Source organism: Clostridium sp. D46t1_190503_E9, assembly GCF_015555225.1.
Taxonomy (GTDB): Bacteria; Bacillota; Clostridia; order Clostridiales; family Clostridiaceae; genus Clostridium.
On sequence record NZ_JADNKB010000014.1, the window covers coordinates 29212 to 86546 of the forward strand.

At 32.1% G+C, this 57335-nt stretch carries 69 protein-coding genes and 1 other annotated feature; of the genes, 67 read left to right on the plus strand and 2 right to left on the minus strand.

The genetic code is table 11. The features are described from left to right. The first annotated feature begins 18 nt into the window (after nucleotides 1-18). The 57 genes from tuf (I2E83_RS14965) to I2E83_RS15245 all read left to right on the plus strand — a co-directional run bounded on the left by tuf (I2E83_RS14965) (nucleotide 19) and on the right by I2E83_RS15245 (nucleotide 43383). A complete protein-coding gene (gene tuf / locus I2E83_RS14965) occupies nucleotides 19-1212 on the plus strand; it encodes an elongation factor Tu (protein WP_195264663.1) in 1194 nt (397 codons plus the stop codon). Nucleotides 1213-1386: 174 nt separating this feature from the next. Beyond that, nucleotides 1387-1536, plus strand: a complete 150-nt coding sequence (gene rpmG, locus I2E83_RS14970) for a 50S ribosomal protein L33 (RefSeq protein WP_008681213.1) — start codon at nucleotides 1387-1389, stop codon at nucleotides 1534-1536. Nucleotides 1537-1587: 51 nt separating this feature from the next. Continuing rightward, nucleotides 1588-1821 carry a preprotein translocase subunit SecE gene (secE, locus tag I2E83_RS14975; RefSeq protein WP_195264665.1) on the plus strand — a complete coding sequence of 78 codons (234 nt, stop codon included), beginning with the start codon at nucleotides 1588-1590 and terminating at the stop codon, nucleotides 1819-1821. A 33-nt stretch (nucleotides 1822-1854) separates the two neighbouring features. Then, nucleotides 1855-2376 (plus strand): transcription termination/antitermination protein NusG, encoded by a 522-nt coding sequence (gene nusG, locus I2E83_RS14980; protein WP_195264667.1) that lies wholly within the window; start codon nucleotides 1855-1857, stop codon nucleotides 2374-2376. A gap of 69 nt (nucleotides 2377-2445) precedes the next feature. Further along, nucleotides 2446-2871 carry a 50S ribosomal protein L11 gene (gene rplK / locus I2E83_RS14985; RefSeq protein WP_008681208.1) on the plus strand — a complete coding sequence of 142 codons (426 nt, stop codon included), beginning with the start codon at nucleotides 2446-2448 and terminating at the stop codon, nucleotides 2869-2871. A 52-nt stretch (nucleotides 2872-2923) separates the two neighbouring features. Beyond that, a complete protein-coding gene (gene rplA / locus I2E83_RS14990; protein ID WP_195430739.1) occupies nucleotides 2924-3613 on the plus strand; it encodes a 50S ribosomal protein L1 in 690 nt (229 codons plus the stop codon). A gap of 42 nt (nucleotides 3614-3655) precedes the next feature. Then, nucleotides 3656-3783, plus strand: a sequence feature (ribosomal protein L10 leader region). Nucleotides 3784-3821: 38 nt separating this feature from the next. Next, nucleotides 3822-4325, plus strand: coding sequence for a 50S ribosomal protein L10 (rplJ, locus tag I2E83_RS14995; protein WP_195264669.1), 504 nt, complete (start codon nucleotides 3822-3824; stop codon nucleotides 4323-4325). Nucleotides 4326-4356: 31 nt separating this feature from the next. Next, a complete protein-coding gene (rplL, locus tag I2E83_RS15000; RefSeq protein ID WP_195264671.1) occupies nucleotides 4357-4725 on the plus strand; it encodes a 50S ribosomal protein L7/L12 in 369 nt (122 codons plus the stop codon). Between the two features lie 354 nt (nucleotides 4726-5079). Beyond that, nucleotides 5080-8787 carry a DNA-directed RNA polymerase subunit beta gene (gene rpoB, locus I2E83_RS15005; protein ID WP_195264673.1) on the plus strand — a complete coding sequence of 1236 codons (3708 nt, stop codon included), beginning with the start codon at nucleotides 5080-5082 and terminating at the stop codon, nucleotides 8785-8787. A 21-nt stretch (nucleotides 8788-8808) separates the two neighbouring features. Further along, nucleotides 8809-12342, plus strand: a complete 3534-nt coding sequence (gene rpoC, locus I2E83_RS15010) for a DNA-directed RNA polymerase subunit beta' (protein WP_195264675.1) — start codon at nucleotides 8809-8811, stop codon at nucleotides 12340-12342. A gap of 153 nt (nucleotides 12343-12495) precedes the next feature. After that, a complete protein-coding gene (locus I2E83_RS15015; RefSeq protein ID WP_195264676.1) occupies nucleotides 12496-12735 on the plus strand; it encodes a ribosomal L7Ae/L30e/S12e/Gadd45 family protein in 240 nt (79 codons plus the stop codon). A 65-nt stretch (nucleotides 12736-12800) separates the two neighbouring features. Then, a complete protein-coding gene (rpsL, locus tag I2E83_RS15020) occupies nucleotides 12801-13181 on the plus strand; it encodes a 30S ribosomal protein S12 (protein ID WP_008681201.1) in 381 nt (126 codons plus the stop codon). Nucleotides 13182-13335: 154 nt separating this feature from the next. Beyond that, on the plus strand, nucleotides 13336-13806 hold the full coding sequence (rpsG, locus tag I2E83_RS15025) for a 30S ribosomal protein S7 (protein ID WP_111928710.1): 471 nt from the start codon (nucleotides 13336-13338) through the stop codon (nucleotides 13804-13806). Nucleotides 13807-13881: 75 nt separating this feature from the next. Next, nucleotides 13882-15945 (plus strand): elongation factor G, encoded by a 2064-nt coding sequence (fusA, locus tag I2E83_RS15030; RefSeq protein WP_195264678.1) that lies wholly within the window; start codon nucleotides 13882-13884, stop codon nucleotides 15943-15945. Between the two features lie 187 nt (nucleotides 15946-16132). Further along, nucleotides 16133-17326 carry an elongation factor Tu gene (gene tuf, locus I2E83_RS15035; protein WP_195430743.1) on the plus strand — a complete coding sequence of 398 codons (1194 nt, stop codon included), beginning with the start codon at nucleotides 16133-16135 and terminating at the stop codon, nucleotides 17324-17326. 664 nt (nucleotides 17327-17990) lie between these two features. Further along, on the plus strand, nucleotides 17991-18299 hold the full coding sequence (gene rpsJ, locus I2E83_RS15040) for a 30S ribosomal protein S10 (RefSeq protein ID WP_008681195.1): 309 nt from the start codon (nucleotides 17991-17993) through the stop codon (nucleotides 18297-18299). 78 nt (nucleotides 18300-18377) lie between these two features. Then, a complete protein-coding gene (gene rplC / locus I2E83_RS15045) occupies nucleotides 18378-19007 on the plus strand; it encodes a 50S ribosomal protein L3 (protein ID WP_195264680.1) in 630 nt (209 codons plus the stop codon). A 24-nt stretch (nucleotides 19008-19031) separates the two neighbouring features. After that, nucleotides 19032-19652, plus strand: coding sequence for a 50S ribosomal protein L4 (gene rplD, locus I2E83_RS15050; RefSeq protein ID WP_195264682.1), 621 nt, complete (start codon nucleotides 19032-19034; stop codon nucleotides 19650-19652). After that, the gene (gene rplW, locus I2E83_RS15055) at nucleotides 19652-19942 is read left to right on the plus strand and encodes a 50S ribosomal protein L23 (protein WP_008681192.1); all 291 of its coding nucleotides are present in this window, start codon (nucleotides 19652-19654) and stop codon (nucleotides 19940-19942) included. The genes rplD and rplW overlap by 1 nt, the downstream gene beginning before the upstream one ends. 64 nt (nucleotides 19943-20006) lie before the next feature. After that, nucleotides 20007-20840, plus strand: coding sequence for a 50S ribosomal protein L2 (rplB, locus tag I2E83_RS15060; protein WP_195264684.1), 834 nt, complete (start codon nucleotides 20007-20009; stop codon nucleotides 20838-20840). A 68-nt stretch (nucleotides 20841-20908) separates the two neighbouring features. Beyond that, nucleotides 20909-21193, plus strand: a complete 285-nt coding sequence (rpsS, locus tag I2E83_RS15065; protein ID WP_136006846.1) for a 30S ribosomal protein S19 — start codon at nucleotides 20909-20911, stop codon at nucleotides 21191-21193. A 21-nt stretch (nucleotides 21194-21214) separates the two neighbouring features. Beyond that, nucleotides 21215-21550 (plus strand): 50S ribosomal protein L22, encoded by a 336-nt coding sequence (gene rplV, locus I2E83_RS15070; protein ID WP_008681188.1) that lies wholly within the window; start codon nucleotides 21215-21217, stop codon nucleotides 21548-21550. Nucleotides 21551-21569: 19 nt separating this feature from the next. Beyond that, nucleotides 21570-22238, plus strand: a complete 669-nt coding sequence (gene rpsC / locus I2E83_RS15075) for a 30S ribosomal protein S3 (protein ID WP_195264686.1) — start codon at nucleotides 21570-21572, stop codon at nucleotides 22236-22238. A 17-nt stretch (nucleotides 22239-22255) separates the two neighbouring features. Continuing rightward, the gene (rplP, locus tag I2E83_RS15080) at nucleotides 22256-22690 is read left to right on the plus strand and encodes a 50S ribosomal protein L16 (protein WP_008681186.1); all 435 of its coding nucleotides are present in this window, start codon (nucleotides 22256-22258) and stop codon (nucleotides 22688-22690) included. Then, the gene (gene rpmC / locus I2E83_RS15085) at nucleotides 22690-22902 is read left to right on the plus strand and encodes a 50S ribosomal protein L29 (protein ID WP_008681185.1); all 213 of its coding nucleotides are present in this window, start codon (nucleotides 22690-22692) and stop codon (nucleotides 22900-22902) included. The genes rplP and rpmC overlap by 1 nt, the downstream gene beginning before the upstream one ends. A gap of 22 nt (nucleotides 22903-22924) precedes the next feature. Beyond that, nucleotides 22925-23179 (plus strand): 30S ribosomal protein S17, encoded by a 255-nt coding sequence (gene rpsQ / locus I2E83_RS15090; RefSeq protein WP_008681184.1) that lies wholly within the window; start codon nucleotides 22925-22927, stop codon nucleotides 23177-23179. A gap of 28 nt (nucleotides 23180-23207) precedes the next feature. Beyond that, a complete protein-coding gene (gene rplN / locus I2E83_RS15095) occupies nucleotides 23208-23576 on the plus strand; it encodes a 50S ribosomal protein L14 (RefSeq protein ID WP_008681183.1) in 369 nt (122 codons plus the stop codon). A gap of 17 nt (nucleotides 23577-23593) precedes the next feature. Further along, the gene (gene rplX / locus I2E83_RS15100) at nucleotides 23594-23908 is read left to right on the plus strand and encodes a 50S ribosomal protein L24 (protein WP_195264688.1); all 315 of its coding nucleotides are present in this window, start codon (nucleotides 23594-23596) and stop codon (nucleotides 23906-23908) included. 22 nt (nucleotides 23909-23930) lie between these two features. Further along, nucleotides 23931-24473 (plus strand): 50S ribosomal protein L5, encoded by a 543-nt coding sequence (gene rplE / locus I2E83_RS15105; RefSeq protein WP_008681180.1) that lies wholly within the window; start codon nucleotides 23931-23933, stop codon nucleotides 24471-24473. A 15-nt stretch (nucleotides 24474-24488) separates the two neighbouring features. Further along, entirely contained in the window at nucleotides 24489-24674 is a 186-nt protein-coding gene (locus I2E83_RS15110; protein ID WP_008681179.1) for a type Z 30S ribosomal protein S14, read from the plus strand. 31 nt (nucleotides 24675-24705) lie between these two features. Further along, entirely contained in the window at nucleotides 24706-25104 is a 399-nt protein-coding gene (rpsH, locus tag I2E83_RS15115; protein WP_016205888.1) for a 30S ribosomal protein S8, read from the plus strand. A gap of 63 nt (nucleotides 25105-25167) precedes the next feature. Next, nucleotides 25168-25710, plus strand: a complete 543-nt coding sequence (gene rplF / locus I2E83_RS15120; protein WP_008681175.1) for a 50S ribosomal protein L6 — start codon at nucleotides 25168-25170, stop codon at nucleotides 25708-25710. A 20-nt stretch (nucleotides 25711-25730) separates the two neighbouring features. Beyond that, complete coding sequence (gene rplR / locus I2E83_RS15125) at nucleotides 25731-26093, plus strand: 50S ribosomal protein L18 (RefSeq protein ID WP_195264690.1); 363 nt, start codon at nucleotides 25731-25733, stop codon at nucleotides 26091-26093. Between the two features lie 19 nt (nucleotides 26094-26112). After that, on the plus strand, nucleotides 26113-26610 hold the full coding sequence (rpsE, locus tag I2E83_RS15130) for a 30S ribosomal protein S5 (RefSeq protein ID WP_008681172.1): 498 nt from the start codon (nucleotides 26113-26115) through the stop codon (nucleotides 26608-26610). A 12-nt stretch (nucleotides 26611-26622) separates the two neighbouring features. After that, a complete protein-coding gene (gene rpmD / locus I2E83_RS15135; protein WP_008681171.1) occupies nucleotides 26623-26802 on the plus strand; it encodes a 50S ribosomal protein L30 in 180 nt (59 codons plus the stop codon). Between the two features lie 21 nt (nucleotides 26803-26823). Continuing rightward, complete coding sequence (gene rplO, locus I2E83_RS15140; RefSeq protein WP_008681170.1) at nucleotides 26824-27264, plus strand: 50S ribosomal protein L15; 441 nt, start codon at nucleotides 26824-26826, stop codon at nucleotides 27262-27264. Nucleotide 27265: 1 nt separating this feature from the next. After that, the gene (gene secY, locus I2E83_RS15145; RefSeq protein ID WP_195430747.1) at nucleotides 27266-28540 is read left to right on the plus strand and encodes a preprotein translocase subunit SecY; all 1275 of its coding nucleotides are present in this window, start codon (nucleotides 27266-27268) and stop codon (nucleotides 28538-28540) included. 22 nt (nucleotides 28541-28562) lie between these two features. Next, on the plus strand, nucleotides 28563-29213 hold the full coding sequence (locus I2E83_RS15150) for an adenylate kinase (RefSeq protein ID WP_195264704.1): 651 nt from the start codon (nucleotides 28563-28565) through the stop codon (nucleotides 29211-29213). Continuing rightward, a complete protein-coding gene (gene map, locus I2E83_RS15155; RefSeq protein ID WP_195264706.1) occupies nucleotides 29213-29962 on the plus strand; it encodes a type I methionyl aminopeptidase in 750 nt (249 codons plus the stop codon). The genes I2E83_RS15150 and map overlap by 1 nt, the downstream gene beginning before the upstream one ends. Nucleotides 29963-30013: 51 nt before the next feature. Then, the gene (locus tag I2E83_RS15160; RefSeq protein WP_195264707.1) at nucleotides 30014-30325 is read left to right on the plus strand and encodes a KOW domain-containing RNA-binding protein; all 312 of its coding nucleotides are present in this window, start codon (nucleotides 30014-30016) and stop codon (nucleotides 30323-30325) included. Between the two features lie 7 nt (nucleotides 30326-30332). Then, nucleotides 30333-30551, plus strand: coding sequence for a translation initiation factor IF-1 (infA, locus tag I2E83_RS15165; protein ID WP_066889870.1), 219 nt, complete (start codon nucleotides 30333-30335; stop codon nucleotides 30549-30551). 44 nt (nucleotides 30552-30595) lie between these two features. Continuing rightward, complete coding sequence (rpmJ, locus tag I2E83_RS15170; protein WP_016205879.1) at nucleotides 30596-30709, plus strand: 50S ribosomal protein L36; 114 nt, start codon at nucleotides 30596-30598, stop codon at nucleotides 30707-30709. Between the two features lie 220 nt (nucleotides 30710-30929). Further along, the gene (gene rpsM / locus I2E83_RS15175; RefSeq protein WP_016205878.1) at nucleotides 30930-31295 is read left to right on the plus strand and encodes a 30S ribosomal protein S13; all 366 of its coding nucleotides are present in this window, start codon (nucleotides 30930-30932) and stop codon (nucleotides 31293-31295) included. A gap of 15 nt (nucleotides 31296-31310) precedes the next feature. Beyond that, a complete protein-coding gene (gene rpsK / locus I2E83_RS15180; protein ID WP_008681161.1) occupies nucleotides 31311-31703 on the plus strand; it encodes a 30S ribosomal protein S11 in 393 nt (130 codons plus the stop codon). 23 nt (nucleotides 31704-31726) lie between these two features. Then, the gene (rpsD, locus tag I2E83_RS15185) at nucleotides 31727-32347 is read left to right on the plus strand and encodes a 30S ribosomal protein S4 (protein ID WP_195264718.1); all 621 of its coding nucleotides are present in this window, start codon (nucleotides 31727-31729) and stop codon (nucleotides 32345-32347) included. 102 nt (nucleotides 32348-32449) lie between these two features. Then, complete coding sequence (locus I2E83_RS15190) at nucleotides 32450-33397, plus strand: DNA-directed RNA polymerase subunit alpha (RefSeq protein WP_097033900.1); 948 nt, start codon at nucleotides 32450-32452, stop codon at nucleotides 33395-33397. 14 nt (nucleotides 33398-33411) lie between these two features. Then, the gene (rplQ, locus tag I2E83_RS15195) at nucleotides 33412-33753 is read left to right on the plus strand and encodes a 50S ribosomal protein L17 (RefSeq protein WP_008681157.1); all 342 of its coding nucleotides are present in this window, start codon (nucleotides 33412-33414) and stop codon (nucleotides 33751-33753) included. 215 nt (nucleotides 33754-33968) lie between these two features. Then, nucleotides 33969-34814: an energy-coupling factor transporter ATPase gene (locus I2E83_RS15200; protein ID WP_195264719.1), complete on the plus strand. Its 846-nt coding sequence runs from the start codon at nucleotides 33969-33971 to the stop codon at nucleotides 34812-34814. After that, entirely contained in the window at nucleotides 34799-35659 is an 861-nt protein-coding gene (locus tag I2E83_RS15205; protein WP_195264721.1) for an energy-coupling factor transporter ATPase, read from the plus strand. The genes I2E83_RS15200 and I2E83_RS15205 overlap by 16 nt, the downstream gene beginning before the upstream one ends. 11 nt (nucleotides 35660-35670) lie before the next feature. Next, complete coding sequence (locus I2E83_RS15210; RefSeq protein WP_195264722.1) at nucleotides 35671-36474, plus strand: energy-coupling factor transporter transmembrane component T; 804 nt, start codon at nucleotides 35671-35673, stop codon at nucleotides 36472-36474. Between the two features lie 27 nt (nucleotides 36475-36501). Continuing rightward, nucleotides 36502-37236, plus strand: coding sequence for a tRNA pseudouridine(38-40) synthase TruA (gene truA / locus I2E83_RS15215; protein ID WP_195264724.1), 735 nt, complete (start codon nucleotides 36502-36504; stop codon nucleotides 37234-37236). A 230-nt stretch (nucleotides 37237-37466) separates the two neighbouring features. After that, nucleotides 37467-37901, plus strand: coding sequence for a 50S ribosomal protein L13 (gene rplM, locus I2E83_RS15220; protein WP_008681152.1), 435 nt, complete (start codon nucleotides 37467-37469; stop codon nucleotides 37899-37901). A 26-nt stretch (nucleotides 37902-37927) separates the two neighbouring features. Beyond that, nucleotides 37928-38320, plus strand: coding sequence for a 30S ribosomal protein S9 (rpsI, locus tag I2E83_RS15225; protein WP_195264727.1), 393 nt, complete (start codon nucleotides 37928-37930; stop codon nucleotides 38318-38320). Nucleotides 38321-38913: 593 nt separating this feature from the next. Further along, nucleotides 38914-40530 (plus strand): Na/Pi cotransporter family protein, encoded by a 1617-nt coding sequence (locus I2E83_RS15230; RefSeq protein WP_195264729.1) that lies wholly within the window; start codon nucleotides 38914-38916, stop codon nucleotides 40528-40530. Between the two features lie 128 nt (nucleotides 40531-40658). Continuing rightward, nucleotides 40659-41348, plus strand: a complete 690-nt coding sequence (gene cwlD, locus I2E83_RS15235) for an N-acetylmuramoyl-L-alanine amidase CwlD (RefSeq protein ID WP_195430749.1) — start codon at nucleotides 40659-40661, stop codon at nucleotides 41346-41348. Nucleotides 41349-41943: 595 nt separating this feature from the next. Continuing rightward, complete coding sequence (locus I2E83_RS15240; RefSeq protein ID WP_195264733.1) at nucleotides 41944-42786, plus strand: fumarate hydratase; 843 nt, start codon at nucleotides 41944-41946, stop codon at nucleotides 42784-42786. A gap of 42 nt (nucleotides 42787-42828) precedes the next feature. Next, a complete protein-coding gene (locus tag I2E83_RS15245; RefSeq protein ID WP_347707767.1) occupies nucleotides 42829-43383 on the plus strand; it encodes a Fe-S-containing hydro-lyase in 555 nt (184 codons plus the stop codon). Nucleotides 43384-43526: 143 nt separating this feature from the next. Here the strand turns inward: I2E83_RS15245 and I2E83_RS15250 are convergent, their stop codons facing one another. Continuing rightward, entirely contained in the window at nucleotides 43527-44387 is an 861-nt protein-coding gene (locus I2E83_RS15250; protein ID WP_195264737.1) for a YitT family protein, read from the minus strand. A 182-nt stretch (nucleotides 44388-44569) separates the two neighbouring features. Between I2E83_RS15250 and I2E83_RS15255 the strand changes: the two genes are divergently transcribed. The 10 genes from I2E83_RS15255 to iadA all read left to right on the plus strand — a co-directional run bounded on the left by I2E83_RS15255 (nucleotide 44570) and on the right by iadA (nucleotide 56501). Then, nucleotides 44570-45265, plus strand: coding sequence for a response regulator transcription factor (locus I2E83_RS15255; protein ID WP_195264739.1), 696 nt, complete (start codon nucleotides 44570-44572; stop codon nucleotides 45263-45265). Beyond that, nucleotides 45249-47024 carry a HAMP domain-containing sensor histidine kinase gene (locus I2E83_RS15260; protein WP_195430751.1) on the plus strand — a complete coding sequence of 592 codons (1776 nt, stop codon included), beginning with the start codon at nucleotides 45249-45251 and terminating at the stop codon, nucleotides 47022-47024. Before I2E83_RS15255 ends, I2E83_RS15260 begins: the two co-directional genes overlap by 17 nt. A 51-nt stretch (nucleotides 47025-47075) precedes the next feature. Next, nucleotides 47076-47432, plus strand: coding sequence for an arsenate reductase family protein (locus tag I2E83_RS15265; protein ID WP_195264743.1), 357 nt, complete (start codon nucleotides 47076-47078; stop codon nucleotides 47430-47432). 225 nt (nucleotides 47433-47657) lie between these two features. After that, nucleotides 47658-49889, plus strand: coding sequence for a ribonucleoside-diphosphate reductase subunit alpha (locus I2E83_RS15270; RefSeq protein ID WP_195264744.1), 2232 nt, complete (start codon nucleotides 47658-47660; stop codon nucleotides 49887-49889). 38 nt (nucleotides 49890-49927) lie between these two features. Continuing rightward, nucleotides 49928-50962, plus strand: a complete 1035-nt coding sequence (locus tag I2E83_RS15275) for a ribonucleotide-diphosphate reductase subunit beta (protein ID WP_195264746.1) — start codon at nucleotides 49928-49930, stop codon at nucleotides 50960-50962. A gap of 350 nt (nucleotides 50963-51312) precedes the next feature. Continuing rightward, complete coding sequence (gene ptsP, locus I2E83_RS15280; RefSeq protein ID WP_195264748.1) at nucleotides 51313-52932, plus strand: phosphoenolpyruvate--protein phosphotransferase; 1620 nt, start codon at nucleotides 51313-51315, stop codon at nucleotides 52930-52932. 103 nt (nucleotides 52933-53035) lie between these two features. Then, nucleotides 53036-53572 carry a chromate transporter gene (locus tag I2E83_RS15285; RefSeq protein ID WP_195264750.1) on the plus strand — a complete coding sequence of 179 codons (537 nt, stop codon included), beginning with the start codon at nucleotides 53036-53038 and terminating at the stop codon, nucleotides 53570-53572. Beyond that, nucleotides 53573-54097, plus strand: coding sequence for a chromate transporter (locus tag I2E83_RS15290; RefSeq protein ID WP_195264752.1), 525 nt, complete (start codon nucleotides 53573-53575; stop codon nucleotides 54095-54097). It abuts the gene before it with no gap. Nucleotides 54098-54120: 23 nt separating this feature from the next. Beyond that, a complete protein-coding gene (locus I2E83_RS15295) occupies nucleotides 54121-55311 on the plus strand; it encodes a tetratricopeptide repeat protein (protein WP_195430753.1) in 1191 nt (396 codons plus the stop codon). Between the two features lie 17 nt (nucleotides 55312-55328). Continuing rightward, the gene (gene iadA, locus I2E83_RS15300; protein ID WP_195264756.1) at nucleotides 55329-56501 is read left to right on the plus strand and encodes a beta-aspartyl-peptidase; all 1173 of its coding nucleotides are present in this window, start codon (nucleotides 55329-55331) and stop codon (nucleotides 56499-56501) included. A 187-nt stretch (nucleotides 56502-56688) separates the two neighbouring features. On the opposite strand, the gene I2E83_RS15305 is transcribed toward iadA, so the two are convergent. Continuing rightward, the gene (locus I2E83_RS15305; RefSeq protein ID WP_195264758.1) at nucleotides 56689-57270 is read right to left on the minus strand and encodes a cell wall hydrolase; all 582 of its coding nucleotides are present in this window, start codon (nucleotides 57268-57270) and stop codon (nucleotides 56689-56691) included. Between the last annotated feature and the right edge of the window lie 65 nt (nucleotides 57271-57335).

Below are 57335 nucleotides of genomic sequence, written 5' to 3' on the forward strand. Positions count from 1 at the left end.
TTAAAGGAGGATTTTACAATGGCAAAGCAAAAATTCGAAAGAAGTAAACCACACGTAAACATTGGAACAATCGGTCACGTTGACCACGGTAAGACAACTTTAACAGCTGCAATCACAACAGTATTAGCAAACAGAGGATTAGCAGAATCATTTAAATATGATGAAATTGATAAGGCTCCAGAAGAAAAAGAAAGAGGAATCACTATCAATACAGCACACGTTGAGTACCAAACAGAAAACAGACACTATGCTCACGTTGACTGTCCAGGACATGCTGACTATGTTAAGAACATGATCACAGGAGCTGCTCAAATGGACGGAGCTATCTTAGTTTGTTCAGCAGCAGACGGTCCAATGCCTCAAACAAGAGAACACATACTACTAGCATCAAGAGTTGGTGTTGACTACATAGTTGTTTTCTTAAATAAGGCAGATATGGTAGACGACGAAGAATTATTAGAATTAGTTGAAATGGAAGTTAGAGAATTATTATCAGAATACAACTTCCCAGGAGATGATATTCCAGTAATAAAGGGTTCAGCTTTACAAGCATTAGAAAACCCAACAGATGAAAAAGCAATCGCTCCAATTCTTGAGTTAATGGAAGCTGTAGATAGCTACATCCCAACTCCAGAAAGAGCAACAGATAAGCCATTCTTAATGCCAGTAGAAGATGTATTTACAATCACTGGTAGAGGAACAGTTGCTACAGGAAGAGTTGAAAGAGGAGTTCTTCACGTAGGAGACGAAGTAGAAATCGTTGGATTATCAGAAGAAAGCAGAAAAGTAGTAGTAACAGGAATAGAAATGTTCAGAAAGTTACTAGACGAAGCGCAAGCTGGAGACAACGTTGGAGTTCTTTTAAGAGGAGTTCAAAGAACTGACATCGAAAGAGGTCAAGTTTTAGCAAAAGTTGGATCAGTTAAGCCACACAAGAAATTCGTAGGTCAAGTATACGTACTTAAAAAAGAAGAAGGTGGAAGACACACTCCATTCTTTGATGGATACAGACCACAATTCTACTTCAGAACAACAGACGTTACTGGTTCAATCAAGTTACCAGAAGGAATGGAAATGGTTATGCCAGGAGACCACATTGACATGAACGTTGAATTAATCACTCAAGTAGCAATGGATGAAGGATTAAGATTCGCTATCAGAGAAGGTGGAAGAACTGTAGGTTCAGGAGTTGTTACTAGCATAATCGAGTAATATGAGTTCTTAATATATATGTAGGGACTGGGTTTCATTACCTAGTCCTTTACAAAGGCATATATATTGACATAATACGTGTTTTATGATAATGTGTTTAGGTAATTAACGAAATTAATTTAACATAAAGTAGTAAGGTTTTATATTATTTACGGTAAACTGGAGGTGCAGACTGTGAGAGTAAAGATAACTTTAGCATGCACAGAGTGTAAGCAAAGAAATTATAATTCAATGAAAAATAAGAAAAATAACCCAGACAGATTAGAAATGCATAAATACTGCAAGTTCTGTAAAAAACATACACTTCATAAAGAAACTAAATAATTAGCTAATATAGTAGTGACACATACTCACAAAGATTAAGGATGTGAAGTAATGGCTGTTAAGGAAAATGTAAATTTAACTAAGAACTCACCTAATAAAGGTGGCATATTTAAGTTTTTTAGAGAGGTTAAGGCAGAAGTTAAAAGAATAACTTGGCCTTCTAAAAATGACACTAAAAAGGCGTTAATTGCAGTTGGCGTAGTTGTGCTAATATATATAGTATTAGTGGGCGGGTTAGATTATATTTTTCAAAACCTCTTTGAATTCATTTTTAAACTAAAATAAGGAGGTTTAGGTGTTAATCACCTATAAGAAAATATGAGCGAAAGAGCAAGATGGTATGTTGTACACACATACTCAGGCTACGAAAACAAGGTTAAAGCGAATCTTGAAAAAACCATTGAAAATAGAAATCTTCAAAGCTTACTTCAAGACATTCAAGTGCCTATGGAAGAGGTTGTAGAAGAAAAAGATGGGAAACAAAAGATTTCTCTTAAAAAGAAGTTTCCTGGATATGTGTTAGTAAAGATGCTAATGACAGATGAGTCATGGTATGTGGTTAGAAATACTAGGGGTGTAACAGGATTTGTTGGCCCAGCTTCTAAACCAGTTCCCCTTACAGATGAAGAAATTGAGTCTATGGGAGTTCAAGAAACACCTGTAGAAATAGATTTAGAAGTAGGGGAAAGCGTAAGAGTTATCTCTGGTCCTTTAAGGGAATTTGTAGCTATAATACAAGAGATAAATCTAGAAAAGCGCAAAATAAAAGCATTAATTGATATGTTCGGTAGAGAAACTCTAGCTGAACTAGAATTTACACAAGTTGAAAAATTAGTTTAATATAAGCTAATGTTTTAATAAAGTGGGAGGACTAAGGTCCGTATTACCACAGTATAGGAGGAATAATACATGGCTAAGAAAGTAACAGGAATGATCAAACTTCAACTTCCTGCAGGTAAGGCGACACCAGCACCACCAGTAGGACCAGCATTAGGTCAACATGGTGTTAATATTATGGGATTCTGTAAGGAGTTCAATGCAAAGACTGCTAACCAAGCTGGATTAATAATTCCAGTTGTTATAACAGTTTACCAAGATAGATCTTTTAGTTTTATACTAAAAACTCCACCAGCAGCAGTTCTTATAAAGAAGGAATTAGGAATCGAAAGTGGTTCAGGAGTTCCAAACAGAACTAAAGTTGGTAAGTTAACTAAGGATCAAGTAAGAAAAATTGCTGAATTAAAGATGCCTGACTTAAATGCAGCTACAATCGAAACTGCTATGAGCATGATCGAAGGTACTGCAAGAAGTATGGGAGTAACTATTGAAGAGTAATTCGTAAAAAAGTGGGAGGTAAAAACCGCTAACACCACAAAGGAGGCATATTATGGGAAAGAATTATATTGAAAGCGCAAAATTAATAGATAAGAGTGCATTATACACTCCATCTGAAGCTTTAGATTTAGCAGTAAAGACTGCAAAAGCAAAGTTTGATGAAACAATAGAACTACATGTTAGATTAGGGGTTGACCCAAGACATGCAGATCAACAAGTTAGAGGAGCTGTTGTTCTTCCAAATGGAACAGGTAGAACTGTAAGAGTTTTAGTGTTTGCAAAGGGAGAAAAAGCTAAAGAAGCTCAAGAAGCTGGAGCAGATTTCGTAGGAGCTGAAGAATTAGTTCAAAAGATCCAAAGCGAAAACTGGTTTGACTATGATGTAGTAGTTGCTACACCAGATATGATGGGTGTTGTAGGTAGAATCGGTAGAGTTTTAGGACCTAAAGGATTAATGCCAAACCCAAAATCAGGAACAGTTACATTTGATGTTACTAAGGCAATAGCTGAAATAAAAGCTGGTAAAGTTGAATATAGAGTTGATAAAACTGCTATAGTTCACTGCCCAATTGGAAAGAAATCATTTGGAGTTGAGAAGTTACAACAAAACTTCCATGCTTTAATGGATGCTTTAATCAAGGCTAAACCAGCAGCTGCTAAGGGACAATACGTTAAGTCAGTATCTGTTTCAAGCACTATGGGTCCTGGAGCAAAGGTTAACCCAACAAAAGTTTTAGATTAGTATTGACAAACAGAAAGTTATGTTGTAAAATATAATCTGTTGTTAAAGAGAATACTGATTCCAAAGACAGTAGGTGCCGAAAGGTTTAAATAATTGCCTACCGAGGAATACCAAGGTAAGTAATTATTTGGTCTTCCTATGTCTATGGGAAGGCCTTTCTTAATATAAATTTGCAGTTAAAAAACTGTGAGGAGGTGGACACACAGTAATGAACAAGAATAGACAAATTAAAGAAGCTAAAGTTGCTGAGATTAAGGAAAAATTAGAAAAAGCTCAAGCGATCGTTTTAGCAGACTATCAAGGTTTAACAGTTGAAGAAGATACAGCTTTAAGAAAAAATTTAAGAGAAGCAGGTGTTGAGTATAAGGTTTATAAGAATAACCTTGTAACATTAGCTGCTAAGGAATTAGGAATTGAAGGTCTTGATTCATACTTAGAAGGACCGGTTTCTATAGCATTCGGATATGAAGATGCTACTGCTCCAGCAAGAGTATTACATACATTTGCTAAGGATCACAAGAAATTAGAATTAAAAGCAGGTATGGTAGAAGGAACTTTATATAATAAAGCAGAAGTTGAACAACTTGCTACAATACCATCAAAAGAAGTTCTTATCGCAAAACTTCTTGGAAGCTTCAAAGCTCCATTATCAAACGTTGCATACTTATTAAATGCAATTAAAGAAAAAAAAGAATCAGAATCAGCTGAATAATAACTGATAAAAATTTGGAGGTGCAATTAAAATGACAAGAGAAGATATAATTCAAGCTATAAAAGAAATGACTGTTTTAGAATTAAACGAGCTAGTTAAAGCTTGTGAAGAAGAATTTGGTGTAAGTGCTGCTGCTCCAGTAGCAGTTGCAGGAGCTGTTGCAGGTGGTGCTGCAGCTGCAGAAGAAAAGACTGAATTTGACGTAGTTTTAGCTAACGCTGGATCACAAAAGATCAAAGTTATCAAAGTTGTTAGAGAATTAACTGGATTAGGATTAAAAGAAGCTAAGGAAATAGTTGATGGAGCTCCTAAGACATTAAAAGAAGGCGTATCAAAAGAAGAAGCTGAAGACATGAAAGCTAAATTAGCTGAAGTTGGAGCTGAAGTAGAAGTTAAGTAATTAACTTTTAAATTGAAAAAGGTGCTGTTAAAGGCACCTTTTTAATTGTCTAAATGAAACTATATAAAATATCAGATTCCTGGGATACTTTATATAGTTTTATATAAAATCTACTTGAAATGTAGGAAATTATAGATTAACATAAGTTATACAATAAAATAATTGACATTAAAAGAATAGTATGATAGTATCATTTAATGTACTATTCAATATGGGTAGGTATATATTCATATGAAAAAAATGTATAATCGAACAAAAGATGGTTATACTAATAAGTGATGCTATCCGAAAGCATAAGTCCTTAGGGAAAGTGTGCTTTTGGTTATTTTAGTTTTATACAAGGGGTGAAAATTCATGGTACATCCTGTCCAAGTCGGAAAAAGAACTAGAATGAGTTTTGGTAAAGTTAAAGATGTAACTGAAATGCCAAATCTTATTGAGGTACAATTAGATTCATATCAATGGTTTTTAAAGGAAGGTCTTCATGAAGTTTTTGAAGACATTAATCCTATTACAAACTTTACGGGAAATCTTGTTCTTGAGTTTGTAGATTATAAGCTTGATATGGATAATATTAAGTATTCAGTGGAGAAGTGTAAAGAGAGAGATGCTACTTATGCTGCACCACTAAAGGTTTCTGTAAGATTACAAAACAATGAAACTGGAGAAATTAAAGAACAAGAAGTGTTTATGGGTGACTTCCCATTAATGACAGAGCAAGGAACTTTCATCATAAATGGTGCTGAAAGAGTTATTGTAAGCCAATTAGTAAGGTCACCAGGTGTTTATTACAGTTTTAATGTTGATAAAACTGGTGAAAAATTATATTCATCAACAGTTATTCCAAATAGAGGAGCATGGTTAGAATACGAAACGGATTCTAACGATATTATTTATGTAAGAATAGATAAAACAAGAAAACTTCCTATATCTATTTTAGCAAGAGCTATGGGATTCGGAAGCGATCAAGAGCTTTTAGACTATTTTGGAGAAGATGAAAGATTTAAAGCTACAATAGAAAAAGACAATACTAAGACTAAAGAAGAAGCTTTATTAGAGATATATAAAAGATTAAGACCAGGTGAACCACCTACGGTTGATAGCGCTATATCTCTTATAGATTCATTATTCTTTGATCCAAAGAGATATGACTTATCAAGAGTTGGTAGATATAAGTTTAATAAGAAGTTAGCTTTAAACTTAAGATTAGTTAACCAAGTTGCAGCTACAGACATAGTTAATCCTCAAACAGGAGAAATTATGGTAGAGCAAGGTAAAAAGATTAGTAGATCTCTTGCTGAGGAAATTCAAAACGTTGGTATAAACTCAGTTGATATATTAGTTGAGGATAGAGTGGTTAGAGTAATTGGTAACCATTTTGTTGATATTAAGAATTTTGTATCATTTAATATAGAAGATTTAAATATCAGAGAACTTGTTCACTATCCAACATTAAAAGAGATACTAGATAACTATGATGATGAAGACACTATAAAAGAAGAAATAAAGAAAAACTTAAATAGACTTATTCCTAAACATATAATAAGAGATGATATATTTGCAACTATAAGTTACGAATTGGGATTACCATATTCAGTAGGTTATGTTGATGATATAGATCACTTAGGAAATAGAAGATTAAGATCAGTAGGTGAATTACTACAAAATCAATTCAGAATTGGTTTATCAAGAATGGAAAGAGTAGTTAAAGAAAGAATGACTATTCAAGATCAAGAAGCTATAACACCTCAAATGTTAATTAACATAAGACCTGTTGCAGCTGCTATTAAAGAATTCTTTGGTAGTTCACAATTATCACAATTCATGGATCAGGTAAATCCATTATCAGAATTAACTCATAAGAGAAGATTGTCAGCTTTAGGACCAGGAGGTCTTTCAAGAGAAAGAGCTGGTTTCGAAGTTAGAGACGTTCACCATTCTCATTATGGTAGAATGTGTCCTATAGAAACTCCAGAAGGACCCAATATAGGTCTTATTAACTCATTAGCTACATATGCTAAAGTTAATGAATATGGATTCATAGAAACTCCTTATAGAGTTATTGATAAAGAAAAAGGTATAATTACAGACGAAATAAGATACTTTACAGCTGATGAGGAAGATTTATATCTTGTAGCACAAGCTAAAGAGCCTATTGGAGAAGATAGAAAGTTTATTGATAGCAGAGTTACTGTTAGAAGTAAGCATGATATATTAGTAGTTAATGCTGATGAGGTTGATTTAATAGATGTATCACCAAGACAAATAGTATCAGTAGCTACAGCTATGATACCATTCCTTGAAAATGACGATGCTTCAAGAGCTCTTATGGGATCAAACATGCAACGTCAAGCGGTTCCATTATTAAAACCTCAAGCGCCAGTAGTTGGTACTGGAATAGAATTTAAAGCAGCAGTAGACTCTGGAGTTCTTCCAAAGGCTAGAAATGCGGGTAAGGTAGTTTACGTAAGTTCTAATGAAATCAGAATTAAGAGAGATGTAGACGGCGGAATAGATACTTATAATCTTCTTAAGTTCAAGAGAAGTAACCAAGGTACATGTATAAACCAAAGACCTTTAGTAGATAAGGGTGAAATAGTGTTTAAGAACCAAGTGTTAGCTGATGGTCCATCAACTGATTTAGGGGAAATAGCATTAGGTAAAAACATTAGAATGGGCTTCATAACTTGGGAAGGATATAACTACGAAGATGCTATGCTTATTTCTGAAGAACTAGTTAGAGAAGATGTATTTACTTCAATTCATATAGAAGAATATGAGTGTGAAGCTAGAGATACAAAGCTAGGACCTGAAGAAATAACTAGAGATATTCCAAACGTAAGCGAAGATGCATTAAAGGATATAGATGACAGAGGAATAATAAGAATCGGAGCTGAAGTTAGATCAGGTGATATCCTTGTAGGTAAAGTTACACCTAAGGGAGAAACTGAATTAACAGCGGAAGAAAGATTATTAAGAGCTATATTTGGAGAGAAAGCTAGAGAAGTAAGAGATACTTCATTAAGAGTACCACATGGGGAAGCTGGAATAATAGTAGATGTGAAAGTATTTACTAGAGAAAACGGTGATGAATTAAACCCAGGTGTAAATGAACTAGTTAGATGTTATATAGCTCAAAAGAGAAAAATCTCTGTTGGAGATAAGATGGCAGGACGTCATGGTAATAAAGGGGTTATCTCAAGAGTATTACCAGAAGAAGATATGCCATTCTTACCAGATGGTAGACCATTACAAATTTGCTTAAACCCATTAGGGGTTCCATCACGTATGAACATCGGTCAGGTACTAGAGGTTCACTTGGGATGGGCAGCAAGTCAATTAGGATGGCATATAGCTACTCCTGTATTTGATGGTGCTACTGAAAAAGACATTGAAGAATGCTTAGAGAAAGCAGGATACAATGCGAATGGAAAAACTGTTTTATATGATGGTAGAACAGGAGAAGCTTTTGATAATGAAGTAACTGTTGGAATAATGTATATCTTAAAGCTAGCTCACTTAGTTGACGATAAGATCCATGCAAGATCAACAGGTCCATACTCATTAGTAACTCAACAACCACTTGGTGGTAAAGCACAATTCGGTGGTCAAAGATTTGGAGAAATGGAAGTTTGGGCTTTAGAAGCGTATGGAGCAGCTCATACACTACAAGAAATATTAACTGTTAAATCAGATGATGTTGTAGGTAGAGTTAAAACATATGAAGCTATTGTTAAAGGTGAAAACATACCTGAACCTGGAGTTCCAGAATCATTTAAGGTTCTAATTAAAGAACTTCAAGCTTTATGTTTAGATGTAAAAGTGTTAAATGATGAAAAAGAAGAAGTTAGACTTAAAGAATTTGCAGAAGAAGATATGGAAGATTTAGAAGTTAACATTGAAGGAACAGAAGATGTTGTTTCAGAAGATGTTAATGTAGATGATAGTTATACAATATCAGAGGAAGAAATTGATGAAGATGTTGAGTTTGATAACTTTGCGTTAGATGGATTCCATGAAGAAGACTTAGAACTTGATGATTTTGTAAATGATGAACACTAAATTTGAAGGGAGGATATACCCTTGTTTGAATTGAATAATTTTGATGCTATACAAATAGGTTTAGCTTCACCTAGCCAAATAAGAGAATGGTCAAGAGGAGAAGTTAAAAAACCTGAAACTATAAACTATAGAACTTTAAAACCAGAAAGAGACGGTCTATTCTGTGAAAGAATATTTGGACCTATTAAAGATTGGGAATGTCATTGTGGTAAATACAAGAGAGTTAGATATAAGGGAATAGTTTGTGACAGATGTGGAGTTGAAGTTACAAAAGCTAAAGTAAGAAGAGAAAGAATGGGGCATATTGAACTGGCTGCCCCAGTTTCTCACATTTGGTACTTTAAGGGAATTCCATCAAGAATGGGATTACTTTTAGATATGTCACCAAGAGCTTTAGAAAAAATATTATACTTTGCTTCATATGTAGTAATAGATCCTAAAGAAACACCATTATTAAAGAAACAACTTCTTAACGAAAAAGAATATAGAGAAGCTGTTGACAAATATGGTGAAGAAAGCTTTATAGCTGGAATGGGAGCTGAAGCTGTTCAAGAGCTACTTGGAGAAATTGATTTAGAAGGTCAATCTAAGGAGCTTAAAGAAGAATTAAAAACAAGTACTGGTCAAAAGAAAGTTAGAATCATAAGAAGATTAGAAGTTGTTGAATCTTTTAGAAAATCAGGTAATGATCCAAGATGGATGGTTATTAATGTTATACCTGTAATTCCACCAGATTTAAGACCGATGGTTCAATTGGATGGGGGAAGATTTGCTACTTCAGACTTAAATGATTTATATAGAAGAGTTATAAATAGAAATAACAGATTGAAGAAGCTTTTAGACCTAGGTGCTCCAGACATAATTGTTAGAAATGAAAAGAGAATGCTTCAAGAAGCAGTAGATGCACTTATAGATAATGGTAGAAGAGGAAGACCTGTTACAGGACCTGGAAATAGACCACTTAAATCATTATCAGATATGCTTAAAGGTAAGCAAGGTAGATTTAGACAAAACTTACTTGGTAAGAGAGTTGACTACTCAGGTAGATCAGTTATCGTTGTAGGACCTGAGTTGAAGATGTATCAATGCGGACTTCCAAAAGAAATGGCTTTAGAGTTATTTAAACCATTTGTAATGAAGAAGTTAGTTGAAGATGGAGTAGCACATAATATAAAGAGTGCTAAAAGAATGGTTGAAAGAGTAAATAATCAAGTATGGGACGTACTTGAAGAAGTAATTACTGATCATCCAGTTTTACTAAACCGTGCTCCTACTCTACATAGATTAGGAATTCAAGCATTCCAACCAATATTAGTAGAAGGTAGAGCTATAAAACTACACCCACTTGTATGTACTGCGTATAATGCTGACTTCGATGGAGACCAAATGGCGGTTCACGTTCCATTATCAGTTGAAGCACAAGCAGAAGCAAGATTCTTAATGCTTGCAGCAGGAAATATAATGAAGCCTTCAGATGGTAAACCAGTTTGTGTACCTACACAAGATATGGTATTAGGATCATATTATTTAACTATGGATAAAACTGGAGCTAAGGGTGAAGGTAAAGTTTTTGCTTCAAAGGATGAAGCTATAATGGCTTACGAAGTAGGCGAAATAGCAATTCATGCTGAGATTAATGTAAGAATGTTTAAGGAAATTAATGGAGAAAAGAAATCAGGAATAATAAAAACTACAGTTGGTAAGATAATCTTTAATGAATCAATTCCTCAAGACTTAGGTTTTGTAGATAGAAGTAATAAAGATGAAGAATTCAACTTAGAAGTAGATTTCTTAATAACTAAAAAGTCATTAGGTAAGATAATCGATAAATGCTATGCAGTGCATGGTCCAACAAATACATCAATAATGCTTGATAAAATCAAAGCTTTAGGTTATCACTATTCATCAATTGGAGCTGTAACAGTAGCTGCTTCTGATATGATAGTACCAGAAGCAAAATATACACTACTTAAAGAAGCAGATGAAACTGTTGATAAGATTGAAAAGATGTATAAGAGAGGTTTCATATCAGAAGAAGAAAGATATGAAAGAGTTATTGAAAAATGGACTAAAACAACAGAAGATGTTGCGGATGCACTTATGAATAGTTTGGATAAATTTAATCCAATATTCATGATGGCCGACTCTGGAGCCAGAGGATCTAAGTCTCAGATTAAGCAATTAGCTGGTATGAGAGGACTTATGGCGAGTCCAACAGGTAAGATTATAGAATTACCAATCAGAGCTTCATTTAGAGAAGGTCTTGAAGTGGTAGAGTACTTTATATCTACTCACGGAGCTAGAAAGGGTAATGCCGATACAGCTCTTAAGACAGCTGACTCTGGATACTTAACAAGAAGACTAGTTGACGTATCACAAGATGTTATCGTAAGAGAAATAGATTGTGGAACAACAGAAGGTATCTATGTTTCAGAAATTAAAGAAGGTAATGAAGCGATTGAAGGATTAGCAGAAAGACTTTATGGTAGATATACAGCTGAACCAATAATTCATCCAGAAACTGGTGAAGTTATGGTAGAAGCTGATCAATATATGGAACTTGATGTTGCAGAAAAAGTAGCAGCAGCAGGTGTTAAGAAAGTAAAAATTAGATCTGTATTTACATGTAAGTGTAAAGTTGGTGTATGTTCTAAGTGTTATGGTATGAACATGGCGACAGCGCAAAAGATCAATATAGGTGAAGCTGTTGGTATAATCGCAGCACAATCAATCGGGGAACCAGGAACTCAGCTTACGATGAGAACATTCCATACAGGGGGAGTTGTTGGAGCCGATATTACACAAGGTCTTCCTAGAGTTGAAGAATTATTCGAAGCTAGAAAACCTAAAGGATTAGCTATAGTAAGTGAAATAACTGGTACAGTTAGAGTTGAAGAAACGAAGAAAAAGAGAACTGTATTTGTAATGGCTAACGATGGAGAAGAACGTAGTTATGAAATACCATTTGGTTCAAGACTAAAGGTATCTGATGATGACTCTATTGAAGCTGGGGATGAGATTACTGAAGGTTCAGTAAACCCTCATGATATAGCTGCAATTAAGGGTATAGATGGAGCTAGAAAATATCTATTATCTGAAGTTCAAAAAGTTTATAGACTTCAAGGTGTTGATATCAATGATAAGCACTTAGAAGTAGTTGTTAGACAAATGACTAGAAAAGTTAAAGTACTAGATTCAGGAGATACTGATCTATTACCAGGAACTATGATAGATATGTTCGACTTCGAAGAAGAAAATGCAAGAGTAAGAGAATTTGGTGGAGAAGAAGCTAAAGGCGAGCAAGCATTACTTGGTATAACTAAGGCTGCATTAGCAACAGATAGTTTCCTATCAGCTGCATCATTCCAAGAAACAACAAGAGTTCTTACAGAGGCTGCTATTAAAGGAAAGATAGATCCTCTAGTAGGTCTGAAAGAAAATGTTATTATTGGTAAGTTAATACCAGCAGGTACTGGAATGATGAGATATAGGAATGTAAAGCTAGATGTTGAGGACGTTTTAGTGGAAAATGACACTTTAGAATCAATTGAATAATACATTGCAATTTTATTGACATGTGTATGCTTAAATGATAAAATACGAATTGTGTGATTTTAAAGCTACACTACAATATAATTGTCTACATGAATTCATGGAGGCAAGGTCATGAACTGAGCCTCTATGAACTTTTATATAGGGAGTGATTTCATGATAGATAACATTGTAGGAAATAAATTAATAGGTATAAAACAATGTACTAAGTCTATTAAAAATGGAACTGGAACTGTTTTATATGTAGCTAAAGACGCAGAAATTAATTTGACTAAATCATTAACAGATTTAGCAATTGAAAAAAATGTAAAAATTATTTACATTGACACAATGAAAGAATTAGGAAAAATGTGTAGTATAGATGTTAAAGCATCAGCAGTACTAACTTTAGAATAATTCATTAATAAGCTTTTATCTTAAATATTAGATATATAGATAAAAAAATTTCAGGAGGTGAAAAAATGCCAACTATTAGCCAATTAGTTAGAAAAGGCAGAAAAACTGTTATCAACAAGTCAACAGCACCAGCACTTAACGAGTGTCCACAAAGAAGAGGAGTTTGTACAGTTGTTAAAACAACAACTCCAAAGAAGCCTAACTCAGCTTTAAGAAAAATAGCAAGAGTAAGACTTACAAATGGATTCGAAGTTACTGCATACATTGGTGGTGTAGGACACAACTTACAAGAGCACAGTGTTGTTCTTATAAGAGGTGGTAGAGTTAAGGACCTTCCTGGTGTTAGATACCATATCGTAAGAGGAGCACTTGACTGTGCTGGAGTAGCTAACAGAATGCAAGGAAGATCAAAGTACGGTGCTAAAAAGCCGAAGGCAAAAAAGTAGTTTAAAATAATAAGCTACGCTAGTGCTTGTCTTCAGCATTTACATAGATTTATAAATTAAGTTTATATAGATGAAGAAGTAAAGCACTTTACGGCAATGTTTAATTGCAGAGTACCAATGAACTTAAATTTATTATGTTAAGGAGGGAAGAAAAGTGCCAAGAAAAGGACATATCGCAAAGAGAGATGTATTACCAGATCCAATGTACAACTCAAAAGTTGTTACAAAGTTAATAAACAATGTAATGGAAGATGGTAAAAAAGGAGTAGCACAAAAAATATGCTACGACGCGTTTGAAATAATGGCGCAAAAAACAGGTAAAGATGCTTTAGAAGTATTTGAAGAAGCTATGAATAATGTAATGCCTTTATTAGAGGTTAAAGCTAGAAGAATAGGTGGTGCTAACTACCAAGTTCCTATAGAAGTAAGACCAGAAAGAAGACAGACTCTAGGAATCAGATGGATGCTAGATGCTGCTAGAAAAAGAGGCGAAAAAGTAATGGCTCAAAGATTAGCTGGAGAATTAATGGATGCAGCTAATAATACTGGAGCAGCTGTTAAGAAGAGAGAAGATACTCATAAAATGGCTGAAGCAAACAAAGCATTCGCTCATTACAGATACTAATAAACAAACTGTTTTGGCTTCTGCCAAAGCAGTTTTGTCGAATCTAAAATTACTCGTTGAGAGGAGGACATACAAATGGCTAGAAAATATCCGTTAGACAAATTCCGTAACTTTGGAATAATGGCTCACATAGATGCTGGTAAAACTACAACTACTGAGCGTATATTATTCTATACTGGAAGAAGCCACAAAATTGGAGAAGTTCATGAAGGAGCAGCTACAATGGACTGGATGGTTCAAGAACAAGAAAGAGGTATAACAATTACTTCTGCTGCTACAACATGTTCATGGAAAGGTCATGAATTAAATATTATAGATACTCCAGGTCACGTAGACTTCACAGTTGAAGTTGAAAGATCATTAAGAGTTCTTGATGGAGCTGTTACAGTTCTAGATGCAAAAAGTGGGGTTGAACCTCAAACTGAAACTGTTTGGAGACAGGCGGACAAATACGGTGTACCAAGAATGATATACGTTAATAAGATGGATGCTACAGGTGCAGACTTCTTTAGATGTATAAACACTGTAAGAGATAGATTGAAAGCTAATGCAGTTCCAATACAAATTCCAGTTGGATCAGAAGATCAATTCAAAGGAATGGTAGATTTAATAACTAATAAAGCTATTATGTTCTATGATGATCTAGGAAAAGATGTTAGAGAAGAAGAAATTCCAGCAGATTTAGCTGATCAAGCTGAAGAATACAGAATGGCTATGATTGAAGCTATAGCTGAAACTAACGAAGAATTAATGGAAAAATACCTTGAAGGTGAAGAATTAACTGTAGAAGAGTTAATGACTGGGTTAAGAAAAGCTACTATAGCTAATGAAATAGTTCCATGTATCTGTGGTTCATCTTACAAGAATAAAGGTGTTCAACAAATGATCGATGGAGTTGTTGCATTCCTTCCATCACCTTTAGATATTCCTGCAGTTAAAGGTATATCTTTAGAAGGTGAAGAAGATTCAAGAGAAGCTTCAGATGAAGCTCCAATGTCAGCTTTAGCATTTAAGATAGCTACTGACCCATTCGTTGGAAAGCTTGCATTCACTAGAATTTATTCAGGAGTTATGCAAAGTGGAACTTACGTATTAAACTCAACAAAGGGTAAGAAAGAAAGAATAGGAAGACTTGTTAAGATGCACGCTAATTCAAGAGAAGAAGTTGAAGCATTAGAAGCAGGTGAATTAGGAGCAATTATTGGATTAAAGAATACTACAACAGGAGATACTCTTTGTGTAGAAAGCGATCCAATAATATTAGAAGCTATGGAATTCCCAGAACCAGTTATATCTGTAGCTATAGAGCCAAAGACAAAAGCTGGTCAAGAAAAGATGGGATTAGCATTAGCTAAGCTTGCTGAAGAAGATCCTACTTTCAGAACTCATACTGATCAAGAAACTGGTCAAACAATAATTGCTGGTATGGGTGAACTTCACTTAGAAATCATCGTTGACAGATTAACTAGAGAATTCAAAGTTGAATGTAACGTTGGAGCACCTCAAGTTGCTTACAAAGAAACAATTAGAAAAGCTGTTAAAGCTGAAGCTAAATATGCTAAGCAATCAGGTGGTAAGGGTCAATATGGTCACTGTGTGATTGAAATGGAACCTACTGAAGGTGAATATGTATTTGAAAATGCTATCGTTGGAGGAGCTATTCCAAGAGAATATATTCCAGCTATAGATAACGGTATTCAAGAAGCAGCTAAAAATGGTATTATAGCTGGATACGAAACTATTAACTTCAAAGTTAAGTTAGTTCACGGTTCATACCATGAAGTTGACTCATCTGAAATGGCGTTTAAGATTGCTGGTTCTATGGCATTTAAGAATGCTATGACAAAAGCAGACCCAGTATTACTTGAGCCAATGGAAAAGGTTGAAGTTACAGTACCAGAAGAATACATGGGAGATGTAATGGGAGATCTTAACTCAAGAAGAGGAAGAATAGAAGGTATGGAAGCTATAAACGGAGCTCAAATTATCAGAGCTATGGTTCCACTTTCAGAAATGTTTGGATATGCAACTACTTTAAGATCAAGAACTCAAGGTAGAGGTACTTATTCAATGGTATTCGATCACTTCGAAGAAGTTCCTAAGAGTGTTCAAGAAAAAATTAAGAGTGAAAGAAACTAATTCACTTTAGTTATAAATATAAAGAATGTTGCTCATAATTAAACTATGAGCAACATTACAAAATATAAATTTAAGTATTATTAAATAATATAAGGAAAATTTATATAAGTATAGAAAAATCGAACTAAATTAGATATAATAACTAAGAAGGTTCATATAATTAATTTCCATAAAGGAGGATTTTACAATGGCAAAGCAAAAATTCGAAAGAAGTAAACCACACGTAAACATTGGAACAATCGGTCACGTTGACCACGGTAAGACAACTTTAACAGCTGCAATCACAACAGTATTAGCAAACAGAGGATTAGCAGAATCATTCAAATATGATGAAATTGATAAGGCTCCAGAAGAAAAAGAAAGAGGAATCACTATCAATACAGCACACGTTGAGTACCAAACAGAAAACAGACACTATGCTCACGTTGACTGTCCAGGACATGCTGACTATGTTAAGAACATGATCACAGGAGCTGCTCAAATGGACGGAGCTATCTTAGTTTGTTCAGCAGCAGACGGTCCAATGCCTCAAACAAGAGAACACATACTACTAGCATCAAGAGTTGGTGTTGACTACATAGTTGTTTTCTTAAATAAGGCAGATATGGTAGACGACGAAGAATTATTAAAATTAGTTGAAATGGAAATTAGAGAATTAATATCAGAATACAACTTCCCAGGAGATGATATTCCAGTAATAAAGGGTTCAGCTTTACAAGCATTAGAAAACCCAACAGATGAAAAAGCAATCGCTCCAATTCTTGAGTTAATGGAAGCTGTAGATAGCTACATCCCAACTCCAGAAAGAGCAACAGATAAGCCATTCTTAATGCCAGTAGAAGATGTATTTACAATCACTGGTAGAGGAACAGTTGCTACAGGAAGAGTTGAAAGAGGAGTTCTTCACGTAGGAGACGAAGTAGAAATCGTTGGATTATCAGAAGAAAGCAGAAAAGTAGTAGTAACAGGAATAGAAATGTTCAGAAAGTTACTAGACGAAGCGCAAGCTGGAGACAACGTTGGAGTTCTTTTAAGAGGAGTTCAAAGAACTGACATCGAAAGAGGTCAAGTTTTAGCAAAAGTTGGATCAGTTAAGCCACACAAGAAATTCGTAGGTCAAGTATACGTACTTAAAAAAGAAGAAGGTGGAAGACACACTCCATTCTTTGATGGATACAGACCACAATTCTACTTCAGAACAACAGACGTTACTGGTTCAATCAAGTTACCAGAAGGAATGGAAATGGTTATGCCAGGAGACCACATTGACATGAACGTTGAATTAATCACTCAAGTAGCAATGGATGAAGGATTAAGATTCGCTATCAGAGAAGGTGGAAGAACTGTAGGTTCAGGAGTTGTTACTAGCATAATCGAGTAATAATTTCTATAAGATAATATAAATTAAAATAAAACTGTGATCACATTCAGAGAGCAAGGGGACGCCCTTGCTCTCTTTTTATTAAGTAAAGAAAAATATAATAAAAAAATACGCAATATGAAGTAATAAATGAAGTATCTAGTTATAGTTGATATCTTTAATATTTAATAAATTAATATTTAATAAATTAATATAACGAAAACTAATATAGTAACAATTAGCAAGGAATATACTTAAATTTCCTTGTAAATGATTAATATATTGTAATTAGTTAAGAATTATAATAAGGAAAAATGTTCGCCAAAAATTACAAGAAAAAATGTGTTGATAAAATGTAAAAACAAATATAAAATATATTTACGAAAGAGATCATATTTTAAAGATAGCACTTAAATATACTTTAAAATTTATCAAAAAAGGCCAAAAAACTCTTGAAAAGGCTATGTAAACATAGTATAATAAAGAAGTTGTATAGCAAACAGCGATGAGTCAGGAGGTTGCCGGACTTCCGGGTTAATTCTTGATGAGTATGTTAGGATCTAGAATCCAACGACAGGGGTTTTGTAAAGCCATGTGATTAAGTATGAAACACGTGGAACAGTTTATAGAACATCCGCTGTTGTGCGTTAGAAGTAAAGCGTACATGAAAAGGAGGGAAACCAAGATGTCAAAACAAAAAATAAGAATCAGATTAAAGGCTTTTGATCACAATATATTAGATCAATCAGCTGAAAAAATTGTTGAAACAGCAAAATCAACAGGAGCTAAGGTTGCAGGTCCAGTACCACTACCAACTGAAAAAGATGTTGTTACTATATTAAGAGCTGTTCACAAATACAAAGATTCAAGAGAGCAATTCGAAATCAGAACACACAAGAGATTAATCGATATAGTTAATCCATCACCAAAGACTGTTGATGCATTAATGAGATTAAACTTACCAGCAGGTGTGGATATCGAAATAAAGCTATAGTTAATACTTATTAAATAAACAGTTTGAACGGTTATGATTGTTAAACAATCCGCTAATACGTTTAGGAGGTGTAAATACATGAAAAAAGCTATATTAGGAAAGAAAATAGGAATGACTCAAATTTTCGATGCAAACGGAAAAGTAGTTCCTGTAACAGTAGTAGAAGCTGGCCCATGTGTTGTTGTTCAAAAGAAAACTATCGAAAAAGATGGTTATGAAGCAATACAAGTAGGTTTTGGAGATGTTAGAGAAAAGTTAGTTAACAAGCCAAAGAAGGGACACTATGCTAAAGCAGGAGTTTCATTAAAGAGAAAATTAAAAGAGTTCAGATTAGAAGATTGTTCAGCTTATGAAGTTGGTCAAGAAATAAAGGCTGATTTATTTGAAGCTGGAGATAAAATTGATGTATCTGGAGTTTCTAAAGGTAAGGGATTCCAAGGTGTTATCAAGAGATGGAATGCTAACAGAGGACCAATGAGTCACGGTTCTAAGTTCCACAGAGCAGTAGGTTCAATGGGTGCTTCATCAGATCCATCAAGAACTTTCAAGAACAAGAATATGCCAGGACATATGGGAGCTGTTAACACAACAGTATTAAACTTAGAAGTAGTTAAGGTTATAGCTGAAAAGAACTTAATACTAATCAAGGGTGGTATCCCAGGACCTAACAAAGGTACAGTAGTAATAAGAAACGCAGTTAAAGCTTAATTTCTGTAGAAAGGAGGAAACAGGATGCCTACAGTAGGATTATTTAATCAAGAAGGAAAACAAGTTGGAGATATCCAATTAAATGATAATGTGTTCGGAGTTGAAGTTAACACTGATGCTATGCATCAAGTTGTTGTTGCTTTATTAGCAAACAAGAGACAAGGAACTCAATCAGCTAAGACAAGAGCTGAGGTTAGAGGAGGCGGAATCAAGCCTTGGAGACAAAAGGGAACTGGTAGAGCAAGACAAGGTTCTATTAGAGCTCCACAATGGATCAAAGGTGGTATAGTATTCGCACCAAAACCAAGAGACTATAGAATGTCAGTACCAAAGAGCATGAGAAGAGTAGCTATGAAATCTGCATTAACTAGCAAGGTTCAAGACGGACAAATGGTAGTGTTAGAAACATTAGCATTCGAAGCTCCAAAGACTAAGAAAATGGTTGAAGTTTTAAAAGCATTTGATGCAAAGAAAACTTTAATAGTAACTGGAGAATCAAATGAAGTACTTTACAAATCAGCTAGAAATATTGCTGATGTACAAATCATGCCAGTTAACAACATCAATGTTTATGATTTATTAAAGTTTGAGAAATTAATCATAACTAAGGATGCTGTATCAAAAATCGAGGAGGTGTACGCATAATGACAAGCTATGATATAATAAGAAAGCCTGTTATCACTGAAAAGAGTATGACTGCTATGGCAGACAAAAAGTACACTTTCATAGTTCAAATTAATGCAAACAAGGTTCAAATCAAGAAAGCTGTAGAAGAAATCTTCGGCGTTAAGGTTGAAAAAGTTCAAACAATAAGAACTATGGGAAAAACAAAGAGAATGGGCGTACATGTAGGAAAGAGAGCAGACTTCAAGAAGGCTGTTATCACTTTAACAGCAGACAGCAAGAATATAGAATTCTTTGAAGGAATGCAATAACGCAAATAAAGCGTATTATTGGTACATAAGTACCAGAGAAGCTTAAAGTAAGGAGGGAATTTACATGGCAGTTAAAAAGTTTAGACCAACTACCCCATCAAGAAGAGAAATGACAATGGCTACTTTTGAAGAAATTACAACAAGTACACCTGAAAAATCACTTCTTGTTTCTTTAAACAAAACTGGTGGTAGAAATGCTCAAGGTAAAATAACTGTTAGACACCACGGTGGTGGAGCTAAGAGAAAATATAGAATAATAGATTTCAAGAGAAATAAGGATGGTGTTCCTGCAAAGGTTGCAACAATAGAATACGATCCAAACAGAACAGCATACATTGCATTAGTTGTATATGCTGATGGTGAAAAGAGATATATAATTGCTCCAGTTGGATTAAAAGTTGGAGATGTTATAGTTTCAGGACCAGACGCTGATATTAAAGCAGGTAATGCTCTTCCATTAAAGAACATACCAGTAGGTACTTTCGTTCACAACGTTGAGTTACAAGTTGGTAAGGGTGCTCAAATGGTAAGATCAGCTGGTACTACAGCACAATTAATGGCTAAAGAAGGAAACTATGCAACATTAAGATTACCTTCAGGCGAAATGAGATATGTAAGAATCGAATGTAGAGCTACAATCGGAACTGTATCAAATACTACTAACGATATAATCAATATCGGTAAAGCAGGTAGAAAGAGACACATGGGATGGAGACCTACAGTTAGAGGTTCTGTAATGAACCCTAATGATCACCCTCACGGTGGTGGTGAAGGTAGATCACCAATCGGTAGACCAAGTCCAGTTACTCCATGGGGTAAACCAGCACTTGGATACAAGACAAGAAAGAATAAGAAGTATTCTGACAGATTCATAATAAAGAGAAGAAACGATAAGTAGTATGAAGAGAATCTAAATTTCTCTTCATGGCTTGTCAGCCTATAGATTATGAAGGGAGGCAAATTATAGTGAGTAGATCAACAAAAAAGGGGCCTTTTGTACATGAAGGACTTTTAAAGAAAATTGAAGAAATGAATGCTAGTGGAGATAAGAAGGTTGTTAAAACTTGGTCAAGAAGTTCAACAATATTCCCACAAATGATTGGTCATACAATTGCTGTTCACGATGGAAGAAAGCATGTTCCAGTTTTCGTTAGCGAAGACATGGTTGGACACAAGCTTGGTGAGTTCGCATTAACAAGAACTTACAGAGGACACGATTATGACGAAAAAGCAGCAAGAAAAAGAAAGTAATCCCGGAAAGGAGGAACATAAATGGAAGCTAGAGCTATAGCTAAATATGTTAGAATGTCTCCAACAAAAGTAGGAGTAGTTCTTGATTTAATAAGAGGAAAAAATATTCAAGAGGCTTTCGCTATTTTACAATATACTCCAAAAGATGCAGCTGTTGTTATAAATAAAGTTTTAAAATCAGCTGTTGCTAATGCAGAAAATAATCATGAAATGGACGTAGAAAGATTATATGTAGCAGAAGCATTCGTTGGTGCAGGTCCAACATTAAAGAGATTTAGACCAATGGATCACGGAAAAGCATTTAGAATTAACAAGAGAACAAGTAATATAACACTTGTAGTTAAAGAAAGAGCTTAGAAAGAAGGAGGGAAATCAAGTGGGTCAAAAAGTACATCCTCACGGACTTAGAGTAGGAGTTATCAAAGATTGGGATGCTAAGTGGTATGCTTCAAAGAAGAACTTTGCAGACAATCTAATAGAAGATAACAAGATCAGAGAATTCGTAAAGAAAGAACTTTTCTCAGCTGGTATTTCAAAGATTGAAATTGAAAGAGCTGCTAAGAGAGTTAAGTTAAATATATATACTGCTAAACCAGGTGTTATAATCGGAAAAGGTGGAGCAGGAATAGAAGCTTTAAAAGCTAAATTAGCTAAAGTAACTGATAACAAAAACTTATTAATAAATATAGTTGAAGTTAAAAATGCTGAAGCAGATGCTCAATTAATGGCAGAAAATATAGCTGCACAATTAGAAAAAAGAGTATCATTTAGAAGAGCTATGAAACAAAGCATCCAAAGAGCTATGAAACTTGGAGCTAAAGGTGTTAAGACAGCTTGCTCAGGTAGATTAGGTGGAGCTGAAATAGCTAGAACTGAACAATATCATGAAGGAACAATTCCACTACAAACTTTAAGAGCAGATATCGATTATGGATTTGCTGAAGCTGATACAACTTATGGAAAGATCGGTGTGAAAGTTTGGGTTTATAATGGAGAAGTTCTTCCAACTAAAAAAGTTGAAAAGAAGGAAGAAGTTAACGCATAAGAAAGGAGGAATTAGTCATGTTAATGCCTAAGAGAGTTAAGCATCGTAAGGTACAACGTGGTAGAATGAAAGGAAAAGCTACAAGAGGTAATTTCCTTGCATACGGAGATTTTGGTATTCAAGCTACAACTTGTGGTTGGATAACTAGTAATCAAATAGAATCTGCCAGAATTGCTATAAACAGATATATCAGAAGAGGAGGAAAACTTTGGATAAAGATTTTCCCAGATAAGCCAGTAACTGAGAAACCAGCTGAAACAAGAATGGGTTCAGGTAAAGGTTCACCAGAATATTGGGTAGCAGTAGTTAAACCTGGTAGAGTTTTATTCGAACTATCAGGAGTTAATGAAGAAGTTGCAAGAGAAGCTATGAGACTTGCATCACACAAGCTTCCTGTAAAGTGTAAATTCGTTACAAGAAGAGATTTTGAGGAAATGGGTGGTGAAGAATAATGAAGGCTAGAGAATTAAAAGAATTAAGAGCAAATAATCCTCAAGATTTAAAGGTTAAATTAAATGACCTTAAGGCTGAGTTATTCAACTTAAGATTCCAATTAGCTACAGGTCAATTAGAAAATCCTATGAGAATAAGAGAAGTAAAAAAATCTATAGCCCAAATCAAAACCATCATAAGAGAAGAAGAGATCAGGGCTTTCGAGCAGTAAATCTGAAAGGAGGTAACTCTTAATGGAAAGAGGATTAAGAAAGAAAAAAATAGGTAGAGTTGTTTCAGATAAAATGGATAAGACAATAGTTGTTGCTGTTGAAACTAAGGTTAGACACCCATTATATGGTAAGACAGTTAATAGAACAACTAAGTTTAAAGCTCATGATGAAAACAATGAAGCTAAAATGAATGATAGAGTTTTAATTATGGAAACTAGACCATTATCTAAAGATAAGAGATGGAGACTTGTTGAAATAGTTGAAAAAGCTAAATAGGCTTTAAGACTGAAAGGAGGGTAATTCAATGATACAACAACAAACCTTACTAAAGGTAGCAGATAACTCAGGTGCAAAGGAAATAATGTGCATAAGAGTTTTAGGCGGATCAAAGAGAAAGTTCGGTAACATTGGAGATGTAATAGTTGCTAGCGTTAAAAGTGCAACACCAGGCGGAGTTGTTAAAAAAGGAGACGTTGTAAAAGCTGTTATAGTTAGATCAGTTAGAGGATTAAGAAGAGCTGATGGTTCATACATTAAGTTTGATGAAAATGCAGCTGTTATTATAAAGGATGATAAGCAACCAAGAGGAACTCGTATCTTCGGACCAGTTGCTAGGGAGCTAAGAGATAACGAATTTAACAAGATTTTATCATTAGCACCTGAAGTTCTATAATAGAGGAGGTGTCTCATTTGAAGGTACATGTTAGAAAGAACGACACAGTTGTAGTTGTTTCAGGTAAAGATAAAGGAAAAACTGGTGAAGTTTTAAAAGTATATCCTAAAACAGGCAAAGTTATTGTTCAAGGAGTTAATATAGTTAAAAAGCACCAAAAGCCAACTAGAGCTAATGCTCAAGGCGGAATAATTGAAAGAGAAGGAGCTATATACAGCTCAAAAGTTATGTTATACTGCACAAAATGCAAAAATGCTACAAGAATTAGCAACAAAATCTTAGAGGACGGTACTAAGGTTAGAGCTTGTAAGAAGTGTGGAGAAACATTCTAGAATCTGAAAGGAGGTACTAATTATGACAACAAGACTTCAAGAGAAGTATCAAAAAGAAGTAATTCCAGCTATGATTGAAAAGTTCGGATATAAAAATATAATGGAAGTTCCAAAGCTTGAAAAAATAGTTATCAACATGGGAGTTGGAGAAGCTAAGGACAATCAAAAAATATTAGAAGCTGCAGTTAATGATTTAAGCATAATTGCAGGTCAAAAGCCAATCTTAACTAGAGCAAAGAAATCAGTTGCTAACTTCAAGATAAGAGAAAACATGGCTTTAGGATGTAAGGTTACATTAAGAAAGGCAAAGATGTATGAATTTGCTGATAAATTAATGGCTATTGCTCTTCCAAGAGTTAGAGATTTCAGAGGAGTTTCAAGCAAAGCTTTTGATGGTAGAGGAAACTACTCACTAGGAGTAAAAGAGCAATTAATATTCCCAGAAATTGAATACGATAAAATCGATAAGGTTAGAGGAATGGATATTATCTTCGTAACAACAGCTAACACTGACGAAGAAGCAAGAGAATTATTAAGATTCCTTGGTATGCCATTTGCTCAATAATAAGGAGGGAAAACCGTGGCACGTAAGGCTATTATTGAAAAGTGGAAAAAAGAACCTAAATATAAAACAAGAGCTTATACAAGATGCAGAATATGTGGAAGACCACATTCAGTATTAAAGAAGTTCGGTATTTGCCGTATATGTTTTAGAGAACTTGCTTATAAGGGTCAAATCCCTGGTTGTAAGAAAGCAAGTTGGTAAGAAACTGATGTAGTGAAAGGAGGCACATTAAATGGTTATGACAGATCCTATCGCAGATTTGCTAACACGTATTAGAAATGCAAATGCTGTAAGACATGAAGTAGTAGAAGTTCCTTCATCAAATATGAAGAAGGCTGTTGCAAATATATTATTACAAGAGGGATATATTAAAGAATTAGAGGAATATAACGATGGTGTTGTTCCAATGTTAAGAATATCTCTTAAATATGGCGCAGATAAAGAAAGAGTTATAACTGGTATAAAGAGAATATCTAAACCAGGACTAAGAGTTTACTGCAAGAAAGATGAAATTCCAAAGGTACTAAGCGGACTAGGAATTGCTATAATATCAACTTCATCAGGTTTATTAGTTGATAGAGAAGCAAGAAAAGCTGGATTAGGCGGAGAAGTAGTTTGCTACGTTTGGTAATTTCCAAAGTAGAAAGTAACTAGATTAACATATATCAGAACAAGTAAAACAGGAGGTGCGATTATGTCAAGAGTAGGTAGATTACCTATAGCTATACCTGCAGGCGTAACTGTAGCTGTTTCAGCAGATAACGTTGTTTCAGTTAAGGGTCCAAAGGGCGAACTTGTTAAAGCTATGAATAAAGACATGAATATAGCAGTTGAAAACAACCAAGTTGTTGTAACTAGACCTAGCGATCAAAAAGAGCACAGAGCTCTTCATGGTTTAACTAGAGCGTTAATCAATAACATGATAATCGGAGTTGAAAAAGGATTTGAAAAGAGCTTAGAACTAATTGGTGTTGGTTACAGAGCTCAATTACAAGGTAAAAAGCTTGTAATGAACTTAGGATATTCACATCCAGTTGAAATAGAACCAATCGAAGGTGTAACTTTCGAAACTCCAGCTGCAACTAAAGTTGTTGTTAAGGGTATCGATAAGGAAAAGGTTGGAGCAGCTGCGGCTGATATAAGATCATGGAGAAAACCTGAACCATATAAGGGTAAAGGAATTAAATATGATAACGAAGTAATCAGACGTAAAGAAGGTAAAACTGGTAAGAAATAATAGAAAGGAGTGAAATCTTTATGTTCAAAAAGGTAGACAGAAAAGCTAGTAGAGAAAGACGTCACCTAAGAGTACGTAAGAAAATTTCTGGTACTCCTGAAAGACCAAGACTTTCAGTATATAGAAGTGAAAAAAACATATATGCTCAAATTATAGATGATGTAAATTCAGTAACTTTAGTTTCAGCTTCAAGCTTAGATAAAGCATTCGATGCAAAATCAGGTGGCAACAAAGAAGCAGCTAAAATGGTTGGTGAATTAGTAGCTAAGAAAGCTTTAGAAAAGGGAATTTCAGAAGTTGTATTCGATAGAGGTGGATACGTATATCACGGAAGAGTTCAAACTTTAGCTGAAGCTGCAAGAGAAGCAGGCTTAAAATTCTAATAAACAAGGAGGGAAATACATGAGAATCGATCCTAGCACACTAGACCTTAAGGAAAAGGTTGTTAACATAAACAGAGTAACTAAGGTTGTTAAGGGTGGTAGAAACTTCAGATTCAGCGCTTTAGTAGTTGTAGGTGACGAAAACGGACACGTAGGCGTTGGAATGGGTAAGTCAATAGAAATCCCAGAAGCAATTAAAAAAGGAATAGAAGACGCTAAGAAACATTTAGTAAGTGTTGCAATAGTTGGAACAACTGTTCCTCATCAAATATATGGAAAATTCGGAACTGGTAAGGTTCTTATAATGCCAGCTAAAGAAGGTACAGGAGTTATCGCTGGAGGTCCAGCAAGATCTGTATTAGAATTAGCAGGATTAAAGGATGTTAGAGCTAAGTCATTAGGTTCAAACAATCCTAAAAACATGGTGAATGCTACAATTAACGGTTTAGCAAGCTTAAGAACAGCTGAAGATATAGCTAAATTAAGAGGCAAAACTGTAGAAGAAATTTTAGGTTAGGAGGGAAAAGCAATGGCAAAAATTAAAGTTACTCTAGTAAAGAGTTTAATTGGAAGAAAGAAAGACCATATTGCTACTGCACATGCCCTTGGACTTAAAAAGATCGGTAAGACAGTAGAACATGAAGAAACTCCTCAAATCAGAGGAATGATCAACAAAGTTGACTATCTACTAAAAGTAGAAGAAGTTTAATAAGAGGAGGTGCATTGAGTAATGAAACTTCATGAATTAAAACCAGCAGCAGGAAGTAAGAAAGCTCCAAAGAGAGTTGGTAGAGGTACTGGTTCAGGTTTAGGTAGAAATGCCGGAAAAGGTGAAAAAGGCCAAAATGCTAGATCAGGCGGTGGCGTAAGACCAGGATTTGAAGGCGGTCAAATGCCATTATACAGAAGACTTCCTAAGAGAGGATTCACAAATATATTTGCTAAGCAATATGTTAGCATTAATGTTGACAGATTAAATATATTTGAAAATGGAACAGAAATAACACCAGAAGTTTTACTTGAAAGAAGAGTTATCAACAAAGTAAAAGATGGAGTTAAGATTTTAGGAAACGGAACATTAGAGAAGAGCCTAACTGTTAAAGGATGTAAGTTCTCAAAATCAGCGGCTGAAAAGATAGAAGCAGCTGGAGGAAAAGTTGAGGTGATTTAGTATGCTATCAACCCTACGTAATGCCTGGAAGGTTCCCGAATTAAGAAAGAGATTTATATGGACTATATTTTTAGTTGCAATTTTCAGGATAGGAACGCATATTCCTGTTCCTGGAATTAGCACAAATGTTTTAAAAGATTTAGCTAGCAGTGGAACTATATTTGGTTTTTATGATTTGTTATCTGGTGGAGCGTTTAGACAATTTAGTATATTTGCTTTAAGTGTAACACCATATATTAATGCCTCAATAATAGTTCAATTATTGACTATAGCAATACCATCTTTAGAGCAACTTTCTAAAGAGGGTGAAGAAGGCAGAAAGAAGATACAAAAGATAACAAGAATATTATCAATAGTTATAGGATTTGTTCTTGCTTTTGGAACATATAGCATGGTTGCAGCAAAAGGTGCAGCAGTTGGAATGCAATGGTCTGGAATGGTTGTTGTATTAGTAGCATTAGTTGCAGGATCAACATTCTGTATGTGGTTAGGTGATCAAATCACAGCTAAAGGTTTTGGAAATGGTATATCCATATTAATATTCGTGAATATAGTATCTCAGTTACCTATAACTTTAATGTCATTATTTACATTAAAGGATCAAGGGAAAATTGATATAATTGAAATTTTACTATTTGTAGTTTTTGCAATTGCATTATTAGGAGTAGTAATATTCTTCTCATTAGCAGAAAGAAGAATTCCAGTCCAATATGCTGGTAAAGCTGTTGGAAATAAAGTTATGAGAGGGCAAAGCACTCACATACCTTTAAGTATAATTGGATCAGCTGTTATAGCAATAATCTTTGCTATGTCAGTTATGATGTTCCCTAAAACAATTGCAGAATTTTTCCCGAATACAACTTGGGTACAAAGTGTGGTTACAAGTAAGTATAGTATTTTTAATGAAAAAACATGGATGTATCCAGTAGCTTATTCATTATTAACTATTTTCTTCACTTGGTTCTATACACAAATTACATTTAAGCCTGATGAAATGGCAGAAAATCTGCATAAGTCAGCAGGATTTGTACCAGGAATTAGACCGGGAGATGCAACTGAAAAGTATTTTGAAAAAGTACTTACTAAAGTATCATTAGTTGGAGGAGTATTCGCTGCTTTACTAGCAATACTACCAATATTAATTTCAAATACGCAATTACAAGGAATTCAATTTGGTGGTACATCATTATTAATTATGGTTGGAGTTGGACTTGATTTTTCAAGACAATTAGACTCACAATTAGTAATGAGACATTATCAAGGATTCTTAAAATAGATTAATAATGGAGATGATGCCCGTGAAGATAGTATTATTAGGTCCTCCTGGAGCAGGAAAGGGAACACAGGCAAAATCAATTAGTAATAGATACTCAATACCACATATTTCTACTGGGGATATTTTTAGAAAGAATATTTCTGAAAACACTCCATTAGGGGTAGAAGCTAAGAAGCACATCGATAAAGGACAGTTAGTACCAGATGAAGTTACTATTAATATGGTAAAAGATAGACTGCAACAAGATGACTGTAAAAATGGTTACTTATTAGATGGTTTCCCAAGAACAGTCAATCAAGCAGAAGCACTTCAAGAATTTCTTTTAGAAAGAAATGAAAATCTTGATACTGCTTTACTAATTGAAGTACCTACTGGATTTATATTAGAAAGAATGACAGGTAGAAGAGTTTGTCCATCATGTGGAGCTAGCTATCATATAAAATTTAATCCACCAGCTATTGTAGGAAAATGCGATGTTTGTGGAAGTGATATAATCCAAAGAAAAGATGATACAGAAGAAACTGTATCTGAAAGACTTGATGTGTATGAGAGACAGACACAACCACTGATTGATTTTTATAAAGAAAGAAACTTACTTTCAATTGTAGATGGAACAAAAGCTATTAATGAAGTATTCGAAGGTATCTGTAATATCTTAGGGAGTGTTGAATAATGATAATCATTAAAAACAACAAAGAGATTGATCTAATGAGATCAGCAGGTAAAATAGTAGCAGAAACACTACTACTAGTTGAAGAAAAAGTAAGACCAGGAATAACTACTGCTGAAATAGACAGGATAGCAGAAGAATTTATAACTAAGCATGGAGCAAAGCCTTCATTTAAAGGGCTGTATGGATTTCCAGCTTCACTATGTATATCTGTTAACGAGCAAGTAGTTCATGGGATCCCAGGAGGTTATGTATTAAAAGATGGAGATATAGTTAGTGTAGACTGTGGCGCTTATCTTAATGGCTTTCACGGAGATGCTGCAAGAACATTTGCAGTAGGAAATGTTAGTGAAGAAGCTAATAAGTTAATTAAAGTAACTGAACAAAGTTTCTTTAAAGGCATAGAATATGCTAAGGTTGGCAACAGACTTACTGATATATCACATGGAATACAAAGCTACATAGAAGCTTCAGGTTTCGCTGTAGTAAGAGATTTCGTAGGACACGGTATAGGTAGAGTTGTACACGAAGATCCAGATGTACCTAACTTTGGTAAACCCGGTAGAGGTCCAAAGTTGGTTCAAGGAATGGCTTTAGCCATTGAACCTATGGTTAATTCAGGAAGCTATAAAGTAAAAACATTAAATGATGACTGGACTGTAGTAACTAGTGATGGAAGTCTATCTGCACACTACGAAAATACTATTGTAATTTTACCAGATGGACCCGAAATATTAACACTGATTAAATAAGTGTTGCTTAGTTATAAATTCGCATGATACCAAAAGGTGGCTTGTAGATTTATGGCTAAGGTAATCATCGAGGTGAAAAGTTTGCAAAACAATGACTTAATTGGGAAAATGGTTCTTTCAAAAACAGGAAGAGATAAAAATCATTTATATGTGATAATAGGTCATTTAAGTGATAATTATGTAATTCTTAGTAATGGGAGCACTAAAACAGTTCAGATGCCTAAAAAAAAGAATTTAAAACATATAAATGTTTTAGAGGATGTAGATGATGAGATTAAAGCATCTATCATATCAAAAGATAGAGGTACTGATTTAAAAATAAAAAGATTTCTAAAACTTAAAGGCATTGTTAAGGAGGGTTGATTACCTTATGTCAAAAGATGATGTAATAGAAATGCAAGGTACAGTACTAGAAGCACTACCAAATGCTATGTTCCAAGTTGAACTAGAGAGTGGTCACAAGATTCTAGCACATATATCAGGAAAATTAAGAATGAACTTCATAAGAATTCTACCAGGAGATAAGGTTACAATAGAACTTTCTCCATACGATTTAACAAGAGGTAGAATTACATGGAGAGCTAAATAAAGGTAGCAAAAGACTACCACGAAGTATTACAAGGAGGGTTAGCGATGAAAGTAAGACCATCAGTTAAGCCTATTTGCGAAAAGTGCAAGATTATAAGAAGAAAAGGAAAAGTAATGGTTATCTGTGAAAATCCTAAGCACAAGCAAAAACAAGGCTAATACAATCAAAGTATAGGCAAAAAAGTATTATTTTACTATGTAAAATTTATTGACTTTTCACTTAAAGTCAAATATGATTATATAGGCATTTAATTAAGCGGATAAATTTTAGGTGCGGCTGACAGTAGAGATATGCTCTACTGACCTAGGATTTTATATATAAAATACACACATATAATTAAAGTTGTATGCATTTCAATATCAGGAGGTGTAAGTTTTAATGGCAAGAATTTCAGGCGTAGACCTACCAAGAGAAAAAAGAGTTGAAATAGGTCTAACATATATATACGGTATAGGACTTTCTACTTCACATAAGATTTTAGCAGAAACAGGAGTTAATCCTGACACAAGAGTTAAGGATCTTACAGAAGAAGAAGTAACAAAAATTAGAGAATACGTAAAGACTTTAACAATTGAAGGTGACTTAAGAAGAGAAGTTGCTTTAAACATTAAAAGATTAGTAGAAATTGGATGTTACAGAGGAATAAGACATAGAAAAGGTCTTCCAGTTAGAGGTCAAAAGACTAAGACTAACGCAAGAACTAGAAAAGGTCCAAAGAAAACTATCGCAAATAAGAAGAAGTAGTGAGGAGGGAATTCGATGGCTCAAAAAGTTAAAAAGACTAGAAGAAGAAAAGAAAGAAAGAACGTTGAGCATGGTGCTGCACACATCAAATCAACTTTCAATAACTCAATAGTTACTTTAACTGATGCGGCAGGAAATGCTCTATCATGGTCAAGCGCAGGAGCTTTAGGCTTCAGAGGATCAAGAAAGAGTACTCCATTCGCAGCTCAAATGGCAGCAGAAACAGCAGCTAAAGCAGCTATGGAACACGGATTAAAGAGTATAGAAGTATATGTAAAGGGACCAGGAGCTGGAAGAGAAGCAGCTATAAGATCTTTACAAGCGGCAGGATTAGAAGTAACTTTAATTAAAGACGTTACTCCAATCCCACACAACGGATGTAGACCACCAAAGAGAAGAAGAGTCTAGTATTCATATAGGAGGTGTAATTAATGGCAAGATATACTGGAGCTACATGTAGATTATGTAGAAGAGAAGGTATGAAATTATTCCTTAAAGGGGATAGATGTTATACAGATAAATGTGCTTTTGTTAGAAGAAGTTATGCACCAGGACAACATGGAGCAGCTAAGAAAAAACTATCTAACTATGGCGTACAATTAAGAGAAAAGCAAAAAGCTAGAAGAATATACGGAGTATTAGAAAGCCAATTCAGAGCTTACTATGAAAAGGCTGATCATATGAAGGGTATCACTGGTGAAAACTTACTTAAGTTATTAGAAATGAGATTAGATAACGTTGTTTACAGACTAGGTTATGGTGCTTCAAGAGCTGAAGCTAGACAATTAGTTAATCATGGACATTTCTTAGTAAATGGTAAGAAAGTTGACATTCCTTCATACAAGGTTTCTGTTAACGATGAAATATTAGTAACAGAAAAGAGCAGAGGAACTGAAAAATTCAAGACATTTATTGAAAATCCAAAGACATTACCAAAGTGGTTAGAAGCAAATGTTGAAAATTATTCAGGTAAAATAGTTGCTGAGCCATCAAGAGAAGATATTGACGTTCCAGTTAATGAAACTCTTATCGTTGAGTTATACAGCAAGTAATAGTTTAGTATTTGTATTGTTAAGATTTTTCTTACAATACAAATATATAAGCAGTTGCCCTCAGAATAATGTTGCCATTTAAAATATAAGGAGGGTTTGTGCATGTTAGAAATCGAAAAGCCAATAATAGAATGTATAGAAGCAAATGAAAATGGTACTTATGGTAAATATGTAGTTGAACCATTGGAAAGAGGATATGGTATAACTCTTGGAAATGCTTTAAGAAGAATACTTTTATCATCACTTCCAGGTGCAGCTCCAACTTCAGTAAAGATAGATGGAGTACTACATGAATTTTCAACTGTACAAGGTGTTAAAGAAGATGTTACAGAAATAATATTAAACATTAAATCTTTAGCATTAATTATGAATGGTGAAGGTCCAAAGACAATATATATAGATGCTCAAGGACCAGGAGTAGTTACAGGTGCAGATATTAAAACTGATGGAGATGTTGAAGTTGTAAGCAAGGATCTTCATATTGCTACATTAGATGATAATGCAAAGTTATATATGGAGATTACAGTTAATAGAGGAAGAGGATATGTTACTCAAAATAAAAATAAGAGTGAAGACCTTCCATTATCAGCTATAGCTGTTGACTCAATTTATACACCAGTAAAAAGAGTTAATTTTACTGTTGAAAATACAAGAGTTGGTCAAATTACTGACTACGATAAATTAACTTTAGAAATCTGGACTAATGGAACTATAAAGATTGATGAAGCTATAAGCTTATCAGCAAAAATACTTATAGAACATTTCAAATTATTTATGTCATTAGGAGATAGTACTAATGATGTAGAGATTATGATAGAAAAAGAAGAAGATAAAAAAGAGAAAGTACTAGAAATGACTGTAGAAGAGCTAGATTTATCAGTTAGATCATATAACTGTTTAAAGAGAGCTGGAATAAATACAGTTCAAGAACTTGCTGGAAAATCAATGGATGATATGATGAAGGTAAGAAATCTAGGAAAGAAATCTTTAGAGGAAGTCGAAAGAAAGCTTAAGGAATTAGGCTTAGGATTAAGACTAAACGATGAGTAAGGAGGTAAATCCACATGGCAGGTTATCGTAAATTAGGTCGTCCTACTGACCAAAGAAGAGCTATGCTAAGAAGCCTTGTTACAAGCTTTTTAAAGCATGGTAAAATAGAAACAACTGAAACAAGAGCAAAAGAAACAAGAAAATTAGCTGAAAAGATGATCACTTTAGCAAAAAGAGGTGACCTTCACGCTAGAAGACAAGTTTTAGCTTTTGTAAATGAAGAAGAAGTAGTTCAAAACCTATTTGACAATGTTGCTCCAAAGTACGCAGAAAGAAATGGTGGATACACTAGAATGTACAAAAAGGGTCCAAGAAGAGGGGACGGAGCAGAAGTTGTTATACTTGAATTAGTATAATATACAGGGGATTAAGTTAATAACTTAGTCCCCATTTTTACATATTCAAATTTAAATATTATATAAGATCTTATAAATTTATTATAAAGTAATTGTAATTAAGCAAATGTATATTATAATATTCTTATGTTAAATGTATATACACTAATAAGTTTTTATATAATATTTAAGATATAAGTTAAGCGATAAGTTAAGCGATAAAAGGAGGGCTATATATGAAAGAAACAATGATTAAATGTAATGATGTATCTTTTAAATATAGAGCACATGAGGGAGAAGAGGAAAGATACGCTGTAAATGGCGTTAGTTTTGAAGTTGAAAAGGGTGAATTCTTAGTAGTTTTAGGTCATAATGGATCAGGGAAATCTACTATAGCTAAGCATATGAATGCGTTACTTATGCCTTCTGAAGGCACTGTAATTGTAGATAGTTTAGATACATCGGATCCTAATAATTTATGGAAAATAAGAGCAAAGGCTGGAATGGTTTTTCAAAATCCCGATAACCAGTTAGTAGCAACTATAGTTGAAGAAGATGTTGCTTTTGGGCCAGAAAATCTAGGTGTTCCTCCAGAAGAAATAAGAAAAAGAGTAGATGAAAGTTTAAAAAAAGTTGGAATGTATGAATATAGAAGACATGCACCTCATTTGCTTTCAGGTGGACAAAAGCAAAGAATTGCGATAGCTGGAATTTTAGCTATGAAGCCAGAATGCATAATTTTTGATGAGCCTACTGCAATGTTAGATCCTTCAGGAAGAAGAGAAGTATTAAATAATATTAAAGAAATAAACGAGAAATATGGGATTACTATAGTTCTTATAACTCATTATATGGATGAAGCAGCACAGGCAGATAGGGTACTTGTTATGGATGATGGAAAGATAATTTTGGAGGGAAAACCAAGAGAAGTGTTTTCTAATGTAAAGCAAATGAAGGACATCGGTTTAGATGTTCCTCAAGTTACTGAACTTTGTTATGAATTAAAGAATAACGGTATAAATATAGATACAAATATTTTAAATGTAGATGAGATGGTGGATGCGTTATGTCAATTAAAATAGAGAACTTAGTACATGTATATATGCCAAAGTCACCTTTTGAAAAAGTGGCTTTAAATAATGTTAATATAGAGATAAATGAAGGTGAATTTGTTGCACTTATTGGTCATACGGGATCGGGCAAATCAACGTTAATTCAACATATGAATGGATTGCTTAAGCCCACATCAGGAAGAATAATAGTTGATGGGGAAGACATTACAAAGGAAGGTGTAAGGCTTACTGATATTAGAAAAAAGGTAGGGTTAGTATTCCAATATCCAGAATATCAATTATTTGAAGAAACTATAGAAAAAGATATAGAATTTGGGCCAAGAAATCTAGGTTTATCCGATGAAGAGATAACAAAAAGAGTAAAAAGGTCTATGGAAATGGTGGGGCTTGATTATGATACTTATAGAAATAAGTCTCCATTTGATTTAAGTGGAGGGCAGAAGAGAAGAGTAGCGATAGCAGGTGTAATTGCTATGGAACCTAAAGTCCTTATATTAGATGAGCCAACAGCAGGTTTAGATCCAAAAGGTAGAGATGATATTCTAAATCAAATAAAGATATTACATGATGAATATAAAATGACTATAATATTAGTTAGCCATAGCATGGAGGATGTAGGTAAGCTTGCTGAAAGAATAATAGTTATGAATAAGGGAGCGGTAGCTTTAGAAGGAGCACCGGCTAAAGTATTTAAGGAAGTTGAAACATTAGAAAATATAGGTCTTGCAGTTCCACAAGTAACTTACCTTATGCGAGAATTAAAAAGAAGAGGATTTAATGTTTCAGATGAAGTTTATACTATAGAGCAAGGAAAAGAAGAGCTATTAAGAATATTAAAGGAAGTTAAGAGCTAGGGGGAGCAAAAATGATAAAAGATATAACTATAGGTCAATACATACCAGGTGAAACTTTTGTTCATAAGTTAGATCCTAGAACAAAGATATTATTATCAATATTATTTATTATATCCTTATTTGTCGTAGATAAGTTTATTGGATATATATTAATTGTTGGGTTTTTAGCATTAACAGTATATATTGCTAAATTGCCACCTAGATATTTATATAAGGGATTAAAGCCTGTATTTTTTCTTATAATATTTACTGCGGTTTTAAATATTTTTATGATTAAGGGAACAGCAGATACACTAATATTTGAGCTAGGATTTTTGAAAGTATATGAAGAAGGATTAAGAACAGCTGCATTTATGGCATTAAGACTTATCTTCTTAATAATGGGTACATCTGTACTGACATTAACAACATCACCAATCGAACTAACAGATGGTATAGAAAGACTATTAAGGCCAATTGGTAAAGAAATAGCTCATGAACTTGCAATGATGATGACGATAGCATTAAGATTTATACCAACATTAATGGATGAAACAGATAAAATAATGATGGCACAAAAAGCAAGGGGAGCGGATTTTGAAACTGGCGGAATAATTCAAAAGGCAAAAAGTCTGATACCATTATTAGTACCACTATTTATTAGTTCATTTAGAAGAGCTGATGAACTTGCAATGGCAATGGAAGCTAGGGCTTATAGAGGTGGCAATGGAAGAACAAGAATGAAACAGCTGAAATTTACAAATAGAGATGCTATAGCATTTGCTGTATTTTCTATTTTATTTGTAGGAAGTTTATTGGTTAGATTTGCTATTTAAGTAATATGAGCAAAGGTGATTAAAAATATGAGAAATATTAAACTAACTTTAGAATATGATGGAACAAATTATTTAGGATGGCAAAAGCAAAAGATAGGAGCAACAATCCAAGAAACATTAGAAGAGGCTATTAGCCTCTTAACTAATGAAGCGGTTGAGGTTATCGGAAGTTCAAGAACAGATGCTGGAGTTCACGCAAGAGGATTTGTAGCTAATTTTAAAACCAATAGTAAAATACCATCAGAAAAATTTAGAGAAGCTATTAATTATAGATTACCTAATGATATAGTAATTTTAAAATCTGAGGAAGTAGAAGAAGATTTTCATTCAAGATATAGTGCAAAAGGGAAGACTTATTCTTATTCTATATTAAATAGAGATGTTAATTCTGCAATAGGAAAAGATTATGTGTATCATGTAAAGCGTAAATTAGATATAGGAGATATGAAAGAATCATGTAAATACTTTATAGGAACTAAAGATTTTATGGCATTTAAGAGTAGTGGAAGTTCGGTAAAGACAACTGTAAGAACAATATCAGACTTACATATAGATGTACAAAATGACGTAATAAAAATTTATGTTACTGGTGATGGCTTTTTATATAATATGGTAAGAATAATAGTTGGAACATTAATAATGGTGGGATCTAATAAAATTGATCCAATAGAAGTGCAAAATATAATACACAGTAAAGATAGAAAAAAAGCCGGAATATGTGTCCCAGCAACTGGCTTAGTATTAGAAAAAGTTTATTATTAGAATATAACAATGATTTTAAATAATTAGTTTAAATAATTAGTTTAAATAATTAGTTTAAATAATTACTTAAAATAATTACTTAAAATAGTTGACACGCCCGTAAGCGTGTATTATAATAATGTATGTTTGTTAGAATAATTTATGTATATAAGATCCACTAGCCCCGGGTCTTGACATAAAAGCAGTACTTAATAAGTAAAGCACAAATGTAAGTTCAGGGAGGGAAAAACATGAAATCATACATTGCTAAAGCACAAGAAGTTGAAAGAAAATGGTATGTTGTTGACGCTGCTGGAAAGCCACTAGGAAGAGTTGCTAGCCAAGTTGCATCAATTTTAAGAGGAAAAAATAAACCAACATTTACACCAAATGTTGACTGTGGAGATTTCGTTATCGTAATCAATGCAGAAAAGGTTGTTTTAACTGGTAAGAAGTTAGATCAAAAATTAATGAGAAAGCACAGCTTATATCCAGGTGGATTAAAAGAGACTCCATACAGAGAAGTATTAGCAAAGAAGCCTGAATTCGCTTTCGAAGAAGCTGTAAGAAGAATGCTTCCAACAGGAGTTTTAGGAAGAAAAATGCTTAAGAAGCTAAAAGTATATAGAGGTACTGAGCACGGACATGATGCTCAAAAACCAGAAGTACTTGAATTAAAGTACTAATACGCGCTCGGGAGGAGGAATAAAAAATGGCAAAAGTTCAATACATGGGTACTGGAAGAAGAAAAAAATCAATCGCAAGAGTTAGACTTGTACCAGGAAACGGTAAAGTAGTTATAAATAATAGAGAAATAGAAAACTATTTCGGTTTAGAAACTTTAAGAATGATAGTTAACCAACCATTAGTTTTAACTGGAACTAAGGATAGATTTGACGTTTTAGTTAACGTTCACGGTGGTGGATTCACAGGTCAAGCTGGAGCTATCAGACACGGAATAACTAGAGCTTTAGTAAAAGCTGACGAAAACTTAAAGCCAGAATTAAAGAAGGCAGGTTTCGTAACTAGAGATCCAAGAATGAAAGAAAGAAAGAAATACGGTCTTAAAAAGGCAAGAAGAGCTCCACAATTCTCAAAGAGATAATATATGGAACTTCAAAAATCCCACAAACCTTATGGTTGTGGGATTTATTTTTTTTATTTTAATTTATAATAGTGTTAAACTTTTGAAGCTAGAAAGAGTGAGAATTATAGGGATAGAAACTATATGAGACAATATCAGAAGAGATTCTTTTTATATATGAAAAAGATAGTGAAATGAATATATGCATTTTTACTGTTATTCCAAAAGAAATGTAAGAAAAATTAACAGAAGATGCTAGAACCAAGTTTGTTCATATAGGATGCAAGTAGCGAAAGGTTTATACAAATAGGAGAAATGTTAGTAAGAATTTTTACAGTTTATTGTTATAGCAAATGAAAAGAAAAAGGTGCTTTGGATAGCTTAATTGGCTTATAGAGCATAGTGGTAATTGGAAATATAGATAATATAAGCTAGAGATTAACTGCAGCTAATATATCTTAAAAACATAAAAGTTCAAATTAAGAATATGAAAACTAAATAAAGTAAGTTTTACTATATTAAAATCATGTTAAAAATATATTTAATTACTTAACAAATGTAAAAAAATATTGTAAACTAAAAATGTAAAAATAATGTTGAAAAGGAGAATAACTTTGGAATCATTAAAGGTTATTATACAGTTACTTGGCGGACTAGGTCTATTTATTTATGGTATGAAAATAATGGGAGACGGCTTAGAAAATGCTGCTGGTGATGGATTAAAGTCAATTCTTGAAAAAGTAACTAAAAATCCAATTATAGCTGTTATAGTGGGAGCAATAGTTACAGCAGTAATACAAAGTAGTAGTGCTACAACTGTAATGGTAGTTGGATTTGTAAACGCAGGGCTAATGAATTTAGCTCAAGCGGCAGGAATTATAATGGGTGCCAATATAGGTACTACAATTACTGCACAATTAGTTGCATTTAAATTAGATCAGATTGCTCCATTATTTGTTTTTGTAGGGGCGTTTATGGTTATGTTTGCTATGGGTAAAAAGAGAAAAGACATAGGTAACATAATATTAGGTTTCGGTATACTATTTGTTGGAATGGGGCAAATGAGTGCTGCAATGAAACCTTTAACTGCTTCACCTATTTTCAATAATATCTTATCAACAGTAGGAGATAAGTGGTATTTAGGAATTATAGCAGGAGCAGTTATAACAGCTATTCTACAAAGTTCATCAGCAACTACAGGGATTTTAGTAGCATTAGCAACTGCAGGAGCAATTAATATATATGATGCCCTTCCTATAGTATTTGGATGTAATATAGGCACATGTATTACTGCAATGCTTGCATCAGTTGGTACAAATAAGACTGCACATAAAGCTGCAATTTTACATTTAATATTTAATTTAGGCGGTACGTTAATATTTATACCGGTGTTAATTAGTGGTATTTTAGGTGATGTAGTATCAACTATAAGCCCAGAAGATGTTAGTAGACAAATTGCTAATGCTCATACAGTCTTTAATATAGTAAATACTGCAATAATGCTACCTTTAACTGGCATATTGATTAAAACTGTAAATAGAATTATTCCAGGAGATGATGAAGAGGATAAACCAGGACCAAAGTATATAGATGATAGATTATTAGAAACTCCTGTTATAGCAGCAGGACAAGTTGCTAAAGAAACATTAAGAATGGCTAAGAAAGCTAAGAAAGGATTAGCTTTAGCATTAGAAGCTTTTGAAAAAAATGATGAAAAGCTAATTAAAAAAGTTTATGACAATGAAGTTATTATAAATACATTAAATGAAGCTATCACAAATTATTTAGTTAAGCTTTCTAAATGTGACTTATCTGATAAAGAGCTAAGTATAGTAGCGGCAACATTCCATGTTATAAATGATATAGAAAGAATAGGTGATCATGCTGAAAATATAGCAGATTTAACATCACAAAAAATTTCTAAAAAACTTGAATATAGTAATCAAGCATTAGAACAAATAAATAATATGTATAATAAAACTAATGAGGCTTTACAAGTAGCTATAGATAGCTATGCAAAAAAGGATGTAGAAAAGGCTAAAAGTATTGAAGACATAGAATCAGAAGTTGATAGATTACAAAAGAAATATAGAGAACTTCATATAAAGAGACTTTATGATGGAACTTGTAATGCATATGCAGGAGCTATATTCTTAGATTTATTAAGTAATTTAGAAAGAATTTCAGACCATTCAACAAACATAGCAGAAAGTGTTATAGAAAATAGCTAAAAATATAAAAATCTCTAGTATAGGATATTAAATCCTAATACTGGGGATTTTTTTATTAGAAAGAAAAATCAATAATATGGACATAATATTTTTACAAGTACTTTTATAAATATTATGGAGGCAAACAAATGAAAAAATTACAATCAATAATTTTATGTATAATTATATCACTATCATGTATTGTACCTATCAAAGTTTTTGCAGAAGAAACAAATCAAAAGATAATACTAATTGATCCAGGACATGGTGGATTTGATGGTGGGGCAAAATCAAAATCAGGTGTGATAGAAAAAGATATAAACCTTCAAATAAGCTTAAAGCTTAAGGAGGTTTTAGAGAATAAGGGATATAAGGTTTATTTAACAAGAGAAGGAGATCAGGGCTTAGAAGAAAAGGGGGCTACAATAAAAGAAAAGAAGAGGGAAGATCTTAAAAAGAGAAGAGATTTAAAGGCTGAGACAAAGTGTGATGTTTTTGTGTCAATTCATCAAAATATGTTTCCGCAATCTAAATGTTACGGAGCTCAAGTTTGGCATGCATCTAATGAAATAAGTAAAAAGCTAGCTGATAATATACAAGAATCAATTAAGGAGACAGTTAAGGATAATAATAAAAGAGTATCAAAACCTGCTGGAGATTCTTATTTAATATTAAGAGATAAGTATGAAGGTGCATCTGTTTTAGTAGAATGTGGATTTTTATCTAATCCAGAAGAGGAGCAAAGGCTACAAACAGAAGAACATCAAAATGCAATAGTTCAAGGAATATCATTGGGAATAGACAAATATTTTGAAGAAATAAATAAAATAGTAAATTAATAAGATGGTTTCCTGGGAAATATATAAAAAGATGTTGTCGAAAAAGTTTTTTATATTATATTAAGTAAAAGCAAGATATATTACATTTGTATAATATATCTTGCTTTATTTTTAACAATTAATGTTGATGAAATTTAATTATTATATATACTTTGGTTATGTAGCTTATAGCCTTAAATATTAAATTAGATAATCAAATATTTATTTAAGAAAAAATAAAACTGTTTACCTTGAGGCTGTTTGGAGGTATTTCTTTAAAATTAATGAAAGTAATTAAAGTATAAATTATAAATAAGACTAAAATAGCAATAATAAAATAAACTATAAATTTAGCAATTTTACTTAAATTTATATTCATTACATACTCTCCTTAAACATGTTTATTAATATATAGTTTTTATTATTTAAAAATATGATAAAATATTTATGAAAAGCTTTATATTGATATAAATATGAATAAGTTGTTTTTGACTTTTGATAAAAAATAGATGCATTACTGATATATCTATAAAGTTTTTTGAAATATATAAATTTTCAACTAGTATAATTTAATATTTTAACAAAAAATACATTAAGTTAGGGAGAGGATATATTTATGAAGACTATATGTGTTGAAAAAATTAAAGATGCTATTAAGGGATTGTGCATAGATTCAAATTATAATTTATCTAATGATGTGTATGAAGCTTTAAGTATTGCTAAAAGGGAAGAAACTTGGGGATTAGCTAATGATATACTGGATAAAATAATGATAAACTCAGAAGTGGCAAGGAATGAAAAAATGCCAATGTGTCAAGATACAGGTATAGCATGTGTTTTTATGGAGATTGGACAAGATGTTCATATAGTAGGAGGAAGTCTTGAAGAGGCTATAAACGAAGGTGTTAGAAGAGGATATGAAGAAGGATATTTAAGAAAATCTGTAGTTAAGGATCCTATAGATAGGGTCAATACCAATGATAATACTCCAGCTATAATATATTATGATATAGTTCCTGGTGATAAAGTAAAAATAACTGTTGCCCCAAAAGGATTTGGTTCAGAAAATATGAGTCAAATAAAGATGCTTAAACCTTCGGATGGAATACAAGGAGTTAAGGATTTTATAATAAAGGTAGTAAAAGAAGCTGGTCCTAATCCATGCCCTCCTATGATTATAGGGGTAGGCATAGGGGGAACATTCGATAAAGCTGCATATTTAGCAAAAAAAGCCTTATTAAGACCTATAAATAATGGACATAATAATAAGTTCTATAGTGATTTAGAGGAAGAGCTACTAAAAGAAATAAATAGTCTTGGAATAGGGCCACAAGGTTTTGGTGGAAAGACCACGGCGTTAGGTCTTAATATTGAAACATATCCAACACATATAGCAGGATTGCCTGTGGCTGTAAATATAAGTTGTCATGCAACTAGGCACAAAGAAATAATTTTATAGGGGGATAAAATTGTGGAAAATAAAGAAATAAGAAAAGAAACTGTGGAAAAAAAAATAAATACTCCTTTAACATATGAAAAAATAAAAGATTTAAGAGTAGGAGACACAATTTTACTAACAGGTACTATATATTCAGCTAGAGATGCAGCACATAAGAGATTAGTTGATTTACTAGATTCAGGCGATGATTTACCAATAAATATTGAAGGAGAGACTATATATTATGTAGGACCAAGTCCAGCAAAAGAAGGACAAGTTATAGGATCAGCTGGACCAACTACAAGCTATAGAATGGATGCGTATTCACCTAGGTTACTAGATTTAGGGCTAAAGGCAATGATAGGAAAAGGTGCTAGAAACCAAGAGGTAGTTGATTCAATAGTAAAAAATAAGGCTATATATCTAGGGGCAATTGGAGGCGCTGCTGCATTAATTTCTAAAAGTATAGTTTCATCAGAGATAATTGCATATGAAGATTTAGGTGCAGAAGCTATTAGAAAAATGGAAGTGATAGATATGCCTTTAATAGTTATAATAGATGTAAACGGTAATAACTTATATAAAGAAGGGCAAAGGGCTTATTTAAATTCAATATGATAATTGGTAAGAAGCTTTCATTTGCTTTAATATAAGTATATTGATTTTATAAATTTGAATAAAAAAATTACCCCCGTATTAGATAAAAATAAAGCCTAATATATGGGGGTAAAATTATTGTATATTTTAAAAAATAATTAATATTAAATTTTATGGAATCCCTTTCCATTGACTTCAGAAACATCTATTATTGTAATAAATGCTTTAGGATCTATTCTTAATATTTTACTCTTCAAATGTATCATTTGAGATGATGTTACAGCAATATAAAGCATTTTCTTAAGCTCATGAGTGTACTCACCTTCAGCAATTAGAGAAGTAACTCCTCTATTCATATCTTTAATAACATACTCTATTATTTCTTGTTCTTTTTCAGTTAATATTAATAGTAACTTTTTACTATTAAATCCATTAATAACTTTATCCACTATAGTTCCTTGAACAAACATAGAAATCAAAGTATATAGAGCTTTAGGAAGACCAAAAATTAATGCGCCTATAAAAACTATTATACAGTTAATAGCGAAGCTAAGCTTACCTATTTCAAAGTTAGAATACTTCTTCCTAAGCACCATTGTTATGATATCAGTCCCTCCAGTTGAACCATTTCTTGAAAAAACTAACCCATAGCCTAAACCACATAAAACTCCACCGTAAATACAATAAAGTAATATATCATCTACTTTAACTAAATTAGATAAGGGTTTCGTGATTATAAGTGAAATTGATAACGAGATCATCCCAACTGCAGAGTATATAGTAAATCTCTTATTTAGCATTTTATAACTTATAAAAAATAAAGGAATATTAATTATAAATACAGTTATACCAGAAGGTACTTCAGCTAAATATTGTAAAATAAGTGCTATGCCAGTAGCGCCACCACTAAGTAATTGAGCATTAACTAAGAATAAATTAACTCCAAGAGATGCTATTACACATCCAACAAAAATAAAAAAGAAATCTAAAATCATGTGTTTGTTAATTGTAAGTTTATGTAACATATAAAACTCCTTAAAATTATCTGTTAGAAATATACACTAAAATTATATATTAAATACTATCGAATGTTAATAATAACTTATAGTGATATTTGATTATTTTAATAAAAATGTAATTTTTACAATTAGTAAAATTTTATAATATAAGATATTATAGTTATAAGATAAGATAGAGGGGTGAAAATATGTTTAACGTTTTAGTAGTAGATGATGAAAAGGAAATTAGAGATGCTATTGATATATATCTAAGAGGAGAAGGCATGAAGGTGTTTAAAGCTAAAGATGGTGTAGAGGCATTAGAGTTATTGGATAAAGAAAAAATACATCTTATAGTTTTAGATATAATGATGCCAAGAATGGATGGGATAAAGACATGTTTAAAGATTAGAGAAAAAAGAAATTTACCCATTATAATGTTATCAGCCAAAGGAGAAGACAGTGATAAGATATTAGGATTAAATGTAGGTGCTGATGATTATATAGCTAAACCATTTAATCATTTAGAGCTTGTTGCAAGAGTTAAGTCTCAATTAAGAAGATACCAAAAACCCTTAGAATTAGAAGGTGAGAGTCCGGATATAATAGAAGTAAAGGACTTAATAATAAATAATAAAGAAAAAACAATTTTCTTAAGGGGAGAAGAGGTAAAAGTTACGGCAACAGAATTTAAAATACTTCAACTTCTAGCATCAAACTTAGGAAGGGTTTTTTCTATAAAAGAAATATATGAAAAAGTATGGGAGGAACCATTTTATAGAAGTGAAAATACTGTAACTGTTCATATTAGAAGGATAAGAGAAAAGATAGAACTTAATACAAAGGATCCTGAATATATAAAGGTAGTGTGGGGAGTTGGATATAAAATTGAAAGAGAAGATTAAAAGGTATATAACTGGTGTATGGGGAATAGAAATTTTAACCGTATGTATATTATTAGTTACATTAACTATAGGATATTATCAATCTTTTAATAATACTTTTTCAGATTTAGGAGCGGGAACATTTGATGCATTATTAAATAAAGATAAATACATAGAATCAATGATATATTATGAAAGTAAAGATATATCAAAATATATATATTCACATACTAATAATCTGGAAGATATTAGAGCATTAGAATATGAAAATGAACATCTATCAGAAAATAATTATTTTTATGGGGATTTATTTTATGCACTAATAAATAAAGAAACAGGAAATTTCACTACTAATGATATAAAGTTGCGTGAAGCAGTAGAAAAGGATGATAATACTGTAGCTTTGCGTGAAGATAGTATAAATACGTATCTAAAGGAATTTGGATATTCATCTGTTAGAATAGATAATAAAGATAAATATAATTATTATGTTACTAGTACTACAGATAAGATAATTAAACAAAATGTAGATAAATATATAGAGATATATTATAGAGACCCTAGCGTATATACATATCTTATAAAAACAGATACTATAACAGCAAAAATAATGATAATATCAACAATACTTGCTATAGTGCTTTTATTAAAGATAATAGTAAACTCTATAATTAACAGTAAAAATATACATTTAGAAATTAAAGTTTTAAAGAGACTTATTTATGTTTTAAGATATGGCTACAAATACAAAAATACACGTAATAAAATGATGCTTTCTTTTGGGGGAGCAATAGCAGTAATACTAGTTTATTTATATTTAATTGCAGGAATAAGAAACCAAAATGTTTTAGTAACATTTTTAACTAGATATCCATTTAAGGGAACGTTAATCTTGGTGCTGATTCCATTAGGTTGTGTATTATATTCCTTAAAGAAAAGTCTTGATATTTCAGTTATTAATGATGGACTAAAGAAAATTAATTCAGGTGAATTAGAATATAAACTAAGTGATATTGGAGAAAGAGAAGTTAAAGAATTAGTAGAAAATATAAATCAAATAAGAGAAGGATATATAATAGCTTTAAATGAAAAGGTAAAAAATGAGAAATTAAAAACAGAGCTAATTTCCAATGTTTCTCACGACTTAAAAACACCATTAACATCAATAATAAACTATGTAAATATATTAAATGATACTAATATAACAGAAGAGGAAAGAAAAGATTATTTGACTATATTAGATAGAAATTCAAAGAGATTAAAGACTCTTATAGAAGATTTATTTGAAGTATCAAAATTAAACAGTGGGAAAATGACTATAGAAAAGCATGAAATAGATATAGTTTCTTTAGTATATCAAGGTATTGGAGAGTACTCAAATTTATATGAAGAAAAAAATATGGAATTTAAGGTAAGTACAAATGAGGATGAAATTTTTGTTGATTTAGATGGTAAATTAATGTCTAGAGTATTTGAAAATATAATTGTAAACGCCTTAAAATATTCACTTAATAATACTAGAGTATATATAGATATAACTTCTAAAGAAAACTCTGTAGAGGTATCTTTTAAAAATATATCCAATTATGAAATGGACTTTAATACACAAGATATTTTTGAGAGATTTGCAAGAGCTGATAAATCAAGAAATTCATCTATAGAAGGATCGGGAATGGGGCTTGCAATTACAAAAAGCATAGTAGAACTTCATAATGGGAATATAAAAATCGAAGTAGAAGGTGACATGTTTAAAATTTATTTAATCATACCTAAGAAATAATATGTTATAATAATAATTAAATAATAATAATTAAATATAGGAGTGATAAATATGTCAGTTTTATTTGTTGAATATCCAAAGTGTACTACATGTAGAAAAGCAAAGAAGTTTTTAACAGAAAATAATATAGAATTTATAGATAGACATATAGCTGATGAAAATCCAACAAAAGAGGAACTTAAAGATTGGATAGCTAAAAGTGGTTTACCAATAAATAAATTCTTTAATACATCAGGTGTATTATATAGGGAAATGCAATTAAAAGATAAAGTTAAAGTATTACCTCAAGATGAACTTTTAGATATATTAGCATCTAATGGAATGCTTGTAAAAAGACCAATAGTAATAAAAGATAATACTGTTTTAGTAGGATTTAAAGAAGAAGAATGGATAGAAAAGTTAAAGTAATAAATGTTATTTAACTTTTAATTCTAAGAAATAAAAATTATTTATAAAAGCTGTTATTAAAGGTGAAAAAAGGAGATATTAAATGAATATCTCCATTTTTTCTTGTTTAGTATTAGATTATTAAATTTTACAAAGGAAAAAATAGAAATTATAATTAACTATATATTGTATATTGATGGAAATGGAAAGAGTATTACATACTATATGTAGTGGAAGGGGAAGAGTATGACACATTTACTTAATATTTGTAGGTTAGCTTTAGATGGAATAGATAATGGTCAAGGTATTTATACAGAGGAGAGGCTTTTAGAAGCATTAAATCATATAGTTAGACCTAATATGGAAGATGAAGAAATAAGAAATTCAATAATACAAGTAGCTTTAGAGCTTACATCAGATACAGAACCACAATGGCAAAATGCAGCAGCAAGACTATATGTGTTTAAACTTTATGATAAAATAAGAAAAAGTAGAGGACTTACTAACGACGATAATATATATGGCGATTTATATGGATTTATAAATCAATTAACTGATAAAGGACTTTATGGAAAATACATATTAGAAAATTATACAAAAGAGGAAATAATAGAATTAGAAAATGAAATTAAACCAGAAAGAGACTTTTTATTTACTTATAGTGGAATAAACCTTTTAGCAAAAAGATACCTAGTTCAAGATTTTGATAGAAGTACATTAGAACTTCCACAACAAATGTTTATGGGAATAGCAATGCATCTAGCAATTCCAGAAAAGAAAGAAGTAAGAGTACTATGGGCAAAGCGATTTTACGATGTATTAAGTTCTCTTAAGGCAACTATGGCAACACCAACAATGTCTAATGCTAGAAAGCCATTTTATCAACTAAGCTCATGCTTTATAGATACAGTACAAGATAGCTTAAAGGGAATATATAAGTCACTTGATAACTTTGCAGAAGTTTCAAAGTTTGGTGGTGGAATGGGAATATACATTGGTAAAGTTAGAGCTTTAGAATCACCTATTAGAGGATTCAAGGGAGCTTCTGGTGGAGTGATACCATGGGTAAAATTATTTAATGATACAGCCATAGCGGTAGATCAATTAGGAGTAAGAAATGGATCAGTTGCTATATGGTTAGATGCTTGGCATAAGGATTTACCTGAGTTTTTACAATTAAAAACTAATAATGGTGACGATAGAAAGAAAGCACATGATGTTTTTCCAGGGCTTTGTTATCCAGATTTATTTTGGAAGCTTGCAGAAACAGATATAGATGCAAATTGGTATATGATGTGTCCTCATGAGATTAGGTTAGCAAAGGGCTATTCATTAGAAGACTTCTATGGAGAAGAGTGGGAAAAGAAATATTATGAATGTGTTGAAGACGAGAATATAAGCAAAAGGGTAATGTCAGTAAAAGAAATAGTTAGATTAATAATAAAGAGTGCTGCTGAAACTGGAACACCATTTGCTTTCTATAGAGATACAGTAAATAAAATGAATCCAAACAAACATAAAGGAATGATATATTCATCAAATCTTTGTACTGAAATTATGCAAAATATGAGTCCAATGGATATTCAACAATCTGAAGTAAAAGATGAAAATGGAGATACTATAATAGTTGAAAGAACAAAATCAGGTGATTTTGTAGTATGTAATTTATCATCAGTAGTTTTAGGAAATGTTGATGTTAAAAATGATGAAGAACTTGGATATGTTGTAGAAACTCAAATAAGAGCTATGGATAATGTAATAGATTTGAACTATTATTCAGTACCATTTGCAGAAGTAACTAATAAAAAATATAGAGCAATAGGGCTTGGAACAAGCGGATATCACCATATGCTTGCAAATAATTTAATTCATTGGACAGAAGATAGACATAAAGAGTTTGCAGATGATGTTTACGAGAGAATTAATTATCATGCAATAAAAGCAAGTATGAATATTTCAAAAGAAAAAGGAAGATATTCATGTTTCGAAGGATCAGACTGGGATAATGGAAATTATTTTGATCTTAGGGATTATAAATCAGAAAAATGGAACGTTCTAAGAGAAGAAGTAAATACTTATGGAATGAGAAATGGATATTTAATGGCAGTAGCTCCGAATGGATCTACAGCAACTATAGCAGGAACTTCAGAAGGCATAGACCCAGTAATGGCAAGATTCTGGCTTGAGGAAAAGAAGGGAAGTATAATACCAAAAACTGCGCCAAATTTAAATGAAGAAAACTATTGGTACTATAATTCTGCGTATAATATAGATCAAAAATGGTGCGTGCAAATAAACGGAGTAAGACAAAGACATATAGATCAAGGGCAATCATTTAATTTATATATAACAACTAATTATACTATGAGACAAATTATGAATTTATATATAGAAGCTTGCAAATCTGGAGTTAAATCCATATACTATGTGCGTTCAAAATCATTAACAGTAAGTGATTGCGAAAGTTGTTCAGCATAAGTTTGTGATAATACTAATAAGGTCTTGGAGGGTAATAAATGTTTATAAATAAGAAACCTCTTTTTAATGAGTTTGGTGATACTGAAACATCTAAAAAGAGAATGATAAATGGAAATACTACTAACTTAAATGATTTTAATAATATGAAATATACTTGGGTTTCAGATTGGTATAGGCAAGCAATGAATAACTTCTGGATTCCAGAAGAAATAAATCTTGCTCAAGATTTAAAAGATTATAATAAATTGACACATGAAGAAAGAACAGCTTATGATAAAATACTTTCTTTCTTAATATTCTTAGACTCAATACAAACAGCGAATTTATCTAATATAAATAATTATATTACAGCAAGTGAAGTTAATTTATGCCTAACAATACAAGCTTTTCAAGAAGCTGTTCATTCACAAAGTTATAGCTATATGTTAGATACAATATGCTCTCCAGAAAAAAGAAATGAAATATTATATCAATGGAAAGATGATAAAATATTATTAGAAAGAAATAAATTTATAGGTGAGCTATATAATAATTTCTTAGAAGCACCAACTCAAGAAAATCTTATTAAAACTATAATGGCAAACTATATTTTAGAGGGAATATATTTTTATTCAGGATTTATGTTCTTCTATAATTTAGAGAGAAATGGTAAGATGCCTGGGTCAGCACAAGAAATTAGATATATAAATAGAGATGAAAATACTCATCTTTGGTTATTTAGAAATATATTAAAAGAATTACAATTAGAGCAACCTGAAATATTTACAGAAGAAGTAAAAAATCAACTAAAAGAAATGATGAAAACTGCAGTTGAGCATGAAATTTCTTGGGGAAATTATGTTATAGGTGATAATATTCAAGGAATAAATAAAAATTTAATTAATGATTATATAAAATATCTAGGAAATTTAAGAATGAAGGCTATAGGATTAGATGAAATTTATGAAGGTTATGATAATAACCCAGCAGCTTGGGTAGATATATTATCAGATGCTAATTCAGTTAAGACAGATTTCTTTGAAGCAAAATCAACTGCTTATGCTAAGGCTGGGGCTCTCATAGATGATTTATAAAAAACAATAAAATGTAAGGATATCTATAAAATATACATTTTTAGATATCCTTTTTTACTATAATAAAATCAATAAATATATTAAATAAAAAGTAAAAAAATAATAGTTTCTTTGAAAAAAATGTAAAATTTTTTAGAATAATTATACTTATATAGAAAATATGCAAATAAAATGAATAAAAAAATAAAATAAATGATAGAAAATAATAAAAATTATGTGTATTCTTATTAACATAGGCGGAAAATATGTTATAATACATTGTAGTTGTAATTAAAAAAACAGATTAGTACTTTCTATAAATTTCATATATAATTTGAATTTATAGCTATTATTAAGGAGGAATCTCGGAAATGAAAAAAGGTATAGCTGCGTCTAAAGGTTATGCAATAGGAAAAGTATTTTTACAAGAACATGAAGAAATAGTAATAACAGATGCAAAAGTTTCTAATGTAGAAGCAGAAAAAGAAGTGCTACAAAAAGCTTTAGAGCAAGCAAGGGCTCAACTAACTGCTATTAGAGATAAAGCTTTAGCAGAAATAGGAGAACATGAAGCTCAAGTTTTCGAAGCTCACCTAACTTTATTAGATGACCCAGAATTTACTGGTGGGATGCTATTAGAAATAGAATCAAATAGCGTCAATGCAATGAAAGCGGTTGAAAGCGTTACAAATATGTTTGTAATGATTTTTGATTCAATGGAAGATGAATACATGAAAGAAAGAGCTGCTGACATAAAAGACGTTTCTAAGAGGATAATTTCAAACTTAGCAGGAAAAGGTGGAGATGCATTTGCAATAACTGAAGCAAATACTGTAGTTGTAGCTCACGATTTAACTCCATCAGATACAGCTCAATTAGATAGAAGCAAAGTTGTTGGTTTCTTAACTAATATCGGAGGAAGAACTTCTCACTCTGCTATTATGGCTAGAACATTAGAAATACCAGCAATAGTAGGTCTAAAAGATATAACTACATCAGTTAAAAATGGAGATACTATTATAGTTGATGGTATTGAAGGAATATGTATAATAAATCCTGAGCAATCAGTTATAGATGAATATACAGCTAAGAGAGAAAAGTTCTTAGCAGAACAAGAAGAATTAAAGAAATTAATAACTGTAAAGACAGTTACTAAATCAGGAAGAAGAGTTGAAGTATGTGGAAACATAGGTTCACCAGCAGATGCTGAAGCAGTAGTTGCAAATGGTGGAGATGGTGTTGGACTATTCAGAACTGAGTTCTTATACATGGATAGAGATTCAGCTCCAACAGAAGAAGAACAATTCGAAGCTTATAAGAAAGTTCTTGAAATAATGGATGGAAAACAAGTTGTTATAAGAACACTAGATATTGGTGGAGATAAAACACTTCCATACTTACCATTACCACAAGAAATGAATCCTTTCTTAGGCTACAGAGCTATAAGATTATGCTTAGATAGAAAAGATATATTCAAGGTTCAAATAAGAGCTTTATTAAGAGCTTCTGTTTATGGAAATCTTGCAGTAATGTTCCCTATGATTTCAGGTTTAGAAGAATTCCAAGCTGCAAAGGAATTTGTAGATGAATGTAAAGCTGAATTAAAATCAGAAGGAATAGAATACTCAGAAAAAATTCAATGGGGTATAATGGTTGAAATCCCTGCTGCGGCTGTATATGCAGATGAATTAGCTAAGCATGTAGATTTCTTCTCAATAGGAACAAATGATTTAATTCAATACACTTTAGCGGCTGATAGAATGAGCGAAAAAGTATCATACCTTTATAATCCAATGCATCCAGCTGTATTAAGATTAATAAAGATGACTATAGATGGAGCTCATAAGCATGGCAAATGGGTTGGAATGTGTGGAGAAATGGCTGGAGATGAAGCTGCAATTCCAACATTAGTTGAATATGGTTTAGATGAATTCTCAATGAGTGCTACATCAATCTTAACAGCTAAGAAAATAATATTAGAACAAGAATAATTAAAATAAAGAAAAGTCGCATACTATAAATGCGACTTTTTTATTTTAAATTAATATCTTATATGCATAATAAATATATAGGATTAACTAAGGTGGTGAAAATATGAAAAAAGTTCTAGAAATGTTTATTGCATTCTTTAAAATAGGAGCTTTTACCTTTGGAGGCGGATATGCAATGATTCCATTAATAGAAGAGGAGGTTGTTAATAATAAAAAATGGATTGAAAAAGAAGAGTTTATGGATGTATTAGTTGTATCACAAAGTCTTCCAGGTGCATTAGCGGTTAATTGTTCAATATTTCTTGGGTATAAAATTGGAGGATTAATAGGCGCTATAATGGCTCTATTAGCAGTCATATTACCATCGTTTTTAATAATTATCATAATTGCAGCTTTCTTTATGCAGTTTAGAAATAACTATTATGTTAATGCTGCTTTTAAAGGGATAACTGCAGCAGTTCCTATGTTAGTACTAGTTGGAGCAATAAGCTTGAGTAAGGGGTTAGAAAAGAATAAAAGAACAGTTCTAACAATAATAGTAGCACTTATAGCATTAACATTTTTTGATATTCATCCAATTATAGTAATAATGGCATCAGCTATATATGGAATCATCTTTTTAAGAAGGAAGGTGAGCTAGTTGGAGTTATTGATAAAATTATTTTTTTCTTTCTTTAAGATAGGTTCATTTAGCTTCGGTGGAGGCTATGCTATGCTTCCTTTTATTCAAAGAGAAATAGTAGAAAATAATAATTGGATTAGTATAAATGAATTTTTGGATATTATAGGAATATCACAAATGACACCAGGACCAGTTGCAATAAATTCAGCAACATTCGTAGGGTACAAATTGGCTGGGGTTTTAGGAAGTGTTATGGCAACTTTAGGAGTAGTTATAACATCCTTTATATTAGTATCTATAATTAGTAAAACATTAGAAAAATTTAAAGAATCTACAGTTATTAAAGCGGCATTAATGGGAATGAGACCAGTTCTAATTGCTTTAATAATAAAAGCTTTTTTAGATCTAGCTAAAGAATCCTATTTAGATTTAAAGAGTATCATAATAACTTCGATAATAGGAGTAATACTATTAAGTAAAAAAGTACACCCTATATTAGTTATAGTAATAGCAGCAATAATAGGATTAATATTCTACTTATAAAAATTAAAATGAGGTAATTATAAATGAGAAAAAAGGGTATAAAGACTTATGAAAAAGCACTTAGTTTATATAATGATGGATATATAGATAAAGCTATATTAGTTTGCGAGGTAGGTATATCAAGAGACTTACAAGATTCAAATTTACTTAATTTAAAAGGCCTACTGTTATATTTAAAAGGAGATCTTGAAGATGCAATCTCATTATGGAAAATAAACAAATATAATAATGAAGATGAAATTTCCGAAGCGTATTTAAAAGATATAGAAAGAGATTTCCAAAGAAGAGATTTATTTAAAGATGCAGAAAAATTAATAGAAGACTTAAATATAGATGCAGCTATAGAAGTTTTGATGTATTGTAAAGAAAGTGACTATAATTCTATAAATGTAAATAATGCTTTAGCAATATGTTATATGAGAAAAGGGCAATATGATGATTGTAAAAGATGCATTGAAAAAGTATTCTCTTTAGATAAGGGTAATATATTAGCTAATAGTATTAATAAAGAAATAGATGAAATATTAAATACAAACAGTAATAGAAATATTGGAATAAAACCCATTCTAGTAACATCTATAATATGTATTATTATAGTATCAGGAATCCTAGTGAAATATAAATTACAAAATAATTCAAAAAATAATACAGAAAGTAGTTTTGATATAGCTAATAAAAATGAAAGTATAGTAGAAGAAAATTCGGGGGGAATTTTAAATTCTATTGATAATAGTACAGAAGAAATTAGTAATGAGACAGAAGAAGTCAGTAATGTTATGGAAGAAATTAATGATGGTATAGAAGATAAAGAAGAAGTTGATTTAGAACACAATGCATTAACAGAAGAAGAAATAAGAGAAAATTATATTGAATCAACTAATTTGTTTGCTGAAGAAAATTATGATGCTGCTAGAGATATATTAGAGGATACAGTTTTATATTCAGAGAATAACCATTTAAATGATGATATAATATTTTTGCTAGCTTCAACGTATGAAAGATTAGGGATGAATGACCAAGCAATAAAAAGTTTTGAAAAGTATATATCTAGCTACGAAAATGGGAACTATATAGAAGAGTCTTATTATAAGATATCTTTACTTTATAAGGATTTGAATACTGATAAAAGTAAATACTATGCAAAAGAGCTTGCATCTAAGTATTCAAACTCAATTTATAATAATAGTAATATAGACGATATCTTAAATAATTAACTATAGGAGTGACGTAGATGATAACGGTAATAAAGGGAATTAAGGTTTATTCTCCAGAATACCAAGGAGAAAAAGATGTAGTAATATCATCAACTAAAATTGAAGGGATATATGAAAATCTAAAGATTCCTAAGGATTTTATAGATATAAAGATTATAAATGGAGCAGGAAAATTACTTTTTCCTGGCTTTATTGATTGTCACGTTCATATTAATGGTGCTGGTGGAGAAGGAAGTTTTAAGACTAGGACTCCAGAAATAAAATTAACAGACTTAACAACTGCTGGTATAACAACAGTTGTTGGGTGCATAGGAACAGATGGAATTTGTAGAGATATGGCCAGCTTGATAGCTAAGGCAAGGGCTCTAGAAGAAGAGGGTCTAACTACATATTGCTATACAGGTTCATATGAAATACCAGTAAAAACTTTAACTAATAGTATAAAGGGAGATATAATGCTGGTTGATAAGATTATAGGAGTAGGAGAAGTAGCTATTTCTGATAATAGAAGTTCTCAAGCTACATTTACACAATTTGCTCAAACAGTAGCTCAAGCTAGAGTTGGAGGATTATTAGCTGGAAAATCAGGAATAGTAAATATCCATTTAGGTAATGGAGATAGAAAGTTAAATTATTTATTTAAGTTAATTGAGGAAACAGAAATTCCAGCAACACAATTGCTTCCAACTCATATTAATAGAAATAAAGAATTATTTGAGGCCGGAGAAGAATATGTAAGCAAGGGTGGGTTTATAGATCTTACTACAAGTTCAGATCCTAGTTGTTTAGAACCAGGTGAGCTTAGAGCAAGTGAAGGATTAAGTATTTTGCTTAATAATAACGTTGATTTATCACATGTTACATTTTCTTCAGATGGAAATGGAAGTATGCCTATATTCGATAAGGATGGAAGCTTAAGTAAAGTAGGTATTTGTGCAGTATCAACTTTATATGGAGAAGTAAGAGAAGCTATAAAAACATATAATATAAAAATTGAAGATGCTATTAAAGTTATAACATCTAATGTTGCAAGTATATTAAAACTTTCAAATAAGGGAGCAATAGAAAAGGGAAAAGATGCTGATTTAGTTTTAGTAGATGAAAGTTCATTAGAAATAGATACTGTTATAGCTATGGGAAAAATAATGATTCAAAATGGGAAACCAGTAGTGAAGGGAACATTTGAATAATAAATAATTAATAAATAATTATTAACAATTGAAAATGGATAATTGAGTTGGAAATTCAGCTTTTGCTGAATTTCTTTTTTTATTATTAATATAGGCTAATAGTTTGAAAACTTAATATAATAAGCATAAGTTTTATATTTAAAATTATAAACTAGTAGGAATGTCTTTCGACATTCCTATGATCTTTTTAATATTTTGTTTTGAAAAATAAGTGTTGGCCAATAGATTTACTATCAGCTTTTTCAACATCTTGCATCCAGGAGCAAGTAGCTATAGCAGGATTATAAAAGAATAATGCTTCATTTGTAGGATCATTACCTTTTATAGCCTCATAAACTGCATTATAACATTCTTCAGTTGGGGTAACAGATATTTGACCATCTACTACACAAGAGAATGCCTTAGGTTGAAATATAACCTCACTAATGCTATTTGGAAATCCTGGACTTAATACCCTATTTAAAATAACCGATGCAACTGCAACTTTACCCTCATAGGGTTCACCTTTACTTTCAGCATAAACGATTTTAGCCATCAAATTTACGTCATCTTCTGTTAAATATAGTATGTTGTCATTGTAATTGAAAACCTCAATCACATTTTCTTTTGGCATATTTATTATAGTACTATTTACTTCTCCATTTAAATTAGTGCTTATTGAACTGTTAGAATTACCTACTAAACTAACATTTTTATAAGCAAACACAGGTATTTCTGCTGAAAATAAAAAGGTTAAAAATAAAATAGGTATTGTTTTTAAATATTTCATAAATAACCTCCTTTTGGATAATATATAATCCAAAATTATTATTTCCAAAAGGAAAAATTTAATAC

Excerpts from the sequence above, each read along its gene's own strand:
- rplQ (WP_008681157.1), top strand. The coding sequence starts at position 33,412 with ATGGCAGGTTATCGTAAATTAGGTCGTCCTACTGACCAAAGAAGAGCT.
- rpsM (WP_016205878.1), top strand. The coding sequence starts at position 30,930 with ATGGCAAGAATTTCAGGCGTAGACCTACCAAGAGAAAAAAGAGTTGAA.
- rpsJ (WP_008681195.1), top strand. The coding sequence starts at position 17,991 with ATGTCAAAACAAAAAATAAGAATCAGATTAAAGGCTTTTGATCACAAT.
- rpsQ (WP_008681184.1), top strand. The coding sequence starts at position 22,925 with ATGGAAAGAGGATTAAGAAAGAAAAAAATAGGTAGAGTTGTTTCAGAT.
- rpsK (WP_008681161.1), top strand. The coding sequence starts at position 31,311 with ATGGCTCAAAAAGTTAAAAAGACTAGAAGAAGAAAAGAAAGAAAGAAC.
- tuf (WP_195430743.1), top strand. The coding sequence starts at position 16,133 with ATGGCAAAGCAAAAATTCGAAAGAAGTAAACCACACGTAAACATTGGA.
- truA (WP_195264724.1), top strand. The coding sequence starts at position 36,502 with ATGAGAAATATTAAACTAACTTTAGAATATGATGGAACAAATTATTTA.
- rplE (WP_008681180.1), top strand. The coding sequence starts at position 23,931 with ATGACAACAAGACTTCAAGAGAAGTATCAAAAAGAAGTAATTCCAGCT.
- secY (WP_195430747.1), top strand. The coding sequence starts at position 27,266 with ATGCTATCAACCCTACGTAATGCCTGGAAGGTTCCCGAATTAAGAAAG.
- rplF (WP_008681175.1), top strand. The coding sequence starts at position 25,168 with ATGTCAAGAGTAGGTAGATTACCTATAGCTATACCTGCAGGCGTAACT.
- rplJ (WP_195264669.1), top strand. The coding sequence starts at position 3,822 with ATGAACAAGAATAGACAAATTAAAGAAGCTAAAGTTGCTGAGATTAAG.
- I2E83_RS15015 (WP_195264676.1), top strand. The coding sequence starts at position 12,496 with ATGATAGATAACATTGTAGGAAATAAATTAATAGGTATAAAACAATGT.
- rpsI (WP_195264727.1), top strand. The coding sequence starts at position 37,928 with ATGGCAAAAGTTCAATACATGGGTACTGGAAGAAGAAAAAAATCAATC.
- rplV (WP_008681188.1), top strand. The coding sequence starts at position 21,215 with ATGGAAGCTAGAGCTATAGCTAAATATGTTAGAATGTCTCCAACAAAA.
- rplD (WP_195264682.1), top strand. The coding sequence starts at position 19,032 with ATGCCTACAGTAGGATTATTTAATCAAGAAGGAAAACAAGTTGGAGAT.
- rpmC (WP_008681185.1), top strand. The coding sequence starts at position 22,690 with ATGAAGGCTAGAGAATTAAAAGAATTAAGAGCAAATAATCCTCAAGAT.
- I2E83_RS15275 (WP_195264746.1), top strand. The coding sequence starts at position 49,928 with ATGTTTATAAATAAGAAACCTCTTTTTAATGAGTTTGGTGATACTGAA.
- infA (WP_066889870.1), top strand. The coding sequence starts at position 30,333 with ATGTCAAAAGATGATGTAATAGAAATGCAAGGTACAGTACTAGAAGCA.
- I2E83_RS15200 (WP_195264719.1), top strand. The coding sequence starts at position 33,969 with ATGAAAGAAACAATGATTAAATGTAATGATGTATCTTTTAAATATAGA.
- rpmD (WP_008681171.1), top strand. The coding sequence starts at position 26,623 with ATGGCAAAAATTAAAGTTACTCTAGTAAAGAGTTTAATTGGAAGAAAG.
- rplL (WP_195264671.1), top strand. The coding sequence starts at position 4,357 with ATGACAAGAGAAGATATAATTCAAGCTATAAAAGAAATGACTGTTTTA.
- I2E83_RS15270 (WP_195264744.1), top strand. The coding sequence starts at position 47,658 with ATGACACATTTACTTAATATTTGTAGGTTAGCTTTAGATGGAATAGAT.
- I2E83_RS15160 (WP_195264707.1), top strand. The coding sequence starts at position 30,014 with ATGGCTAAGGTAATCATCGAGGTGAAAAGTTTGCAAAACAATGACTTA.
- rplW (WP_008681192.1), top strand. The coding sequence starts at position 19,652 with ATGACAAGCTATGATATAATAAGAAAGCCTGTTATCACTGAAAAGAGT.
- rplP (WP_008681186.1), top strand. The coding sequence starts at position 22,256 with ATGTTAATGCCTAAGAGAGTTAAGCATCGTAAGGTACAACGTGGTAGA.
- rplC (WP_195264680.1), top strand. The coding sequence starts at position 18,378 with ATGAAAAAAGCTATATTAGGAAAGAAAATAGGAATGACTCAAATTTTC.
- iadA (WP_195264756.1), top strand. The coding sequence starts at position 55,329 with ATGATAACGGTAATAAAGGGAATTAAGGTTTATTCTCCAGAATACCAA.
- rplR (WP_195264690.1), top strand. The coding sequence starts at position 25,731 with ATGTTCAAAAAGGTAGACAGAAAAGCTAGTAGAGAAAGACGTCACCTA.
- I2E83_RS15250 (WP_195264737.1), bottom strand. The coding sequence starts at position 44,387 with ATGTTACATAAACTTACAATTAACAAACACATGATTTTAGATTTCTTT.
- rpmJ (WP_016205879.1), top strand. The coding sequence starts at position 30,596 with ATGAAAGTAAGACCATCAGTTAAGCCTATTTGCGAAAAGTGCAAGATT.
- rpsD (WP_195264718.1), top strand. The coding sequence starts at position 31,727 with ATGGCAAGATATACTGGAGCTACATGTAGATTATGTAGAAGAGAAGGT.
- I2E83_RS15205 (WP_195264721.1), top strand. The coding sequence starts at position 34,799 with ATGTCAATTAAAATAGAGAACTTAGTACATGTATATATGCCAAAGTCA.
- rpsH (WP_016205888.1), top strand. The coding sequence starts at position 24,706 with ATGGTTATGACAGATCCTATCGCAGATTTGCTAACACGTATTAGAAAT.
- I2E83_RS15295 (WP_195430753.1), top strand. The coding sequence starts at position 54,121 with ATGAGAAAAAAGGGTATAAAGACTTATGAAAAAGCACTTAGTTTATAT.
- tuf (WP_195264663.1), top strand. The coding sequence starts at position 19 with ATGGCAAAGCAAAAATTCGAAAGAAGTAAACCACACGTAAACATTGGA.
- rplO (WP_008681170.1), top strand. The coding sequence starts at position 26,824 with ATGAAACTTCATGAATTAAAACCAGCAGCAGGAAGTAAGAAAGCTCCA.
- I2E83_RS15265 (WP_195264743.1), top strand. The coding sequence starts at position 47,076 with ATGTCAGTTTTATTTGTTGAATATCCAAAGTGTACTACATGTAGAAAA.
- I2E83_RS15210 (WP_195264722.1), top strand. The coding sequence starts at position 35,671 with ATGATAAAAGATATAACTATAGGTCAATACATACCAGGTGAAACTTTT.
- map (WP_195264706.1), top strand. The coding sequence starts at position 29,213 with ATGATAATCATTAAAAACAACAAAGAGATTGATCTAATGAGATCAGCA.
- I2E83_RS15190 (WP_097033900.1), top strand. The coding sequence starts at position 32,450 with ATGTTAGAAATCGAAAAGCCAATAATAGAATGTATAGAAGCAAATGAA.
- rplA (WP_195430739.1), top strand. The coding sequence starts at position 2,924 with ATGGGAAAGAATTATATTGAAAGCGCAAAATTAATAGATAAGAGTGCA.
- secE (WP_195264665.1), top strand. The coding sequence starts at position 1,588 with ATGGCTGTTAAGGAAAATGTAAATTTAACTAAGAACTCACCTAATAAA.
- rplM (WP_008681152.1), top strand. The coding sequence starts at position 37,467 with ATGAAATCATACATTGCTAAAGCACAAGAAGTTGAAAGAAAATGGTAT.
- rplB (WP_195264684.1), top strand. The coding sequence starts at position 20,007 with ATGGCAGTTAAAAAGTTTAGACCAACTACCCCATCAAGAAGAGAAATG.
- rpsE (WP_008681172.1), top strand. The coding sequence starts at position 26,113 with ATGAGAATCGATCCTAGCACACTAGACCTTAAGGAAAAGGTTGTTAAC.
- cwlD (WP_195430749.1), top strand. The coding sequence starts at position 40,659 with ATGAAAAAATTACAATCAATAATTTTATGTATAATTATATCACTATCA.
- rpsL (WP_008681201.1), top strand. The coding sequence starts at position 12,801 with ATGCCAACTATTAGCCAATTAGTTAGAAAAGGCAGAAAAACTGTTATC.
- I2E83_RS15255 (WP_195264739.1), top strand. The coding sequence starts at position 44,570 with ATGTTTAACGTTTTAGTAGTAGATGATGAAAAGGAAATTAGAGATGCT.
- ptsP (WP_195264748.1), top strand. The coding sequence starts at position 51,313 with ATGAAAAAAGGTATAGCTGCGTCTAAAGGTTATGCAATAGGAAAAGTA.
- fusA (WP_195264678.1), top strand. The coding sequence starts at position 13,882 with ATGGCTAGAAAATATCCGTTAGACAAATTCCGTAACTTTGGAATAATG.
- rplK (WP_008681208.1), top strand. The coding sequence starts at position 2,446 with ATGGCTAAGAAAGTAACAGGAATGATCAAACTTCAACTTCCTGCAGGT.
- rplN (WP_008681183.1), top strand. The coding sequence starts at position 23,208 with ATGATACAACAACAAACCTTACTAAAGGTAGCAGATAACTCAGGTGCA.
- I2E83_RS15305 (WP_195264758.1), bottom strand. The coding sequence starts at position 57,270 with ATGAAATATTTAAAAACAATACCTATTTTATTTTTAACCTTTTTATTT.
- nusG (WP_195264667.1), top strand. The coding sequence starts at position 1,855 with ATGAGCGAAAGAGCAAGATGGTATGTTGTACACACATACTCAGGCTAC.
- I2E83_RS15240 (WP_195264733.1), top strand. The coding sequence starts at position 41,944 with ATGAAGACTATATGTGTTGAAAAAATTAAAGATGCTATTAAGGGATTG.
- rpoB (WP_195264673.1), top strand. The coding sequence starts at position 5,080 with ATGGTACATCCTGTCCAAGTCGGAAAAAGAACTAGAATGAGTTTTGGT.
- I2E83_RS15285 (WP_195264750.1), top strand. The coding sequence starts at position 53,036 with ATGAAAAAAGTTCTAGAAATGTTTATTGCATTCTTTAAAATAGGAGCT.